The organism is Cupriavidus sp. 96C5-1 (genome assembly GCF_057798855.1).
Genome location: NZ_JBYOJU010000049.1, coordinates 1 through 56,793 on the forward strand (window position 1 = coordinate 1; position 56,793 = coordinate 56,793).

Annotated in this window: 51 protein-coding genes, 3 tRNA genes and 2 pseudogenes (1 of these 56 only partly in view); 17 read left to right on the plus strand and 39 right to left on the minus strand. The window is 65.9% G+C overall.

Annotated features, from left to right (window positions below):
* Window positions 1-56 precede the first annotated feature (56 nt).
* From AC3FOF_RS36465 to AC3FOF_RS36475, 3 genes are all read left to right on the plus strand, one after another.
* Window positions 57-1,294 (plus strand): IS3 family transposase gene (locus AC3FOF_RS36465; protein WP_488725926.1). Its coding sequence is split into 2 segments (ribosomal slippage): window positions 57-408 and window positions 408-1,294, totalling 1,239 coding nucleotides; the frame shifts between segments, so codons are not numbered across the junction.
* A gap of 399 nt (window positions 1,295-1,693) precedes the next feature.
* Window positions 1,694-2,668: a Bug family tripartite tricarboxylate transporter substrate binding protein gene (locus AC3FOF_RS36470; protein ID WP_017226561.1), complete on the plus strand. Its 975-nt coding sequence runs from the start codon at window positions 1,694-1,696 to the stop codon at window positions 2,666-2,668.
* A gap of 256 nt (window positions 2,669-2,924) precedes the next feature.
* The gene (locus tag AC3FOF_RS36475; RefSeq protein ID WP_017226562.1) at window positions 2,925-3,272 is read left to right on the plus strand and encodes a hypothetical protein; all 348 of its coding nucleotides are present in this window, start codon (window positions 2,925-2,927) and stop codon (window positions 3,270-3,272) included.
* Between the two features lie 478 nt (window positions 3,273-3,750).
* Here AC3FOF_RS36475 and scpC read toward each other — a convergent pair whose 3' ends face one another.
* A complete protein-coding gene (scpC, locus tag AC3FOF_RS36480; protein ID WP_276269121.1) occupies window positions 3,751-5,265 on the minus strand; it encodes a succinyl-CoA:acetate CoA-transferase ScpC in 1,515 nt (504 codons plus the stop codon).
* Window positions 5,266-5,661: 396 nt separating this feature from the next.
* Here scpC and AC3FOF_RS36485 point away from each other — a divergent pair, with 396 nt between their 5' ends.
* Together AC3FOF_RS36485 and AC3FOF_RS36490 are read left to right on the plus strand one after the other, a co-directional pair.
* Window positions 5,662-6,123, plus strand: a complete 462-nt coding sequence (locus AC3FOF_RS36485) for a hypothetical protein (RefSeq protein WP_017226564.1) — start codon at window positions 5,662-5,664, stop codon at window positions 6,121-6,123.
* 158 nt (window positions 6,124-6,281) lie between these two features.
* Window positions 6,282-11,174, plus strand: a complete 4,893-nt coding sequence (locus AC3FOF_RS36490) for an NAD-glutamate dehydrogenase (protein WP_488729380.1) — start codon at window positions 6,282-6,284, stop codon at window positions 11,172-11,174.
* Between the two features lie 265 nt (window positions 11,175-11,439).
* Here AC3FOF_RS36490 and AC3FOF_RS36495 read toward each other — a convergent pair whose 3' ends face one another.
* From AC3FOF_RS36495 to AC3FOF_RS36585, 19 genes are all read right to left on the minus strand, one after another.
* Entirely contained in the window at window positions 11,440-11,694 is a 255-nt protein-coding gene (locus tag AC3FOF_RS36495) for a hypothetical protein (protein WP_017226565.1), read from the minus strand.
* Window positions 11,695-12,005: 311 nt separating this feature from the next.
* Window positions 12,006-12,374 (minus strand): hypothetical protein, encoded by a 369-nt coding sequence (locus AC3FOF_RS36500; RefSeq protein ID WP_017226566.1) that lies wholly within the window; start codon window positions 12,372-12,374, stop codon window positions 12,006-12,008.
* A 143-nt stretch (window positions 12,375-12,517) separates the two neighbouring features.
* Complete coding sequence (locus AC3FOF_RS36505) at window positions 12,518-12,769, minus strand: hypothetical protein (RefSeq protein WP_017226567.1); 252 nt, start codon at window positions 12,767-12,769, stop codon at window positions 12,518-12,520.
* A 100-nt stretch (window positions 12,770-12,869) separates the two neighbouring features.
* Window positions 12,870-13,112, minus strand: a complete 243-nt coding sequence (locus AC3FOF_RS36510) for a hypothetical protein (RefSeq protein ID WP_017226568.1) — start codon at window positions 13,110-13,112, stop codon at window positions 12,870-12,872.
* An 83-nt stretch (window positions 13,113-13,195) separates the two neighbouring features.
* Window positions 13,196-13,477: a hypothetical protein gene (locus tag AC3FOF_RS36515; protein ID WP_017226569.1), complete on the minus strand. Its 282-nt coding sequence runs from the start codon at window positions 13,475-13,477 to the stop codon at window positions 13,196-13,198.
* A 380-nt stretch (window positions 13,478-13,857) separates the two neighbouring features.
* Window positions 13,858-13,934: transfer RNA gene (locus AC3FOF_RS36520), tRNA-Pro, on the minus strand.
* Window positions 13,935-13,989: 55 nt separating this feature from the next.
* On the minus strand, window positions 13,990-14,427 hold the full coding sequence (locus tag AC3FOF_RS36525) for a MerR family transcriptional regulator (RefSeq protein ID WP_017226570.1): 438 nt from the start codon (window positions 14,425-14,427) through the stop codon (window positions 13,990-13,992).
* A 136-nt stretch (window positions 14,428-14,563) separates the two neighbouring features.
* A complete protein-coding gene (locus AC3FOF_RS36530) occupies window positions 14,564-14,977 on the minus strand; it encodes an integration host factor subunit alpha (RefSeq protein WP_017226571.1) in 414 nt (137 codons plus the stop codon).
* Window positions 14,978-15,046: 69 nt separating this feature from the next.
* Entirely contained in the window at window positions 15,047-17,494 is a 2,448-nt protein-coding gene (gene pheT / locus AC3FOF_RS36535; RefSeq protein ID WP_488729381.1) for a phenylalanine--tRNA ligase subunit beta, read from the minus strand.
* Between the two features lie 67 nt (window positions 17,495-17,561).
* Window positions 17,562-18,593, minus strand: a complete 1,032-nt coding sequence (gene pheS / locus AC3FOF_RS36540) for a phenylalanine--tRNA ligase subunit alpha (RefSeq protein ID WP_017226573.1) — start codon at window positions 18,591-18,593, stop codon at window positions 17,562-17,564.
* A 327-nt stretch (window positions 18,594-18,920) separates the two neighbouring features.
* Window positions 18,921-19,277, minus strand: a complete 357-nt coding sequence (gene rplT / locus AC3FOF_RS36545; RefSeq protein WP_035811198.1) for a 50S ribosomal protein L20 — start codon at window positions 19,275-19,277, stop codon at window positions 18,921-18,923.
* A 27-nt stretch (window positions 19,278-19,304) separates the two neighbouring features.
* Window positions 19,305-19,502: a 50S ribosomal protein L35 gene (gene rpmI, locus AC3FOF_RS36550; protein ID WP_006575466.1), complete on the minus strand. Its 198-nt coding sequence runs from the start codon at window positions 19,500-19,502 to the stop codon at window positions 19,305-19,307.
* Window positions 19,503-19,670: 168 nt separating this feature from the next.
* Complete coding sequence (gene infC, locus AC3FOF_RS36555; RefSeq protein WP_081488948.1) at window positions 19,671-20,192, minus strand: translation initiation factor IF-3; 522 nt, start codon at window positions 20,190-20,192, stop codon at window positions 19,671-19,673.
* A gap of 45 nt (window positions 20,193-20,237) precedes the next feature.
* Complete coding sequence (thrS, locus tag AC3FOF_RS36560) at window positions 20,238-22,145, minus strand: threonine--tRNA ligase (protein WP_276269125.1); 1,908 nt, start codon at window positions 22,143-22,145, stop codon at window positions 20,238-20,240.
* Window positions 22,146-22,524: 379 nt separating this feature from the next.
* Window positions 22,525-22,601, minus strand: a tRNA-Val gene (locus tag AC3FOF_RS36565).
* 91 nt (window positions 22,602-22,692) lie between these two features.
* Window positions 22,693-22,769, minus strand: a tRNA-Val gene (locus AC3FOF_RS36570).
* 21 nt (window positions 22,770-22,790) lie between these two features.
* Window positions 22,791-25,013, minus strand: a complete 2,223-nt coding sequence (locus AC3FOF_RS36575; protein ID WP_017226576.1) for a RelA/SpoT family protein — start codon at window positions 25,011-25,013, stop codon at window positions 22,791-22,793.
* Window positions 25,014-25,028: 15 nt separating this feature from the next.
* Window positions 25,029-25,391, minus strand: coding sequence for a RidA family protein (locus AC3FOF_RS36580; RefSeq protein WP_017226577.1), 363 nt, complete (start codon window positions 25,389-25,391; stop codon window positions 25,029-25,031).
* A gap of 62 nt (window positions 25,392-25,453) precedes the next feature.
* Window positions 25,454-26,338 carry an alpha/beta fold hydrolase gene (locus tag AC3FOF_RS36585; protein ID WP_035811209.1) on the minus strand — a complete coding sequence of 295 codons (885 nt, stop codon included), beginning with the start codon at window positions 26,336-26,338 and terminating at the stop codon, window positions 25,454-25,456.
* A gap of 211 nt (window positions 26,339-26,549) precedes the next feature.
* On the opposite strand from AC3FOF_RS36585, the gene AC3FOF_RS36590 reads away from it, so the two are divergent.
* On the plus strand, window positions 26,550-27,326 hold the full coding sequence (locus AC3FOF_RS36590; RefSeq protein ID WP_488729382.1) for a 3-hydroxybutyrate dehydrogenase: 777 nt from the start codon (window positions 26,550-26,552) through the stop codon (window positions 27,324-27,326).
* Between the two features lie 62 nt (window positions 27,327-27,388).
* On the plus strand, window positions 27,389-27,862 hold the full coding sequence (locus AC3FOF_RS36595) for a DUF411 domain-containing protein (protein ID WP_035811223.1): 474 nt from the start codon (window positions 27,389-27,391) through the stop codon (window positions 27,860-27,862).
* 117 nt (window positions 27,863-27,979) lie between these two features.
* Here the strand turns inward: AC3FOF_RS36595 and AC3FOF_RS36600 are convergent, their stop codons facing one another.
* The gene (locus AC3FOF_RS36600; RefSeq protein WP_035811212.1) at window positions 27,980-28,618 is read right to left on the minus strand and encodes a CoA transferase subunit B; all 639 of its coding nucleotides are present in this window, start codon (window positions 28,616-28,618) and stop codon (window positions 27,980-27,982) included.
* Window positions 28,619-28,629: 11 nt separating this feature from the next.
* Window positions 28,630-29,331, minus strand: a complete 702-nt coding sequence (locus tag AC3FOF_RS36605; RefSeq protein ID WP_017226582.1) for a CoA transferase subunit A — start codon at window positions 29,329-29,331, stop codon at window positions 28,630-28,632.
* 174 nt (window positions 29,332-29,505) lie between these two features.
* Here AC3FOF_RS36605 and AC3FOF_RS36610 point away from each other — a divergent pair, with 174 nt between their 5' ends.
* Window positions 29,506-30,051 (plus strand): PAS and helix-turn-helix domain-containing protein, encoded by a 546-nt coding sequence (locus AC3FOF_RS36610; protein ID WP_035811227.1) that lies wholly within the window; start codon window positions 29,506-29,508, stop codon window positions 30,049-30,051.
* 29 nt (window positions 30,052-30,080) lie between these two features.
* Here AC3FOF_RS36610 and AC3FOF_RS36615 read toward each other — a convergent pair whose 3' ends face one another.
* The 7 genes from AC3FOF_RS36615 to AC3FOF_RS36645 form a co-directional block, all read right to left on the minus strand.
* Window positions 30,081-30,479, minus strand: a complete 399-nt coding sequence (locus AC3FOF_RS36615) for an acyl-CoA thioesterase (RefSeq protein WP_276269128.1) — start codon at window positions 30,477-30,479, stop codon at window positions 30,081-30,083.
* A gap of 87 nt (window positions 30,480-30,566) precedes the next feature.
* Window positions 30,567-31,373, minus strand: coding sequence for a hypothetical protein (locus AC3FOF_RS36620; protein ID WP_488729383.1), 807 nt, complete (start codon window positions 31,371-31,373; stop codon window positions 30,567-30,569).
* A 306-nt stretch (window positions 31,374-31,679) separates the two neighbouring features.
* Window positions 31,680-32,390 carry a DUF2968 domain-containing protein gene (locus tag AC3FOF_RS36625; protein WP_017225001.1) on the minus strand — a complete coding sequence of 237 codons (711 nt, stop codon included), beginning with the start codon at window positions 32,388-32,390 and terminating at the stop codon, window positions 31,680-31,682.
* Between the two features lie 215 nt (window positions 32,391-32,605).
* Window positions 32,606-33,634, minus strand: a complete 1,029-nt coding sequence (locus tag AC3FOF_RS36630; protein ID WP_276266954.1) for a DctP family TRAP transporter solute-binding subunit — start codon at window positions 33,632-33,634, stop codon at window positions 32,606-32,608.
* Window positions 33,635-33,773: 139 nt separating this feature from the next.
* Window positions 33,774-35,078 (minus strand): TRAP transporter large permease, encoded by a 1,305-nt coding sequence (locus AC3FOF_RS36635; RefSeq protein WP_276266955.1) that lies wholly within the window; start codon window positions 35,076-35,078, stop codon window positions 33,774-33,776.
* A complete protein-coding gene (locus AC3FOF_RS36640; protein WP_430869626.1) occupies window positions 35,075-35,653 on the minus strand; it encodes a TRAP transporter small permease in 579 nt (192 codons plus the stop codon). The genes AC3FOF_RS36635 and AC3FOF_RS36640 overlap by 4 nt, the downstream gene beginning before the upstream one ends.
* Before the next feature lie 379 nt (window positions 35,654-36,032).
* Entirely contained in the window at window positions 36,033-36,818 is a 786-nt protein-coding gene (locus tag AC3FOF_RS36645) for an SDR family oxidoreductase (protein ID WP_017228855.1), read from the minus strand.
* 347 nt (window positions 36,819-37,165) lie between these two features.
* Between AC3FOF_RS36645 and AC3FOF_RS36650 the strand changes: the two genes are divergently transcribed.
* A complete protein-coding gene (locus AC3FOF_RS36650) occupies window positions 37,166-38,845 on the plus strand; it encodes an electron transfer flavoprotein-ubiquinone oxidoreductase (protein ID WP_276266957.1) in 1,680 nt (559 codons plus the stop codon).
* 174 nt (window positions 38,846-39,019) lie between these two features.
* Here the strand turns inward: AC3FOF_RS36650 and AC3FOF_RS36655 are convergent, their stop codons facing one another.
* Window positions 39,020-39,925 (minus strand): flagellar brake protein, encoded by a 906-nt coding sequence (locus AC3FOF_RS36655; RefSeq protein WP_276266958.1) that lies wholly within the window; start codon window positions 39,923-39,925, stop codon window positions 39,020-39,022.
* A 337-nt stretch (window positions 39,926-40,262) separates the two neighbouring features.
* On the opposite strand from AC3FOF_RS36655, the pseudogene AC3FOF_RS36660 reads away from it, so the two are divergent.
* Window positions 40,263-40,522 (plus strand): annotated as a pseudogene (locus AC3FOF_RS36660) (FCD domain-containing protein); the annotation flags it as partial.
* A gap of 122 nt (window positions 40,523-40,644) precedes the next feature.
* Entirely contained in the window at window positions 40,645-41,751 is a 1,107-nt protein-coding gene (locus tag AC3FOF_RS36665; RefSeq protein ID WP_488729384.1) for an NAD(P)/FAD-dependent oxidoreductase, read from the plus strand.
* Here the strand turns inward: AC3FOF_RS36665 and AC3FOF_RS36670 are convergent.
* The 5 genes and pseudogenes from AC3FOF_RS36670 to AC3FOF_RS36690 form a co-directional block, all read right to left on the minus strand.
* A pseudogene (locus AC3FOF_RS36670) lies at window positions 41,679-42,919 on the minus strand (MFS transporter); the annotation flags it as partial. The gene AC3FOF_RS36665 and the pseudogene AC3FOF_RS36670 sit on opposite strands and share 73 nt — an antisense overlap.
* A 67-nt stretch (window positions 42,920-42,986) precedes the next feature.
* Window positions 42,987-44,105, minus strand: coding sequence for a chorismate synthase (aroC, locus tag AC3FOF_RS36675; RefSeq protein ID WP_488729385.1), 1,119 nt, complete (start codon window positions 44,103-44,105; stop codon window positions 42,987-42,989).
* A gap of 150 nt (window positions 44,106-44,255) precedes the next feature.
* On the minus strand, window positions 44,256-44,975 hold the full coding sequence (locus AC3FOF_RS36680) for a glutathione S-transferase C-terminal domain-containing protein (protein ID WP_488729386.1): 720 nt from the start codon (window positions 44,973-44,975) through the stop codon (window positions 44,256-44,258).
* Window positions 44,976-45,033: 58 nt separating this feature from the next.
* Window positions 45,034-46,932, minus strand: coding sequence for an MFS transporter (locus AC3FOF_RS36685; protein WP_488729387.1), 1,899 nt, complete (start codon window positions 46,930-46,932; stop codon window positions 45,034-45,036).
* A gap of 225 nt (window positions 46,933-47,157) precedes the next feature.
* Complete coding sequence (locus AC3FOF_RS36690) at window positions 47,158-47,604, minus strand: CBS domain-containing protein (RefSeq protein ID WP_017231196.1); 447 nt, start codon at window positions 47,602-47,604, stop codon at window positions 47,158-47,160.
* 201 nt (window positions 47,605-47,805) lie between these two features.
* On the opposite strand from AC3FOF_RS36690, the gene AC3FOF_RS36695 reads away from it, so the two are divergent.
* The 3 genes from AC3FOF_RS36695 to AC3FOF_RS36705 all read left to right on the plus strand — a co-directional run bounded on the left by AC3FOF_RS36695 (window position 47,806) and on the right by AC3FOF_RS36705 (window position 50,629).
* The gene (locus AC3FOF_RS36695; protein ID WP_017231197.1) at window positions 47,806-49,116 is read left to right on the plus strand and encodes an O-acetylhomoserine aminocarboxypropyltransferase; all 1,311 of its coding nucleotides are present in this window, start codon (window positions 47,806-47,808) and stop codon (window positions 49,114-49,116) included.
* On the plus strand, window positions 49,116-49,940 hold the full coding sequence (locus tag AC3FOF_RS36700) for an alpha/beta fold hydrolase (RefSeq protein ID WP_017231198.1): 825 nt from the start codon (window positions 49,116-49,118) through the stop codon (window positions 49,938-49,940). The genes AC3FOF_RS36695 and AC3FOF_RS36700 overlap by 1 nt, the downstream gene beginning before the upstream one ends.
* A gap of 371 nt (window positions 49,941-50,311) precedes the next feature.
* Window positions 50,312-50,629, plus strand: coding sequence for an Mpo1-like protein (locus AC3FOF_RS36705; protein WP_017231199.1), 318 nt, complete (start codon window positions 50,312-50,314; stop codon window positions 50,627-50,629).
* 22 nt (window positions 50,630-50,651) lie between these two features.
* Here AC3FOF_RS36705 and AC3FOF_RS36710 read toward each other — a convergent pair whose 3' ends face one another.
* Window positions 50,652-52,019, minus strand: coding sequence for a YihY family inner membrane protein (locus AC3FOF_RS36710; protein WP_276266683.1), 1,368 nt, complete (start codon window positions 52,017-52,019; stop codon window positions 50,652-50,654).
* A 168-nt stretch (window positions 52,020-52,187) separates the two neighbouring features.
* Between AC3FOF_RS36710 and wrbA the strand changes: the two genes are divergently transcribed.
* The 3 genes from wrbA (at window position 52,188) to AC3FOF_RS36725 (ending at window position 54,749) form a co-directional block, all read left to right on the plus strand.
* Entirely contained in the window at window positions 52,188-52,793 is a 606-nt protein-coding gene (gene wrbA, locus AC3FOF_RS36715) for an NAD(P)H:quinone oxidoreductase (protein ID WP_017231200.1), read from the plus strand.
* Entirely contained in the window at window positions 52,790-53,221 is a 432-nt protein-coding gene (locus tag AC3FOF_RS36720; protein WP_017231201.1) for a DUF2069 domain-containing protein, read from the plus strand. Before wrbA ends, AC3FOF_RS36720 begins: the two co-directional genes overlap by 4 nt.
* A 106-nt stretch (window positions 53,222-53,327) precedes the next feature.
* Window positions 53,328-54,749, plus strand: a complete 1,422-nt coding sequence (locus AC3FOF_RS36725; RefSeq protein WP_017231202.1) for an FAD-binding oxidoreductase — start codon at window positions 53,328-53,330, stop codon at window positions 54,747-54,749.
* A 57-nt stretch (window positions 54,750-54,806) separates the two neighbouring features.
* On the opposite strand, the gene AC3FOF_RS36730 is transcribed toward AC3FOF_RS36725, so the two are convergent.
* From AC3FOF_RS36730 to AC3FOF_RS36740, 3 genes are all read right to left on the minus strand, one after another.
* Entirely contained in the window at window positions 54,807-55,613 is an 807-nt protein-coding gene (locus AC3FOF_RS36730; protein ID WP_035818951.1) for a DUF2145 domain-containing protein, read from the minus strand.
* Window positions 55,614-55,624: 11 nt separating this feature from the next.
* A complete protein-coding gene (locus AC3FOF_RS36735; RefSeq protein ID WP_017231204.1) occupies window positions 55,625-56,128 on the minus strand; it encodes a hypothetical protein in 504 nt (167 codons plus the stop codon).
* A gap of 342 nt (window positions 56,129-56,470) precedes the next feature.
* A protein-coding gene (locus AC3FOF_RS36740) for a LysE family translocator (protein ID WP_017231205.1) crosses the window boundary here: on the minus strand, window positions 56,471-56,793 show its 3' portion. Its footprint extends 298 nt past the window's final position; the window shows 323 of its 621 coding nt (coding positions 299-621); the start codon falls outside the window, past its right edge; the stop codon is at window positions 56,471-56,473.

Consider the following 56,793-nt stretch of genomic DNA (forward strand, 5'->3'; position numbering starts at 1 on the left):
CGTGACCCGTCCTGACTAAGGTTGACACTTTCCCCCCAGACAGGAAGGAGAGTCAATTGGAAGCGGTCGAAAAGCGAACTCAGCGGGACTACAGCCTGGCTTTTAAACTAGCGGTGGTGGAGCAGGTCGAAAAAGGCGAATTGACCTACAAGCAGGCCCAACAGCGGTACGGGATCCAGGGGCGCTCGACAGTGCTGGTATGGTTACGCAAGCACGGACTACAGGACTGGAGCGGCTCGTCGTCGCGTAGAGCTGCCAGCACCGCCATGGGAAACGAAACCGACAAGCCACTGACGCCGGAGCAGCGGATCAAGGAATTGGAAGTACAGCTGAAGGAGGCGAACGAGAAGGCTCGCTTGTTTGAGGCCGTGATCGACGTGATCCAGAAGGAGCACGGGGTTCGCATCGTAAAAAAGCCCTCGGGCAGGTCCTCGCGCAAAAGCTCGTCCAAGGGCTGAGCGTCAGCAGGGCCTGCCGCTATGTCGGCATCAGCCGACAGGCATACTACAAACGCCAGCACAGTGAGCGCCTGCGGCTTGAGCGAGACGCCAAGGTTTGCGCCATGGTGACCTACACTCGCCTGCGCCAGCCGCGCTTGGGCACGCGCAAGCTTCAGCACATCTTGCGCTCACCCTTGGCTCAGGCCGGTATCCAGATCGGCCGTGACCGCTTGTTCGACATACTGCGTGCGGCTCGCTTGCTGGTGGCGCCGCAGCGGGCTTATCACAAGACCACGCATAGCCATCATCGCTTCCGGCGACATCCCAACCTGCTCAAGGATGGGCCCCAGAAGGTTGTTCCAACGGGTCCGGAACAGGTCTGGGTGGCTGACATCACGTACTTGCCGACCGCCCAGCGCTTCGTCTACCTAAGCCTGGTGACCGACGCCTACTCTCGCAAGATCGTCGGCTACCACGTGCATGACAGCCTGCAGACCGAGCAGGTGAGCCAGGCGCTGAGGATGGCGCTGCGGGGCCGCAGCACGCGCCAGCCGCTGGTTCACCACTCGGATCGCGGGATCCAGTACTGCTTGACCTACTACCAGGAGATCCATCAGCGCCATGGGCTGATTTGCTCCATGACCGATGGCTACGATTGTTACCAGAATGCCATGGCAGAACGCGTCAACGGCATTCTCAAAAGCGAGTTCTTGCTGCAGCGGCCTGCCGACCTGAAGCAGGCCGCTCGCATGGTCGAACAGTCCATCCGTATCTACAACCGCGAGCGACCGCATCAGTCGCTGAAATACAAAACGCCCAATGAGGTTCATCGGGCGTCTCTTGCTACAACTTGAACGAGCAAACCGCGTGCAGCGGGGTGTCAACCTATGTCAGGACTTGACAGGCGTTTTCATTGGCGCACCGGGGTCCGTTCACGATCGATTGGTGGTGGTCACCGCTTCTTGCTCGCCATCGCACAGGCGGTCGGATCAGGACAAATGGGCAAGATACGCGGGTTGATACCAATTCCACCGCCCGCGCTTTCACGGTTGAATTGCGCCCGGAGCACAATGCGGAACATAGTTCCGCATCACGGAACCAATCCGAACTCCGGCGCCCCGCGGCAGCCCCGGCTCCGCGGGCGCGTCCCGGCCCGCCTTCGGGAAGGAGACAGGGGCAACGCCGGCGCAGAGCGCCGCCCCCTTGCGCCGATCGGGCTGCATGATTAGACCAAGAATCCTCGGGAGCCTCACTTGAAAGCAGTATCGAATGTCGGCAGCGCAGCCTGCCTGGCCCTCCTCGGCCTGTGCCACGGCGCCCTGGCGCAGACCTATCCGACCAAGCCGATCCGCCTGATCGTGCCGTTCGCCGCGGGCGGCACCACGGACATCGTGGCGCGCTCGGTCGCGGACGGCATTGGCCGTGAACTCGGCCAAGTGGTGGTGGTGGAAAACCGTGGCGGCGGCGGCGGCGTGATCGGCGCCGATGCCCTGGCCAAGGCTTCGCCCGACGGCTATACGCTGGGCATCGCCACCGTGAGCACCATGGCGACGAACCCGGCGACCAATGCCAGGAATCCCTACGATCCGATCAAGGATTTCGCGCCCATCACCAACCTGGTCAATGTGCCGAACGTGCTGACGGTCAACCCGAAGGTCCCGGCCAGGACCTTGCAGGAATTCGTCGCCCTGGTCAAAGCCAATCCCGGCAAGTACAGCTATGCGTCGGCCGGCAAAGGCAGCATCTCCCATCTGGATGGAGAACTGTTCAAGTTCCTGACCAAGACCGATATGGTGCATATCCCCTACCGGGGATCGGGGCCCGCCCTGAACGACACGCTGGCCGGCCAGGTCAGCGGGCAGTTCGACAACCTGCCCTCGTCGATGCCTCACATCCAGGCCGGCAAGCTGCGTGCCCTGGCCGTGGCGGCGCCAAAACGGGTGGACGGGCTGCCTGACGTGCCGACCTTTGCCGAAGCCGGCATGAAGGATATGAACAACATGGCGTGGTATGGCCTGGTGGCCCCGGCCAACACGCCCGCCGCGATCATCGCCAAGGTACACGACGCTGCCGTGAAGACCTTGCAGGATCCCAATGTGAAGCGCCGCCTGGCCGAGAGCGGCGCGTACACCGACGGCAACACGCCGCAGCAATACACCGCGCAGATCAAGCGCGAACTGGAACTGCGCAAGAAGATCGCGCATGACCAGAACATCACGCTGGAATAAGAAACCGAAGGCCGGCCGCCCCCGGCCGGGCCTTGCCGGAGCGCGCCGGCGCCCCCGCGTTTTCCCTTGCTTGTTTTTCCGCTGGACCCTCCCATTTATTGATCTGGCACAGAAGCCGCCAGCGCGTTAAGCGGTTCAATACAGTGGGAAGAAAGATTAACTTCGCAGGGTCATCCCTAGTCGGTAAAGTACCCGGTCAGACGACCACTTTTGCGGCCATGCTCCCTGCCCGTGGCCATTACTCACGAGGATGAATATGCGCAACAAGACCGTACCCGCCCTGATCATCGCCGCCCTGACAGCCTTCGGCGGCGCGCAACTGGCGCATGCCCAGAAAAACTATACCGATGGCGGCGACCTCTACGGCGGCGCCCACACGGGCAAGGTCGACCCGAACAAGAACGCGGCCAAGTCGGGCAAGTTCGACCCGTACACAGATGGCGCGAAGAAATCGACCAAATCGAACCTGAACGCCGCCGGCGGCAAGAAGAAGGCAGATCCATACACCGACGGTGCCAAGGCAGGCAAGTTCGATCCGTACACGGATGGCGCCAAGGCGGGCAAGTTCGACCCCTACACCGACGGCGCCAAGGCAAAGCAGTAAGCCCAGCAAGCCGCCCGGCTGCCGGCCGCCCGCGAGGACGGTGCGCGATCGGGCATCGCAGCCAGCAACGGCCCCGCCTTGCAGCGTTTTCCGCTGCAAGGCGGGGCCGTTTGCCTACAGGCGCCTACAGGTGCCTACAGGCGGCAGCGCAACACCGCAAGTCCCAACACCCGCTTGAAACACCGCCGGAGGCAAATGGCCGGATGACGCCACATAGGGAAATGTGAGAAAAACGATCAAAGCGGGAAACGGCTCGGCATCAGACTTCGAATCAGGCCCGGAATGAAATAGGACCGCACCCTATCCCGCAGCCCATGACGCCGCACGGCTCCCGCATCATCCCAGCGCTCCCTTGCCTTCGGAGACCATCATGCACGACCTGCTGATCCTTATGGCTTCCTCGGTGATACTGGCGGTATTCATTTTCAAGGAATGAGGGCGGACACGAGAACGCCCCCGCGAGCATCGGGCCTGGCGATCAGGCCGCCGCCAGGATGGGCCCGGTGCCGCCCATCGTGCCCTCCTCGCGAAAGCGCGCATGCCAGGCCAGCGCTTCCTCGATCAGGTGCGGCGTATGCCCGCCGCGGCGCGTGGCGCGCGTCACGTAATCGCCAAGCAGGTCGCGATAGAGCGGATCGGCGCAGTTGGCGATGATCTGCTGCGCGCGCTCGCGCGGCGCCAGCCCGCGCAGGTCGGCCAGCCCATGCTCGGTCACGATGACGTCGACGTCGTGCTCGGTGTGGTCCACGTGCGAAACCATCGGCACGATGCTGGATATGGCGCCGGCCTTGGCCACCGACTTCGTGACAAACACGGAGATGTGCGCATTGCGGGCGAAATCGCCGGAACCGCCGATGCCGTTCATCATGTGCGTGCCGCCAACATGGGTGGAATTCACGTTGCCATAGATATCGCACTCGAGGGCCGTGTTGATGGTGATCAGGCCGAGCCGGCGCAAGATCTCCGGATGGTTGCTGATCTCCTGCGGGCGCAGGATCACACGGGATTTGTAGCGCTCGAGGTCCGCCAGGAATCGCGCATAGACGGCGCTGGTCAAGGTTACCGACGAAGCCGAGGCAAAGCTCAGCCGCCCGGCATCCAGCAGCTCGATGGTGCTGTCCTGCAGGACTTCCGAATACATCTTGAGGTCGCGGAACGGGGAATCGACCAGCCCGTGCAGCACGGCGTTGGCAATCGTGCCGATACCCGCCTGCAGCGGCTGCAGCGAGGGCGCCAGCCGGCCCGCGCGGACCTCATGCAAGAGAAAATCGTTCAAATGCCCGGCAATCTGGCGTGTCTCCTGGTCGGGCGGCAACGCATTGGACGGACTGTCATCCTTCTGCGTGATCACGATGGCGGCAATCTTCGCCGGGTCCAGCGGAATGTAGGGCAAACCGATGCGCTGTTCCGCCGCAATCAACGGAATCGGCTGGCGATAGGGGCGCGGCGTCGGCAGGTAGATATCGTGCAAGCCTTCCAGCCCGGCCGGCATATTGAGGTTGATCTCGACGATCACCTGCTTGGCCAGCATCGCGAAGCTGGCGGAATTGCCCACCGACGTGGTCGGCACGATGCCGCCCGTCTCCGTGATCGCCACGGCCTCCACCACCGCCACGTCCACGGGCGCGATCTGCTGCCCGCGCAGTTGCTCCACGGTCTCGGACAAGTGCTGGTCGATAAACATCACTTCGCCCGCATTGATCTTGCGCCGCAGGGTCGCATCGACCTGGAACGGCAGGCGCCGCGCCAGCACGTTGGCTTCGGCCAGGATCTTGTCGGTGTCGTTGCCCAGCGAGGCGCCGGTCATCAGCGTGATGCGCAGCGGCTCCTTGGCCGCGCGCCTGGCTAGCGCCTCCGGCACCGCCTTGCAATCGCCGGCGCGGGTGAAGCCGCTCATGCCAACCGTCATGCCATCGCGAATCAGTTCGGCCGCGGCCTCCGCCGGCATGACCTTGTCCAGCAGCCTGGCCAGCCGGATACGTTCCTTGTGCATCTTTTATGTCTCCATGATGCCTCCCCGGCCGATGGGCCGCGCCGCGCGCCATGGCAGGGCCCGGCGTTCGGCTCGGATTGCGCTTCCTACCGGCCGGTAAGGCGCAGGCAAGCAGTGTAGCCACGGCACGGGCATTCCTGCGGGGATATAAAATCATGGAATCAAGTCGCTTTTTTCATAGCACCGGGGCGTGCGAAGAGGCACACCGGGATGCAGCCGGCCGTCCGTGATCCCGGCGGCGCATACCCATCCGCGGGCGCGGGGTTTTCCCTCGGTGCAATGCATCGATGCCGCCGTTCTGATACTGTCGTGCTGCTTCAGGACGCGGACTCACGCGCCGCAGCGCCGCCCTGACGCAAAGCGCCGCAGGCACCACCAACCGGAGACAAAAAGCAGATGGAGCATCGCGCATTCGCCACCAGCGAGCCCGTGGTTCAAGGGTTGATCGAAGCCGTCTGTGCCTGGCAGGCCGCACTCGAGCAGGCCCTCTCCGATTCCGGCATCAGCTACACCAAATGGCTCCTGCTGCGCGCCATCGCGTGTGGCGACTTCATTCGCCACCAGGCCTATCGCGGCCAGATCCTGATCGACGCCGACCTGTCCGAACGCTTGCTTGAGGAACTGCATGCCCACGGCTGGATCGAGCTTGCCGAAGCACCGCGCATCGCCGATTCGGCACACGGGCGCCTCGAACGGGTGTGGCAGGCGGTCAAGGCCCTGCACTCGGTATCCGTCGCCGCGTTCAACCCGCAGGAGCGCGCCGCCTTGAGCGCCCTGCTGCGGCGCATGAGCCAGACTCTCGGCGACCACACCGCGCGCCGCCGCAAGCACGGCACCCCCGCGCCGGTGCCAGCCTGAACGCCCCACGCCCGCCCTGCCCGCGCACCGTACTTTGTGCGCAGTTGCTCCCTTTATGCTCTACAGTAGTTAGCACGGTCTCGCTGCCATGGCGACCGCGCCGCGCACCTTGCCGCCGGGCATGAGACCGCCAACACAAGCCGTCTGGGGGAGACACCATGCTGGCGGAAAGCGAAACGCGACTGGCCCAATTGCTGGCCGACCTGATGCAGTTCGCCCAGGGCCGCCTGCCCGGCGAGACATACGTCAGGATCGAGCCTTTCCTGCGCCATTACTATGACCTGACGGACACCGAGGATCTGATCAAGCGAGACGTGGCGGATCTCTACGGCGCGATCATGGCGCACTGGCAGACCGCGCAGCGCTTTGTCTCCGGCAAGGCCCGGCTGCGTGTCTACAACCCCAACCTGGAACAGCACGGCTGGCACTCCGACCACTCGGTGGTGGAGATCGTCAACGACGACATGCCCTTCCTGGTCGACTCCGTCACCATGGAGATCAACCGGCTGGGGCTGGCCCTGCATTCCGCGATTCATCCGGTGTTCCGGGTCTGGCGCAACACGGATGGCACCATCGGGAAAGTCGGGCTCGGCAGCGAAGGCGGCTCGGCCGCCGGCAACGGCGCCAACGGCTCGAACGGCGGTGCGCGCCTGGAATCCTTCATTCACTTCGAAGTCGACCGCTGTGGCGACACCGCCACGCAGGAAGCCTTGCGCAACGGCATTGCCCGGGTACTCGGCGACGTGCGTGCCGCAGTGGAAGACTGGCCACAGATGACGGCCACCACGCGCGCCACCATCGAGACGCTGGCACAAGGCCCCAAAGCCGCCCGGGCCGACGTGCAGGAGGCCTGCGCCTTCCTGGAATGGATGCTGGACAATCACTTCTGCTTCCTGGGCCAGCGCGACTACGAACTGGTGACAAAGGACGGCCACTACTTCCTGCGCGGCGTTGCCGGCTCCGGTGCCGGCATCCTGCGCGAAAACCTGCGAACCCCCGATGCGGATACGCTCACCGAACTGCCGGCGGCAGCGGCCAGCGTCATCGAGGACAGCGCGCAGATCTTCGTGACCAAGGCCAATTCGCGGGCGACCGTGCACCGGCCGGGTTACCTCGACTATGTCGGCGTCAAGCTCACCGACGCCAACGGCAAGCTCTTCGGCGAGCGCCGTTTCGTGGGGCTCTACACCTCCACCACCTACATGACGTCCTGCGCGGACATTCCGCTGGTGCGCAGCAAATTCTCCAACATCCTGGCGCGCGCGGGTTTCCTGACCAAGGGCCACCTCTACAAGTCGCTGGTCACCATTCTCGAGCAATACCCGCGCGACGAACTGTTCCAGTCCGAAGAAGACGAGCTGTTCGACATCTCGCTGGGCATCCTGCGCCTGCAGGAGCATCAGCGCATCCGCTTGTTCGTGCGCCGCGACCGCTTCGACCGCTTTGTCTCCTGCCTGGTGTTCGTGCCGCGCGACAAATACAACACGGACCTGCGCCAACGCATCCAGAAGCTGCTGATGACCGCCTTCCGCGGCAACAGCTGTGAATTCACGCCGCAGTTGTCGGAATCGCCGTTGGCGCGCATCCAGCTGATCGTGCGCGGCGAGCCCGGCACCATGCCCGAGATCAGCCCGGCGGAACTGGAAGAGCGCATCGTGCAGGCCGCGCGCCGCTGGCAGGACGACGTCGCCGCCGCCCTGCTGGACAGTGCCGGCGAAGAGCAAGGCAACCGCCTGCTGCGCCGCTACGGCGACTCCTTCCCCGCCGGCTACCGCGAGGACTATCCCGCGCGCACTGCAGTACGCGACATCGAACTGATGGAGGCGGCGCAGTCGGGCGGCGGCATCGCCATGAACCTGTACCGTCCGATCGAAGCCGCGCCTGGCGCATTCCGCTTCAAGGTCTACCGCGCGCGCGAGCCGATCGCGCTATCGCTCAGCCTGCCGATGCTTGAGCACCTGGGCGTGCGCGTGGACGAAGAGCGTCCCTACCTGGTCGAGCCCAACGGCGCCGCGCCTGTCTGGATCCACGATTTCGGGCTGGAGATGGCCGATGGCGTCGCCGCCGGCATCGACCTGGGCGCGGATATCGCGCGCATCAAGGCGCTGTTCGAAGACGCCTTCGCGCGTGCCTGGAATGGCGAAATCGAGAACGACGACTTCAACCGCCTGGTGCTGCGGGCCGAACTGGCCGCGCGCGACGTGACCATCCTGCGCGCCTACGCCCGCTATCTTCGCCAGGTCGGGTCGACCTTCAGCGATGCCTATATCGAGCGGGCCCTGACCGGCAACCCGGCCATCGCTTCGCGGCTGGTCGAATTGTTCGTGGCACGCTTCGACCCCGCCACGGAAGCCGCCCGCGCGCCGCGCTGCGAGCAGCTGCAGCAGGCCATTGCCGCAGCGCTGGACCAGGTGCCCAACCTGGACGAGGACCGCATCCTGCGCCTGTTCCTGGGCGTGATCAACGCCACGGTACGCACCAACTATTTCCGCCATGGCGCCGACGGCGACCCGCGCCCCTATGTATCGTTCAAGTTCAACCCTGCGCTGGTGCCCGGCTTGCCGGAGCCGCGCCCGATGTTCGAGATCTGGGTCTACTCTCCACGCGTGGAAGGCGTACACCTGCGCGGCGGCCCGGTGGCGCGCGGCGGCCTGCGCTGGTCCGACCGGCGGGAGGACTTCCGCACCGAGGTGCTGGGCCTGATGAAGGCGCAGATGGTCAAGAATACGGTGATCGTGCCGGTGGGCAGCAAGGGCGGCTTCGTGGTCAAGCGTCCGCCGCCGGCAAACGATCGCGACGCGCTCCTGCAGGAAGGCATCGCCTGTTACCAGACCTTCCTGCGCGGCCTGCTCGACGTGACCGACAACCGGGTCGCCGGCACCCTGGAGCCGCCGCCCGAGGTGGTGCGCGAGGATGGCGACGACCCCTACCTGGTGGTCGCCGCCGACAAGGGCACGGCCAGCTTTTCCGACTACGCCAACGCGATCTCCGCCGAATACGGCTTCTGGCTCAGCGACGCCTTCGCCTCCGGCGGCTCGGTGGGCTACGACCACAAGAGAATGGCGATCACCGCCCGTGGCGCCTGGGAATCGGTCAAGCGCCACTTCCGCGAGATGGGCACCGACATCCAGTCCACCGACTTCACCGTCGCCGGCATCGGCGACATGTCCGGCGATGTGTTCGGCAATGGCATGCTGCTATCGCCCCACATCAGGCTCGTGGCGGCGTTCGACCATCGCCATATCTTTCTCGACCCCTCCCCCGACCCGGCCGTCAGCCTGCGCGAGCGCCAGCGCATGTTCGAACTGCCGCGTTCCAGCTGGGCCGACTACGATCCGAGCCTGGTCTCCGCCGGTGGTGGCGTGTTCCCGCGCACCGCCAAGACCATCGCGATCACGCCCGAGGTGCAGGCCTGCCTGGGCATCGGCGCCACGACGCTGTCGCCCGCCGAACTGGTCCACGCCATCCTGCTGGCGCCGGTCGACCTGCTCTATAACGGCGGCATCGGTACCTACGTCAAGTCCAGCCGCGAAAGCCACCTGCAAGTGGGCGACCGCAGCAACGACGCGGTGCGCGTCAACGGTGCCGAACTGCGCTGCAAGGTGGTGGGCGAAGGCGGCAACCTCGGCCTCACGCAGCTTGGCCGCATCGAGTTCGCGTTGCATGGCGGACGCATCAATACCGATGCCATCGACAATTCCGCCGGCGTGGACTGCTCGGATCACGAGGTCAATATCAAGATCCTGCTGGGCCTGGCCGTGGCGGATGGCGAGATGACCGAGAAGCAACGCAACAAACTGCTGGCGGAAATGACCGACGAGGTCGGTTTGCTGGTGCTGCAGGACAACTACTACCAGAGCCAGGCGCTGTCCGTGGCGATCCGCAGTGCCGCTGCGCTGCTCGATGCAGAAGGCCGGCTGATCCACTGGCTGGAGCGCGCCGGCCGCCTCAAGCGCGCGCTGGAGTTCCTGCCATCGGAAGAAGAGCTGGTCGAACGCAAGGCCGCCGGAGTGGGACTGACTTCCCCCGAACGCGCCGTGCTGCTCGCCTACAGCAAGATGTGGCTGTACGAGGAACTCCTCGCCTCCGGCTTGCCCGAGGACCCGCTGGTGGCTGGCCTGCTGCCCGCGTACTTCCCGCAGCCCTTGCGCGAGCGGCATGCCGATGCCATGCTGCGCCACCCGCTGCGCCGGGAAATCCTGGCCACGCACCTGACCAATACGCTGGTCAACCGTATCGGCGCCACCTTCATCCACCGCATGCTCGAAGAAACCGATGCGCGTCCCGCGGACATCGTGCGCGCCTGCCTGATCGCGCGCGACGTGTTCGGCCTGGACCCGCTCTGGATAGAGATAGACGCGCTGGACAACCGTATCGCCGACGAGGTACAGGCGCGCATGTTCACCGCCATGGGACGCCTGCTGGAACACGCCAGCCTCTGGTTCCTGCGTCATCCGCATGCAGGAGGCCCAAGCGCCGGCGATGGCCCGCGCTATGCCGAGGCGGCGGCCTGGCTCACCCCGCAACTCCCCGCGCTGCTGGCCGGCTCCGAAGCCGCGGCGCTGGCCGAGCGGAGGCAGGCGCTGCGCCAGTCCGGCGTGGACGATGCACTGGCCTTGCGCGTGGCAGCGGGCGAAATCTCGGCCGCGGCGCTGGATATCGCGGAAGTGGCGGCCGCCACGCAGCGCAGCCTGGCGCTGGTCGCGGGCGTCTATTTCGCACTCGACACGGAGTTCAGCTTTGGCTGGCTGCGCGAACGCGCCCTTGCCCTGCCCGCCGACAGCCATTGGGACCTGCTCGCTCGCACCACCACGCTGGAAGACCTCGGCCGCCTCAAGCGCGCGCTGACGGTAAGCGTGCTGGCGCCGCCGCGGGAACTGGACACGCCGGCGCTGCTTATCGAAGCGTGGCGCGGCGGACGCCAGGCACAGATCGAACGCTTCTCGCGCATGCTGGCGGACCAGCGCGCATCCGGTGCGGCCGGCTTGGCGATGCTATCGGTGGCGGTGCGGGAAATCGGCGTGCTGGAACGCAGTCAGCCCGGCGGGTAAACGCGGGAGATGGGGAGTGGAAACAATGCCGGCATGGCACACGCCCACCGAATCACGACGTGCGATGAACGGGCCCGTCAAAGCCATGATCGCGGCGGTGGCAATCGCCACCGCCAGCAGCCATGCCAGTCCAGGACCGATGGCAAACGCGTTGTCATCGGCCTGAAGCGCTACGGCTTGCGGACCCGGAAGTGGAGCAGCATCATGCTGCCCGAGCTGCCCGGCTCCCTGGCCATGGGCCGCACCGACGGAGCCGGCAATAGCCTTACCGTCTCCACTTCGCTTCGAGCAACACTGCTGCCTTGATGGCGGCGACGGTCTCTTGCTCAGTCTTGAAATCACCCAGCAGACGCTTGGACTTGCCGCCGAGCACCGCAGCCTGCAGCGCCTTGCCGGACGCCGCCGAAGTACCGGGGTGCCAGCAATAGCGGGCGGTCCAGGTACCGTTCTGCAACCGCTCGGCAACCCAGATCACGCGAAAATCCTCGAACACAACCCCGAAGGGTTCGTCTTCGCTCATGACATACCTCCACTACACGCGATCGCTCCCCTCTAACACCACGACCGTGCGCGCGCGGGCCGTGTCAGCCTGATCGACCAGCCGGGATCGGCATCGGACCGGTCGATATGTCGCCGTCATTGCGGCGATCTGATAGGTCAGGATTGCAGGACGCGGTAAGCGGTACGCGACTGGTGGAGCTGCCCGCCGTCGTGGCCCGTTGCTGCGTCAACGCCCTGTATCCAGTGATGCTAGCACGCGGCGCACCGCTGCAACCAGCCAAGCCTGACAATCCAGACGCCCGCATGCCTGCATTGCGCCGCCGCCAGCCGCTAGGAGGCAGGAATCTCGTGGCTCCCGCGCCCCAGTAGATCGCCGTGGAGGTCGCCCAGCACGCGCGGCCTGCGGGGCTGCAGCTCCAGGCCCAGGCGGATCAGCAATTCAAAAGCATCGGCCAGCAGATGCTGCTGGCGTGGCAACAGGCTGGCGTAAGGCATGTCGTAGATGGATTGATGCGAGCCGCGCGGGCCTTTGAGTCCGCGATCGCGAGCCATATCGGACAGGAGCGCGGCAAAGCCGCCAAGGTCCTCTGCTGCCAGGGCGGTATTGAGTACCGCGGCCAGCACGTGCGGCGGCGACGAACCCCAGCCCATGGCATCGGCGTTGGCAGCGCTTTCTTCGGAAGAGTCGAATGAGTTCATACCCGAATTAACGACCGCGTTGCCGCACCATGTAGGCTATTCGGCAAAACTTCTGCCAGACACGCAGCATGGTCCAGCCAGCGCCCGGGTACTCGGCGTGCCGCCCCCGCTCACGCTGGCGGGGGCCCGTGCGGGCACGTCAATCAGCCTGCCGCGTAAGCAACGTGGTCCACCGTGGCGTCGATCAGGCGGCAGGCACGGGCCTGGGCCCGGTCGGCCACCTCCAGCAATTCGCCCTGCTCATGCCCGACCCACGATTGCAGCGGAGAAGGATTGCGCACCGCGCCCTTCGCCTCCTGGACGATCGAAGCGCTGACCAGGCAGCCGCGCTCATGCTGCTGCACCGTAATCAAAATCACATAGCCCCGGTAATGCTGTGTTCTGGATTCATTCATGGTGTCTCCCTTTGCCGGGCATCGTAGCATGCCGCGGCATGGCGCTTGCCGGCAACGGGGCATGGCCAGGAAAAGGTGCGCACGAGGGGGAGGCGGCCGGCTAAGGCCGGGCCTGGTGGCGATCCTCGGGACGCCGCCCCATGCGCCAGACATTGGGCGGCTGGCCGTGCGCGGCATTCTGGAACATCCAGGCGCCGCAGACGGTACAGCGCCAGGGACGATCCACCCATCGCGAATTGACATCCATGCCGAGCGCGCCCGCACCGGTGGCAGCCAGGTTCTCATGCGGCTCCACCGTGGTCGGCGCGCCCACGAGAAGGTGGCAGAGGTCGCAAGCCTGCATGTCTGACTCCAGCAAAGCCGGCACGTAGCCGGCGCATCCTTAGGGTTGCAAAGCTTCGGCCCCGCTTGTCCGGCGGGACAGCTTCACGCGCCGGTGCGGAAGGGATCGTCTCCCGGCTGGCCAGGCGCCTCGACCAGATCGAACTCGTCGCGCGCCTTGTCCACCACGGCCCGAATACTCCTCTCGTAGCCGCCGGCATTGCCGAAGGCTTTCATATCCCAATTGCGGCCGCGCGCGTCGCGTGGATGCGCCTGCGGCGCCGGCACACGAATCCTGGCACTGTCCTCCACAATGTCGTCGATACGCTGGATACGCCGGCTCACCTCGTCCTGCAAGGCCCTGGCGGCGCGCTCGCGTTTGGCCATCGTAGACTCCCTGTCGTTGGCGAGAAGGCAAGCAGCATCTGGCGCCTGCATCCAGGCGGGCGGGCTGCAAACGTCCACCCGGAAAGACATGTAATCCGCGCCGCCTCACGATTCGATTGTAGAGTCCGCGCACCGCCACTACAAATCGTTTGACCGGCCGCCCGGCCAAACGATCGGCAAAAATGGCGTTGGATCGAGCGGGCCACCGGACTGGCGCGACAAGCACTCGCCGGTTGCGGCCGGCATATTGCACCCCTGCTATCAGGCTGACTCCCGACATCGCAAGGATCATGCGCGCATTCGTCGTGCACTCGTCGTGCCTATTTGGCGCGCGCAAAAGAAAAAACCCGCACAGCTTTCACTGTGCGGGTTCTTGATACTGGTCGGGGCGAGAGGATTTGAACCTCCGACCACCTGCACCCCATGCAGGTACGCTACCAGGCTGCGCTACGCCCCGAAGAAAAAGATTATAGCAGAATGCTTTTGCTGCTGACTAGTGGCTAGCGCACTTTTTATTCGTGTTTCGCAATCTGCCGAAGCTGCGCGAGCAGGTGCTGTACTTCCACCAGTTCGCTGCGCAGGTTATTCAGGTCGAGTGGGAAGACCGGCGCTTCATCGGTCACCGATGCGGCAAGGGCCGCGGCCTGCTCGTCCTCGGCGGGCGCATGGCTGTGCTGCCGTCCTTCATCGAGGCGATTGCGCGCGCCGTTGATCGTAAAGCCCTGCTCGTACAGCAGTTCGCGGATGCGCCGGATCAGCAGGACTTCGTGATGCTGGTAGTAGCGGCGGTTGCCGCGCCGCTTGAGGGGCTTGAGCTGCGTGAACTCCTGTTCCCAGTAGCGCAGCACATGCGGCTTGACGGCGCAAAGCTCGCTGACCTCGCCGATGGTGAAGTAGCGTTTTGCGGGAATCGGTGGCAACGAAATGCGATCGCTGGATCTTTCCGACATACGGTGAATTGGCGGGCTTCAGGCCGTGCCGGCAGTGGTTGTAGTGACCGCGCAGCCAGGCGCGCGGACGATCGGAAACGAAGTCATCGAGAAGCGAGGCAACAGGATAGCGAGCGGCCGCGCTGCTGGCAAACGATCAGCCCGGCACCGCCAGGCCGGCTCGCTCTTCCACCAGGCCCTTGAGCTTCTGGCTGGCATGGAAGGTCACCACGCGCCGTGCCGTGATGGGGATGATCTCGCCAGTCTTGGGATTGCGGCCAGGACGTTGCGGCTTGTCGCGCAGCTGGAAATTGCCGAAACCGGAGAGCTTGACGCTGTCGCCCTGCTCCAACGCTTCGCGGATCACGTCGAAGAACGCTTCGACCATGTCCTTGGATTCGCGCTTGTTGAGACCGACCTGGTCGAACAGCATTTCGGCAAGCTCGGCCTTGGTGAGGGTCGGTACCTCGGCAACACGGGAGTCGGGTACCTCATCGTCGAGAGAGGCGGCCTGCCGGCCGCCTGCTTCACCTATTGCAGCGGCCATGAGATACGCGTGTCGATCGTTCATTGTCATTCAGTGTGGCGATCCGCCCGGATGCGGAGGTCCGGGCGCTCCATTGTCATGTCAGCTGGTGGATCAGCCGCGCAACCGCGCCTGGAATGCAGCGCCGGCGGCTTCGACCATGCAACGCACCGCACTGTCGACGGTTTCGTCCTGGAGGGTCGCCCCAGTATCTTGCAAGGTCAGGCGGAACGCAAGGCTTTTCTCGTCCGCCCCAATGGCCGCCGAAGCCGCCTTCGGACGGAACTCGTCGAACAATACCAGGCTCTGGCAGTAGCGGCCGGAGCCTTGTTTTTCCAGTGCCTCGCGCATGGCGTCGAGCAGGTCCTGCACGCGTACCGGCTGTTTCACCACCAGCGCCAGGTCGCGTACCGCGGCCGGGAACCTGGAGATTTCGGTGTAGCCCGGCAGACCCACTTCGCGCAGCGCCTGCAGGTCCAGTTCGAACACCACCGGCGCTTGCGTCAGCTCATACTCCTGCAGCCAGCGCGGATGCAGTTCGCCGATCACGCCGACCACCTTGCCGTCGATCACCACTTGCGCGGCGCGGCCCGGATGCAGCGCGGGATGCGCCACCGGCTCGAAGCGTGCAACCCGCGGATGCAGCAGGGCTTCGACATCGCCCTTGACGTCGAAGAAGTCCACCGGGCGCGTCGCAACACCCCACTGCTCTTCGAAGGCCGGGCCATAGGCGATGCCGCCGGCGACCATCGGCTGGCGATAGCCTGCCACGGTCAGGCCGCCATCCGCCACTGCGGCGTCGCGATGGAACACGCGGCCCACTTCAAACATCCGCACGCGCGAAGCCTTGCGGTTGAGGTTGTAGCGCACCTTGTCGAGCAGGCCGCCGACCAGCGTGGAGCGCATCACCGCCAGCTGGCTGGCGATCGGGTTGAGCAGGCGGATCGGATTGTCGTTGGCGGCGAAATCGCGTTCCCACTTCTCTTCGACGAAGGCGAAGTTGATCACCTCCTGGTAGTCGCGCGCGGCAATCGCGTGACGCACCGCATGGGTCGAGCGGCGCGCTTCGTCGGTCGGGCGCATTTCGCTCTCGGCGATCGGCGGGCGTGCCGGAATGCGCTCGAAGCCATAGATGCGGGCCACTTCCTCGATCAGGTCTTCCTCGATCTCGATGTCGAAGCGATAGCTCGGCGGCGTGACGACGAATACTTCGCCATCCGCGCCTTGTTCGCGGGAGAACGGCAGCTGCAGCCGCTGGAACACGTCGGCGATCACCGCCGGCGACAGTTCGATGCCAAGCACGCGCTCGGCGCGCGCCACACGCAGGCGCACCGGCTTGCGCTGCGGCAGGTTGGCGATCTGGTCGTCGACCGGACCGGCCTGTCCGCCACAGATATCGAGGATCAGCGCGCTGATGCGCTCGATATGCTCGACCGTGGTGGCATAGTCCACGCCGCGCTCGAAACGATGCCCGGCATCGGTCGAGAAGTTGAAGCGGCGCGAGCGGCCCTGGATCGCTTCCGGCCACCAGAAGGCGGCCTCCAGGTAGATATTGGTGGTGTCCAGCGTCACGGCGGTGCTGTCGCCGCCCATGATGCCGGCCAGGCTCTCGATTTCCTTGTCGTCGGCGATCACGCCGACCTGCTCGTCGAGCTCGACGGTATTGCCGTTGAGCAGCTTGAGCTGCTCGCCCTTGCGGCCCCAGCGCACGTCCAGCCCGCCGTGGATCTTGTCCAGGTCGAACACATGCGAGGGACGGCCCAGTTCGAGCATCACGTAGTTGGAGATGTCGACCAGCGCGGAGAGGCTGCGCTGCCCGGCCCGCTCCAGCCGCTGCACCATCCATGCCGGCGTGGCAGCGCGCGCGTTCACTCCGCGGATCACACGGCCGGAGAAGCGGCCGCACAGGTCGGGCGCCGAGATCTTGACCGGCAGCTTGTCGGCCAGCGTCACGGCAACCGGCTTCATCTCCGGCAGGCGCAGTTCGGCACCGGTCAGCGCGGCAACTTCGCGCGCCACGCCGTGAATCGACAGGCAGTCGGCCTTGTTCGGCGTCAGCTTGATGACGAAGACCTGGTCATCCAGGTCCAGGTATTCGCGGATGTCCTGGCCGATCCTTGCATCCTCGGGCAGGAGCATCAGGCCGCCATGGTCTTCCGACAGCTTGAGCTCGCGCGCCGAACACAGCATGCCGTAGCTGTCCACGCCGCGCAGCTTGCCCACCTTGATCTCGAACGGCTTGCCGCCCGCTTCCGACGGCGGCAGCACGGCGCCGACCAGCGCGCACGGCACCAGGATGTCGGGCGCCACGTTGGGCGCGCCGCATACGATCTGCAGGGTCTCGCCGGTGCCGGCATCGACCTGGCAGACATTGAGACGATCCGCGTTGGGATGGCGCTCGGTGGCGAGCACGCGCGCCACCACCACCTTGTTGAAGGGCGGCGCGACCGGGCCGACCTCTTCCACTTCCAGCCCGGCCATGGTCAGGCTGTGCGAAAGCGCATCGGTGGAAATCTTGTCGGGATTGACGAAACTGCGAAGCCAGGATTCCGAGAATTGCATGGCGCTTCTGATCCGGTAAGTATTCTGTTCTGTGGTGTCGGTGACGATATGCTCGGGCGCGGCGCTATCAGGCGAACTGGCGCAGGAATCGCGCGTCGCCTTCGAAGAACAGGCGCAGGTCGTTGATGCCGTAGCGGAGCATGGTCAGGCGTTCGAGGCCGGAACCAAAGGCGAAGCCGATATAGCGCTCCGGGTCCAGGCCCATATTGCGCAGCACATTGGGATGCACCTGGCCCGAGCCGGAAATCTCCAGCCACTTGCCGTTGCCGAAGGCCATGTCGATTTCCGCCGACGGCTCCGTGAACGGGAAATATGAGGGGCGGAACCGCACCTGTATGTCGTCTCGCTCGAAGAACTTGCGCAGGAAGTCGGTGTAGACGCCCTTCAGGTCGGCAAAGCTCACGTCCTCGCCGATCCACAGGCCCTCGACCTGGTTGAACATCGGCGAATGCGTGGCGTCGCTGTCCACGCGGTAGGTGCGGCCCGGGCAGATCACCTTGATCGGCGGCATCTCGCGGCCCTTGTACTTTTCCACATGCATGCGCGCATAGCGCACCTGCATCGGGCTGGTGTGGGTACGCAGCAGCAGCAACTTGTCGTCGCTATCGCGGCCGTCCACGTAGAAGGTATCCTGCATCGAACGGGCCGGATGGTTGTCCGGGTTGTTCAACGCGGTGAAGTTCATCCAGTCCGTTTCGATCTCGGGACCATCGGCCACGTCAAAGCCCACCGAGCCGAAGATCTGCTCGACCCGCTCCCAGGTACGCATCACCGGATGCAGGCTGCCGCGGGCGACCGCCCGGCCCGGCAGCGTCACATCGATGGCTTCGGCGGCCAGCCGCGCGTTCATCAGCGCATCGGCCAGCGCCTGGCGGCGTGCCTGCAGCGCGGCCTCGACCTGCTGCTTGGCCTGGTTGATGCGCGCGCCTTCGCTCTTGCGCGTTTCCGGGTCGAGCTTGCCGAGGCTCTTGAGCAGCTCGGTGAGCGCGCCGGTCTTGCCGAGAAAGCGGGCTTTTTCGTTTTCCAGCGTGGCGTTGTCGTTGGCGGCGGCGAAGGCGGCCTGGGCGTCGGCGACGATTTGATCCGGATCCAGAGACATGGCGGCGGTCGGCGATAGATTTGGCGTCCGGGTCACGCTGGGCCCGGGCGTGGGTTGGCACTAGGTGCGATGTGGGTGCAGAGCCCGCGCTGTGCCGGGGGGGGGGGCGGCGCGGGCTTCGTTTCGGATGCCGTCTACGATGCGAAACGGCATTCGAAATGAAAACGGGGCTCGGTGAGGAGCCCCGTTTCTGCAGGTCCGGCCAGATCGCCATCGCAGCAATGAGCGCTGCTCAGGCAAATTCGGCGGAAATGCTGTCGACCTTGTGGTCGGTGCTTGCGCCCGGGACAGCACGCCAGAAACTAGCGCGCCACCCCGGAGCCGGCATCAGGCAACGGTGGCTTTCACCTGGTTGACGATGGCGGCAAAGGCAGGCTTGTCGTGAATAGCCATATCCGACAGCACCTTGCGGTCCAGCTCGATCGAGGCCCTCTTCAGACCGTTCATGAACACGCTGTAGGTCATGCCATGCTCACGCGAAGCAGCATTGATACGCGCAATCCAGAGAGCGCGGAACACGCGCTTCTTGTTGCGGCGATCGCGGTATGCGTACTGGCCAGCACGCATGACCGCCTGCTTGGCGATACGGTAGACATTATTGCGGCGGCCGCGGTAACCCTTGGCAGCGACGATGACTTTCTTATGACGGGCCCGTGCAGTGACCCCACGTTTTACTCGAGGCATGAAATGCTCCTTTCGTTTTCGTTAGGGTTATGCGTAAGGCATCATTGCGCGAACGGACTTCAGGTTCGTCTCATGGACGTCCTGGGTGCCGCGCAACTGGCGCTTGTTCTTGGTGGTCTTCTTGGTCAAGATGTGACGCTTGAAGGCCTGGCCACGCTTGAACGAACCATTCGGACGCGCAGTAAAGCGCTTGGAAGCGCTTTTCTTGGTCTTCATCTTCGGCATGAATAACTCCAGCTTCTATGACATGCATGCAGGTGGCCAGCTGGCGCCGGCACTTGCAAAACCCGCATCCACTTATTGTTGCGCGAAGCCGCGTACGGCCCCCGCGCTGCTTTCGCGCAACGCCGCGCCCGGAGGCATCTCCCCCGGACCGCAGCGCCGCGCAAAATCTTACTTCTTCTTCTTGGGAGACAGCACCATCACCATCTGGCGCCCTTCCATCTTCGGCATCTGCTCGACCTGGCCGACTTCCTCCAGATCCGCCTTCAGGCGTTCGAGCACACGCGCGCCGATTTCCTGGTGCGCCATCTCACGGCCGCGGAAGCGCAGCGTGATCTTGGTCTTGTCGCCGTCTTCAAGGAAACGCTTCAAGTTGCGCAGCTTGACGTTGTAGTCGCCATCATCCGTACCCGGCCGGAATTTGACTTCCTTGACCTGGATGATCTTCTGCTTCAGCTTGGCGTCGTGCGCGCGCTTGGCTTCCTCGTACTTGAACTTGCCGTAATCCATGATACGGGCAACCGGCGGCACCGCTGTCGGAGCGATTTCCACCAGGTCCAAGTCCTTATCCTCAGCCAGGCGGAGCGCGTCCATGAACTTGACGATGCCGAGCTGCTCATTATCAACCCCGACCAGGCGCAATTCGGGTGCGCTGATTTCGCGATTGATGCGATGACCTTTGTCTGTAGCGATGTTGCGTTACCTCAAGAAGACAAAAAACAAGCCGTGCTCATCCCATCAGGCTTTGCTGGCAACGTCCTGTTGCAGACGCTCCACAAACGCGGATACGGACATGACACCCAGATCCACGTTGCCACGGGCACGCACGGCCACTTGACTGGCATCCCGCTCCTTGTCGCCCACTACCAGCAGGTAGGGAATCTTCTGAAGGGAATGCTCGCGGATTTTATACGTAATTTTCTCGTTACGCAAATCCGCCTTAGCCCTAAATCCTTGTTTTTGCAGCAGTTGCACGACGTTTTCGGCATATTCCGCCTGCGAGTCGGCAATATTCAGCACCACGACCTGCTCCGGCGCCAGCCAGGCAGGCAGCGCGCCGGCATGGTTTTCCAGCAGGATACCCAGGAAGCGCTCGAAAGAGCCCAGGATAGCCCGGTGCAGCATCACCGGACGCTTGCGCGAATTGTCCTCGGAGACGTATTCGGCATCCAGGCGCTCCGGCAGCACCAGGTCCAGCTGCAGCGTGCCGCACTGCCAGGAACGGCCGATGGCGTCCTTGATATGGTATTCCACCTTCGGGCCGTAGAAGGCACCCTCGCCCGGCAGCTCTTCCCACTCCACGCCGCAGGCGCGCAGCGCCAACCGCAGGCCTTCCTCGGCATGATCCCAGATCTCGTCCGAACCAGCGCGCTGCTCGGGGCGCAGGGACAGCTTGACCGCAATGTCCTTGAAGCCGAAATCGTCGTACACGGAGAACGCCAGCTCGTTGAAGGCCTTGGCCTCGGCAACGATCTGCTCTTCCGTGCAGAAAATATGCGCATCATCCTGCACGAAACCGCGCACGCGCATCAACCCATGCAGCGCGCCCGAGGGCTCGTTGCGATGGCAGGCGCCGAACTCGGCCAGGCGCAGCGGCAGGTCACGGTACGAACGCAGGCCATGGTTGAAGATCTGCACATGGCCGGGGCAGTTCATCGGCTTGATCGCGTAGTCGCGCTTTTCCGACTCCGTGACGAACATGTTCTCCTTGTAGTTCTGCCAGTGCCCTGACTTCTCCCACAGCGAGCGATCCATCACTTGCGGCGTGCGCACCTCTTCATAGCCAGCCTGCGTCAGGCGGCCGCGCATGTACTGCTCCACCGCCTGCCACACCTGCCAGCCCTTGGGATGCCAGAACACCATGCCAGGCGCTTCTTCCTGCAGGTGGAACAGATCAAGCAGCTTGCCCAGCTTGCGGTGGTCGCGCTTCTCGGCTTCCTCCAGCATGTGCAGGTAGGCTTCCTGGTCTTCCTTCTTGGCCCAGGCCGTGCCGTAGATGCGCTGGAGCATCTCGTTCTTGGCATCGCCGCGCCAGTAGGCACCCGCCACCTTCATCAGCTTGAAGACCTTGAGCTTGCCCGTGGACGGCACGTGCGGACCGCGGCAGAGGTCGACGAACTTGCCCTCGCGGTAGAGACCGATTTCCTGGTCCTGCGGAATCGAGGCAATGATCTCGGCCTTGTACTTCTCGCCCATCGATTCGAACAGCTTCACGGCCTCGTCGCGGCTCCAGACTTCGCGCGCCACCTTCTCGTCCTTCTTGGCGAGTTCGGCCATCTTCTTCTCGATGGCAGCCAGATCCTCAGGCGTGAAAGGACGCTTGTAGGCGAAGTCGTAGTAGAAGCCGTTCTCGATCACCGGACCGATCGTCACCTGCGCCTCGGGGTACAGTTCCTTGACGGCGTAGGCCAGCAAGTGCGCCGTCGAATGGCGGATCACGTCGACGCCATCGGCGTCCTTGTCCGTGACGATGGCCAGGCCGGCGTCGCGGTCGATCAGGTAGCTGGTGTCGACCATCTGGCCATCCACCTTGCCGGCCAGGGCGGCCTTGGCCAGGCCCGAGCCAATGCTCTGCGCCACTTCGGCAACCGTCACCGGGCCGGGAAACTCGCGTCGGGAACCATCCGGCAGCGTGATTGCGATCATCTCAAACCTCTTTCAGAATTCCACCCACCGGGCTGGCCGCGCCGGCAAGCGGATGAAACAGCATCTTTTGGCACCAGGCAACCATGCGCGCATGGGCCGGGCAGCGGGGAATTCGCTCGGACCGACTCGCCGGCGACCGAGAAGCATATCAGGCAGCTGAAAAGCGACAGACGAAAAAAAACGCAGCCAAGGCTGCGTTTCTTTTCGATTTAACCCGGATTCGATCCGGACGAAGGCGCACCTCGACTACTGTCGCTAATCAGCGGTAGTAGTTCGCGGTGTCATGACCATGGCGCTCTTCCGTCCTTGCTATCGGGTTGAACCGGACTGCTGCGGTACTGCTTGCGGGTACTGCCTGTTACTTCCTACTGCTATGCGTTGGTAGGCTCGATTGGACTCGAACCAACGACCCCCACCATGTCAAGGTGGTGCTCTAACCAGCTGAGCTACGAGCCTATTGTCTTGCTGCTTTACTGCGCTTTACCGCATGCCGCGCCATATTGCGATACTACCGATGCAACACGGCGCGACATTTACTACCGTTCGTTGGTAGGCTCGATTGGACTCGAACCAACGACCCCCACCATGTCAAGGTGGTGCTCTAACCAGCTGAGCTACGAGCCTAGCGAGAACGAAAGTATAGCATCACTTTCTTTTGGCCTGCAAGACCCCCACCACATCTTCTATCAAACCCAGCGCGCGCTGCAGTTGCGTGGCCTCCGAAACCTCGGCGGTGAACTGCATGCGGGCCACGCCTTTGCTCGACAGCGTCTTCACGCCGGTGACATTGATCTTCTCGCGCGACAGCACTTCCGAGATATCGCGCAGCAGCCCCTGCCTGTCGATGGCCTCCACATGGATGTCCACCGGATACACCGCGTCGCTCTTCTTGCCCCACTCGGTCTGGATCACGCGCTCCGGCGCGCGCGCGGCGAGCTGGCCGAAGGTGTGGCAGGTGCGGCGATGGATCGAGACGCCGCGCCCGCGCGTGACAAAGCCCACGATCTCGTCCGGCGGCGCCGGCTTGCAGCACTTCGACATCTGCGTCATCAGCGAATCCACGCCGACCACCAGCACGCCGCTCTTGGCGCCGCGCGCCACACTGGTGGCACGGCTCTTCTTGGTGACGGCCTCTTCCTCGCTCTGCACCACCGCGGCCTCGCCCTCGGGATGCCGCAGGGCCTGCTCCACATGCCGCAGGCTGAATTCATCCTTGGCGACCGCGGCGAACAGATCGTCCGGCGCCTTGAAGCCAAGGCGCGTGGCCAGGTCTTCCAGGTTGACCGCGGTCTTGCCCTCGCGCTGCAGGGTCTTGTCGATCAGCGCGCGCCCTTGCGAGATGGTCTCCTGCGAATCGAGCGCATTGAACCAGGCGCGCACTTTGGCGCGCGCTCGCGGGCTGGCCAGGTAGCCCAGCTCCACATTGAGCCAGTCGCGCGAAGGACCACCCTGCTTGACCGCGATGATGTCCACCGTCTGGCCGTTCTTGAGCGCCGTGTTCAGCGGCACCATGGTGCCGTCCACGCGCGCCCCCCGGCAGCGATGGCCGAGATCCGTATGCAGGTAGTAGGCAAAGTCCACCGGCGTGGCGCCTTGCGGCAAGGCCACCACGCGCGCCTGCGGCGTCAGCACATAGATATGGTCGTCGATGGCGGCATGCTTGAGCTGCTCCCAGGGCGACTCGTCGTGCGCGACCAGATGATCCGCATCGTCTTTCCAGGCCAGCAGCTGGCGCAGCCAGGCGATCTTCTCGTCATAGCGCTCGCTGGCGGAGAACTGGCCGCTGTAGCCCTTGCTGCCGGCCTCCTTGTAGCGCCAGTGCGCCGCCACGCCGTACTCGGCGAAGTGATGCATCTCCTGGGTGCGGATCTGCACCTCGAAGGCGCGCCCATCGTCACCGATCACCACCGTATGCAGCGACTTGTAGCCGTTGGCCTTGGGCCGCGAGATATAGTCGTCGAACTCGCGCGGGATCGGCTGCCAGATATGGTGGACGATGCCGAGCACCGTGTAGCAATCCTTGATGTCGTCCACGATCACGCGGAAGGCCCGCACATCGTAGAGATCGGCAAAGTCGAGTTCCTTGCCGCGCATCTTCTTCCAGATGCTGTAGATATGCTTGGGACGGCCAGTCACGTCGGCGCGGATGCCGGCCGACTCCAGCTCGGACTGCAAGCGCGCGATGGCGCTGGCGATATAGCCTTCGCGCTCGATACGCTTCTCGTCGAGCAGGCGCGCGATGCGCTTGTAGGTATCGGGTTGCTCGAAGCGAAAGGCGAGATCCTCCAGCTCCCACTTCACCTGCCAGATACCGAGGCGATTGGCCAGCGGCGCGTAGATCTCCAGCGTTTCGCGCGCCACGCCCGGCAGCGGCTGCGCCTTGACCTGCGCCAGCCAGCGCAGCGTCTGCAGGCGCGAGGCCAGCCGCACCAGCACCACGCGGATGTCCTGCGCGAAGGCGAGCAGCATCTTGCGCAGCGCTTCCACCTGCTCCTGCCGCGCGGCGATTTCGTCCTTGGTGGTTTCAGGCGCATCGCTATGGCCCACGGCGATGGCGCCGATGCGCAGCAGCTGCCGCACCCCCTTGACCAGCTTCGCGACTTCCTCGCCAAAGCGCGGCTCGATCTCCTCCTCGCAGCCCGGCACGAAGGCCGCCATCGCAAACAGGCAGGTCGCGGCGCGCGCGGCATCGTCGACGCGCAGGCCGTCCAGAATGCGCAGCATGCCCTCGGCATGCGACAGCACGGTTTCGCCCGTGGGCAGCAGCGCTTCGCTGCCGCGCTCGCGCACATAGGCCAGGGCATCCTCCACCAGACCGGCATCGGGCGTGCCGGCAGTCTGCCCCGTCAGGTCAGTCGACGTCACCATCTCGCTGCACCACCCTCACTTGAGCGCAGCGGTCACCACCACTTCGATCAGGTATTGGGGGTTGGCCAGGCGCGCCTCGACCGTGGCGCGCGGGGGCGTATTGCCCTGCACCACCCATTCGTCCCAGACTTCGTTCATGATGCCGATCTGGTCGACATCCGTCAGGAATATCTGGCACGAAAGAATCCGGCTCTTGTCGCTGCCGGCTTCGTTCAGCAGGCGTTCGATATGGCCCAGCACCTCGCGGGTCTGGCCCCGCAGATCCGCGCCCGGATCGACCTCGGGCACCTGGCCGGCAAGGTAGACCACGCCGTTGTAGATGGCATATTCGGACAGGCGCTTGCCCACGTGGGCGCGCTTCAGTTCATTGGTACTCATGGCAGGACTTCGATCATCAGGTAAAAAACATCGGATACGGGGCCGCGGCCGGCTTCGGAGCCTCAGGCCGCGCCCAGGAAGAACTGCTTGGCGATGGCTACCTGCGCGGGATCGATAAACGTCGGGGCATGCCCCACATCCGGCACCTCCACCGACGTCACGCCGCGCCCGCGCGCCACCATTTCCGCCACCGTCTCGCGCGTCAGCAAATCGGACTGGGCGCCGCGCACCACCAGCGTGGGCGCCTGGATGGCCTCGAACGACTGCCACAGCGCCACCTCGCCGGCGCTCACCTGCTCGGGCGTGGTCTCGCGGAACGGCACCGCCATGGCCGGATCGTAATGCAAGCCCCATTCCAGGCCTTCGGCGCCTTGCACCGGCTTGAGGATGGCGCCGTTGAGCTCGCGCCATTGCTCCGGCGTGTGACGGCCAAAGGATGCGCTGATGGTCTGCAGGTAGGCCAGGCCCTCCTCGAAGGTCTTGAACCGCACCGGCAGGCCCAGGTAGGCGCCGATCCGCTCCACCGCCGAGGCGGCAATGCGCGGCCCCACGTCATTGAGCAGCAGCTTGCGCACCGGCGTCCTGGGCAAGCCCGCCAGCCCCATGCCGATCAGGCCGCCCATCGACGTGCCGAACCAGTCGACCTGCTCGACATTGAGCCGCGCGACCAGGGTGACCATATCCGAGACGTACTGCGGCATCACGTAGCGGCGCGGATCGGCGAGCCAGTCCGAGCGGCCACGCCCCACCACATCGGGACACACCACGCGATACTCCCCGCACAGCGCAGCGGCAACGGTATCGAAGTCGCGGCCGGTTCGGGTCAGGCCATGCACGCACATCAGCACGCGGGGATTGGTGGGGTCGCCCCACTCGTGATACGCCATGCGGTGAAGACCCGCCGGACTGATGCACTGGACGAAGCCGAGGCGCGGACTGGCTGACATCTGAACTCCCTGGCAATACGGTAGCGATACGGTGGCAAATATGGCGCCGCCGGCAAGCAGCGCCCGCAGTGGGCAAAGCTCGATTGTACGCTGCGGCAGTTACAATGCCACAGCATCCGGATTCGCGCCGCCATGCGCATGGCGCAGGCTGCCGGCCGCGATCTTCAGACAGTCCCATTCCAAAGTCCACATCTCCCAGACGGAGGCATCCATGCTCACAGGCAAGACAGCACTGGTCACGGGTTCAACCAGCGGTATCGGTCTCGGCATCGCACAGGCGCTCGCCGCCCAAGGCGCCAACATCATCGTCAACGGCTTCGGCGACGCCGAGGGCGCCAAGCGCGAGATCGCGCAGGCCGGCCCCGGCAGCCGCGTGGGCTACCACGGCGCCGACATGAGCAAGTCTTCGGAGATCGAGGACATGATGCGCTATGCCGAGACCGAGTTCGGCGGCGCCGACATCCTGGTCAACAACGCCGGCATCCAGTACGTGGCCAATATCGAGGACTTCCCGACCGAGCGCTGGGACGCCATCATCGCCATCAACCTGACCTCGGCCTTCCACACTACCCGCCTGGCCCTGCCCGGCATGAAGCGCAAGAACTGGGGCCGCGTCATCAATATCGCCTCCGCCCACGGGCTGGTTGCGTCGGCGCAGAAATCCGCCTATGTGGCCGCCAAGCACGGCATCGTCGGCTTGACCAAGGTGACGGCCCTGGAGACGGCGCAGACCGGCGTGACCGCCAATGCGATCTGCCCGGGCTGGGTGCTGACCCCGCTGGTGCAGAAACAGGTGGAAGCGCGCGCCCAGAAAGAAGGCATCCCGGTGGAACAGGCCAAACATGAGCTGGTGATCGAGAAGCAGCCGTCCGGCCAGTTCGTCACGCCGGAGGAACTCGGCGCCCTGGCGGTCTTCCTGTCCAGCGACGCCGCCCGGCAGGTGCGGGGCGTGGCCTGGAACATGGACGGCGGCTGGGTGGCGCAATGAGCGTAGCCGGCGCCAAGGCGCGCCGGGCCAGCGCCCCATCCCCGCAACCTGTCATTCAAACCGTGCAAAGACGTCGCTTTCTACGCGCCCTGGCCCTGGGCGCCACCGCCGCCGCGAGCCTGCGCGCCGCCACCAGCGTGGCTGCCGCCCCGCTCGCCATCACGGTGTACAAGAGCCCGCAGTGCGGCTGTTGCGAGGGCTGGGTCGAGCACCTGCGCACGAACGGTTTCGCCGTCACCGTACGCAACGTGGACGACACCGGCGTCTATCGCGCGCGCTTCGGCATTCCCGAACGGTTTGGCTCCTGCCATACCGGCCACATCGCCGGCTACGCGATCGAGGGGCATGTGCCGGCCGCCGACGTCAAGCGGCTGGTGGCCGCCAGGCCGAAAGCCGTGGGCCTGGCAGTACCGGCCATGCCGGTAGGCTCGCCAGGCATGGAACAGGGCTCGCGCAAGGACCCCTTCGACGTCCTGCTGATCCGTGCGGACGGTGGCGCGTCGGTCTTCGCCAGCTACAACCGGCGCAGCGCCTGACAGAAAAGCAAAACGCCGGCCCAAACGAAAAGCCCCGCGAACACAAGCTCGCGGGGCTTTTTCAGTTCAGCCGGGGCGCCGCGCCCGCCACGAGGGCGCGCGCGGCGGCGGCATGCATCACAGCAGCGGCGCGCCCGTCTTGCTCTGGATCTCTTCCCGGCTCACGCCCGGCGCCGTTTCCACCAGCTTGAGGCCGGCTTCGGTGACGTCGATCACGCCGAGGTCCGTGATGATGCGGTTGACCACGCCCACGCCGGTCAGCGGCAGCGCGCACGATGCCAGGATCTTGATGTCCTCGCTGCCGTCCTTCTTCTTGGCGGTGTGCTCCATCAGCACCACTACGCGGCCGACGCCGGCCACCAGGTCCATCGCGCCGCCCATGCCCTTGACCATCTTGCCAGGGATCATCCAGTTGGCCAGGTCGCCCTTCTCGCTGACCTGCATCGCGCCCAGGATAGCCAGGTTGATATGGCCGCCGCGAATCATCGCGAAGGAATCCGCCGACGAGAAGATCGACGAGCCCGGCAGCGTGGTCACGGTCTGCTTGCCGGCATTGATCATGTCGGCGTCGACCTCGGCCTCGGTCGGGAACGGGCCGATGCCCAGCAGGCCGTTCTCGGATTGCAGCCAGACTTCCATGCCTTGCGGAACGTGGTTGGCCACCAGCGTCGGCAGGCCGATGCCCAGGTTCACATAGAAGCCGTCCTGCAGCTCGCTTGCGGCGCGCGCCGCCATTTCCTCACGTGTCCATGCCATGATGTTTCTCCTTAGCCTGCGGCACGCACGGTGCGCTGCTCGATGCGTTTCTCGGGATTGGCGTTCAGCACGATGCGCTGCACGAAGATGCCCGGGGTATGGATCTCGTCCGGATCCAGCGTGCCGGTCTCGACCAGCTGCTCGACCTCGACCACGGTGACCTTGCCGGCCATCGCGCACATCGGGTTGAAGTTGCGCGCGGTGCGGCGAAACACCAGGTTGCCCGCGCGGTCCGCCTTGTATGCCTTGACCAGCGCCACGTCGGCGGTCAGCGCACGCTCCATCACGTACTGCTGGCCGTCGAACTCACGGATTTCCTTGCCCTCGGCCACGATGGTGCCCACGCCGGTCTTGGTGAAGAAGGCCGGGATGCCCGAGCCGCCGGCGCGCAGCTTCTCGGCCAGCGTGCCCTGCGGGGTGAATTCCAGTTCGAGTTCGCCGGCCAGGTACTGGCGCTCGAACTCCTTGTTCTCGCCCACGTAGGACGAGATCATCTTCCTGATCTGGCGCGTGGCGAGCAGCAGGCCGAGCCCGAAGCCGTCCACGCCGGCGTTGTTCGAGATGCAGGTGAGCTGACTGGCGCCGCTGTCGCGCAGGGCGCCGATCAGCGCCTCCGGGATGCCGCACAGACCGAAACCGCCAACCGCGATCGTCTGGCCGTCGCGAACGACGCCCGCGAGCGCCTCCGCGGCGCTGGCGTAGACCTTGTTCATGCTTTGCTCCTTCCTCGGTGATTTCCTGTCATTGCGCCCGCCTTCAGGTGCTGCCGGCGAGCCACGCAGGGAAATTGTAACGGTACAATCGGGCGGAGATCGCCCGGTTGCCGAATGTCCGACAGCATACGCAAGCGCCGCATCCCGCGCCAATACGTACAATTACATAAGCAAATGCCCGCCATCGACTACCAGACCGCCTTCCAGCTCGCCCCCGTCGGCCTTGTGCTGTCGCGCGAGCGGATGATCGAGGACTGCAACGACGAACTCTGCCGCATCTTCGGCACCAGCAGGCAGGCCCTGCTCGGCGAGTCGTTCCAGGTACTCTACCCCACCGCCGATGAATTCGAGCGCACCGGCGCCCGTATCGTGCCCATCATGAACGCCAAGGGCACCTACTCGGACGAGCGCATCATGAAGCGCGCCGGCGGCGAACTGTTCTGGTGCCACGTCACCGGACGCGCGCTGGACCGCCGGCAACCCCTGGGCGCCGGCATCTGGACCTTCGAGGATCTTTCGCAGAAACGTCCCGTCACCGCCGAACTGACGGCCCGCGAACGCGATATCGCCGCGCAACTGGTGGACGGCAAGACCAGCAAGCAGATCGGCAAGCTGCTGTCGATCAGCCCGCGCACGGTGGATATCTACCGGGCCCGGCTGATGAAGAAATATGGCGCCAGCACCTCGGTCGACCTGGTGCAGCGCCTGGTCAATCACTGACTGCCGAGCGTTCGCCAGCGGCCCCGGGCCTATTCAATCAGTGCGCGGATCGCTGGCGGCACGGGCACCGATTTCTCGGCCTCATAGTCGCACCACACCACCTTGGCCCCGCCCTCGGCATACACCACGTCGGGCTGGTCCGTGCGGCGGATCTCCATGCGGGTCTCGAAGCTGGTGCGGCCCGGCTCGCCGGCATACATGCGGATCTCGATATCCCCGGGATAGCGCAACTGCCTGATGAACGTCATGTTCGCATTGATGATGACCGGGCCACAGCCGTCGGCATCCTTCCCGCCATGGCCGAGCGACTCGAACCAGGAAATGCGCGCCTGCTCCAGGTAGCGGAAGTAGACCGTGTTGTTGACATGGCCCATGGCGTCCATGTCGCCCCAACGGATGGGCATGAGAAGAGTGAATACGGGTTTCATGCCCGCTAGCCTACCACCGCCGGCACGCGGCTTCCATCGGCGGATACGACGGTTCGGCCTGGCCCCCGGCGGGACGGCGCCTGCCGGTTAATCGCCGGTCAGGCGGACGTGGGCAAGCAATTCGATGCGGGCATCGGGCGGCAGGTAGGCCACCGCGCTCGGGCGCAGGTAGGCAGCATCGGGGAACTCGGATACCGGCGCCTCGCCGATCCCGCCACGCTCAGGCACGCCAACAGCAGTGGCAACGGCAGCAGCCAGCCGGACGCCGGCGGATCGCGGCTGCGGATGCGGTACCGCGTGCGAGGCCTGCTGAACCGGCTTGGCTGACACGCCGTCCCTGGCCCCCGCGCGCCACCTGGCGCCGGCATCCCCGGACCGCGGCGGCCTCTTGCCGCGAGCGTCGTCAGCCGCCACCATCGCGACCGGCGTGGCGCCGGCGCGCTCGGCAAGCGTCGGGACAAGGACGGCCGGGGGGATGGACGGGGCGGCGGCAACGTCCGCATCCGCGGCCGCCACCGGCGCGCTGCGGGCCACCGCTTGCGCGCCCTCCTGCGCGCCTGCCGGGAAAGCGGGTGCGGGTGCGGCTGCTGGCGGCGCCGATACCGATGCCGTAGCCGTAGCCGGTGCCCCGTTGCCAATGACCGAAGCGGTAACCAGCCACACCGCAAGAACGGCCAGCCCCCCGCCGAGTGCGCCGCTCGCCAGCCCCCCCTTGCGCGCCCGGCGCAGCGCGGCCGCGCGTGCGCGCGCCTGCACGGGTGCCGTGGCGGCAAGATGGCTCCTGACGGCTTCGGCGCGCATGGCCTCCAGTGCGTCGCGCGTCTCGAAATTCGTGCCCCACGGCGGCGGCACGTTCTGGCCTACTAAAAACCTCGGGAAATTGGCATGGGACACGACTCACCTCCGAAACGCGATCGCAACGCAAGCTCGCCGGCCTGTCCGGGCAGAGCTGGTCAGCAAATGATCATAGCGAGGCGAGTGGAGCGCAGCCATCAGACAAATCTGATTCTGCGTCCGGAAATTTCAGAAGGGAACGGACGGCCCGGGCAAACCGGGCAGCGCTGCCCGTGCGGGACGCGCAGAGCCTGGGACGAGGCACGGCGGAGAAAGCGCTCGCCGCGCCCCCGGCGAGCCACCAAGGGAGCTGCCGCCGGCACCGGTCGACGCCGGCCGGCCGCTGCATGGACGCCTGGCGAGCGCTTAACGGCGCAGCGGACGATCGTTCGAGTTCGAGGGGACCCCGGGAATGGCCAGCCCGGCATCCGACAGCGAGGATTCCATGCGGCGGATCTGCTCCTGCAACTGCTCCAGACGCAGGCGCGAGGCACGGCTTTCGATTTCGGCGCTCTGGACTTCGATGCGCGACGCCTTCTGTTCCTCGGCGATACGCTGGCGCTGCGCCTGCATCACCCGCACGTCTTCGTTGAGCGCATTGGCGCGCGCCTCGGTCTCTTGCAGGGCCTTGTCGAACGCGCGTTTTTGCGAGGCCAGCACCTGGCGGCGGATATCGTCGCTGGCCCAGGCGGCGCTCTGCTGGGTCACCTGGCGGTAAGCCTGCTCCGCCGCCCCGATCGACTCGAAGCGGAACACCCGCCAGAGATTCTTCTGGTAGAACAACGCCACATAGCACACCACCTGGTCGTCCGCGAGCATCAGCGTGGTGCCGTAGTCGCCGTTGTAGCTGGTGCGCAGCTCGCGCACCGACCTGTCGCGCAGGCGCTGCTGCAGCTCCGACACCAATCCCAGCGAAGCAGCCGAAGCCCGCGGATTGCCGCCGACCGCCGTCAGCGGCGCCAGTGCTGCCGATGGCGGAACCGGCTCTGCCGCGGCGAATGCACCGGCGGCGGAAAGCGACAAGGTCAGGCCGGTCAGGCTGGCAAGCAAGGTGGCGCGGCAGGAATTGTTCAGCATAGCGTTCCGGCTAGGACGGGGGCGACGGGTTCAGGAAATCGAGCGGCGAGAATGTGCTCCGCACACCCCGCCGATCGCGGATTGTAACAAGCTAACCCAACCAAGGTCGGGTTTTGTCATCATTGACGACGATTGCGTTGCCAATCCAGCAACAAACCACCCGACGAGGGGGTACCACCTGCGGGCGGCCCCAAGCCGGCTGCCGCCCTCGCCGCCTAGCGCTTGGCGACCGACGCTTCGGCCTTGCCGACCAGGTCCGCGCCGATCTGCTTCTTCCACTTGTCGTAGACCTTGGCCGTAGCCTTGCGGAAGGCATCGTGCTCGGCCGGCGTCAGCTGGGACACCTTGACGCCGTGGGTTTCCATGTCCTTCCAGGCCGGCGCGCCCGCCTCGACCAGCCCTTTGCGGGCCAGCGCGGTTTCCTGCTTGCCGGCATCGATGGCGGCCTGCCTGACGATCTCGCGGTCAGCCGGGGTCCAGCTTTCCCAGATCTGCTTGTTGACCACGAAAATCAGCGGGTCGGCCACATAGCCCCAGGTAGTGACGAACTTCTGGCCCACCGTGTAGAGCTTGGCGGCGGCAAACACGGATTGCGGATTCTCCTGGCCATCCACCGCGCCGGAAGCCATGGCCGGCTGCGCGTCGGCCCAGCTCATCTGGGTCGGGTTGGCGCCGAGCGCATTGAAGGTCTCGATATACAGCGGCGAGCCCACCACACGCAGCTTCATGCCCTTCAGGTCTTCCGGCTTGCGGATTTCCCGCTTGGAATTGGAGACTTCGCGGAAGCCGTTCTCGCCCCAGGCCAGCGGCATCACGCCAGCCTTGTCCAGGGTGGCGAAGATCGACTTGCCCACTTCACCCTGGGTCAGCGCGTCCAGCGCCTTGTAGTCGGGCATCAGGAACGGCAGCGAGAACAGGTTCAGCTCCTTGACCTGCGGCGACCAGTTGATGGTCGAACCGACCGCCATGTCGATCACGCCCTGGCGGATCGCCGAGAACTCGCGGGTCTGGTCGCCCGCCACCAGCGAGGTGCCGGGGTAGAGCTTGATATTGATGCGGCCACTGGTGCGCTGGCGCACCAGGTCGGCCCAGATCTCTCCACCCTTGCCCCACGGGAAGGCCGGGCCGAGCACCAGCGACATCTTGTATTCGGCTTTGTAGCTTTGCGCCATGGCGCCGGCAGGCGCAAGGGCGGCAGCGGCGATGGTGGCTGCCAGCGACAGCATCAGGGCACGGCGTTTCATCGGACTCTCTCCTCTCGGGATATGTTGTGCGTTTCTTGCTTCTTGTGTGTTGCGTTGCGCGCGATGCGCAGCATGACCCATCGCGCTATCCTGCACTGCGGGCGGCGGCTTTCCCGCTGCCCGCAGTTGTCCGGCAGGGTCAATAACCCAGGTAATCCGGCAGCCAGGTGGCCAGCGGCGGATAGGCCAGCACCATCAGCATGGCGACGAACATGGCCAGCAGCATCCAGATCACCCATGGCACGGTCTCTTCCATGCGCACGCGCGCGATCCGGCACGAGACCATCAGGTTCACGGCCAGCGGCGGCGTGAACTGCCCGAGCGCCACCTTGAGCGTCAGCACCACGCCAAACCACACCGGGTTCCAGTGGAAGGCATTGGCGATCGGCAGCAGCAGCGGCACGAAGATCAGGAAGATGGAGATGCCGTCGAGGAACATCCCCACCGTCATCAGCAAGGCCACGATCAGCGCCAGCACGCCGTACTCGCCCAGCCCCGAATGCGCGATGGCATTGGCCAGCGGGTCGATCACCCCAAGCGTGGACAAGGCATAGGCAAAGATGCCGGCCAGCGCCACCACCAGCAGGATCACCGCGGACGTCTCGGCGGCTTCCTGGAAGATCACGAACAGGTCGCGCATGCCGATGCTGCGGTAAATCACGATGCCGACGAACAGGCCGTAGACTACAGCCACCACGGCCGCTTCCGTGGGCGTGAACCAGCCCGCGCGCATGCCGCCCAGGATCAGGAAAGGCGCGACCAGCCCCCAGGCTGCCTCGCGCAGGCTCTTCCAGAATGGCGGACGCGGCAGGCCGGCCTCGATCGCACCCATATTGTGCTTGCGGGCGAGCCACACGGCCGGCACGATCAGCGCCACGCCAGCCAGGATGCCGGGGATCATGCCGGCGGCGAACAGCGCCGGCACCGAGGCGCCGGGCACCAGCACGCTGTAGATGATGAAGGCGACGGAAGGCGGGATCAGGATGTCGGTAGCGGCGGCGGCGCCGACCACGGCCGCGCTGTACGCGCCCGGATAGCCGGCGCGCGACATCGCCGCGATCATCACGCCGCCCACCGCGGCCGCGTTGGCCGGGCCGGAGCCCGAGATGCCGCCCAGGAACATGGCGACCAGGATGGCCACCAGCGGCAGCATGCCGGGGCCGCGCCCGACGATGGCGATGGCGAAGGTCACCAGCCGCTGCGCCACGCCGGAGCGGTCGAAGATCGAACCGACCAGCACGAACATCGGGATCGCCAGCAGCGGGTACTTGCCCAGGCCGGCATAGAAATTCTGCGGCACGGCCAGCAGGCCGAACATCTGGGTGTCGAGGTTGGACAAGCCGATCGCAACCAGGCCGCCCAGGCCCAGCGACACGCCGATCGGCACGCCCAGCAGCATCAGGCCGATAAAGACCGCGAACAGGATGATGGCGACCAGGGTCATGGCGCGGCCTCCGGAGCCGCCGCGCCGCCCGCCCGTTCGGCATGCAACGCCCTGAGCGCACGCAGGTTGCGCGCCGCCACGCCCAGCGCGCGCAGCACGATGGCGGCCGACAGCAGCGGCAGCCAGACCGAGTACCACCAGCTCGGCACCCCGATGCCGGGCGAGGTCTCGCCAAAGGTGTATTCATCCCACGCGATGCGCGCGCCCAGCACCGCCAGCGCGACGAACATCGCCGCCACGGCCAGCGCCGACAACACCGCCAGGCGCCGCTGCCGGGCCGCGCTGCCGCGCTCGAAGAAGAATTCGATACGGATATTGCGGTCGCGCGCCACCGCGGCGCTGCCGGCCACCAGCGCCAGCACGATCATCAGGAAAACGGAGAATTCCTCGGTCCAGGCAAAGGACTCATCGGTGAAATACCGGACCACCACGTTGGCGAAGGTGATGCACACCAGCAGCGCCATGACGATCACGCCGACCCAGTCCTCGAGCCGCGGCGAAACCCTGAAACCGCTTTCCTGGCCGCCTTCCCGGTCATTTCCCAATGACTGGCTGGCGCCAGTCTCGTCCGGCATGGCCGTGATTTGTTGCGGGTCGGCGTCGCGCCGTCCCTCCCGATCTGCTTGCATCTCCCCGGCCTCCGGTCCGGTCCGCGCGGCGCTTGCGGCCGTTCGCGGATATTCTTTGAATTATGTAAAGACTTAATCTCAAGACATGGGGATTATGCCAAGACTGCGGCTCACGCGGGAATTTTTGCTCGCTTCCACGCCGCGCAGTACACGGGCGCACGCCCTACCGCGGCCCGTGCCGCCAGGCTGCCCGGCAAGCCGCCGCGCACGTCACGCCCAAGGGGACCGGATAAGCCCAGGGCCAACGCACAACGCGCCCTGCCCGCGCTTATGGCGCGCGGCGGGGCGGACTTGCCTGCATGCGGGCGCAGCGGCCCGCAGCCGCCTACACCATGCCGTCGTCGGCGGTGATGATGGCGCCGTTGATGAATTGCGACTGGTCGGACGCCAGCAGCAGCAGCAGGCCATCCAGGTCCTCGGGCTTGCCCACGCGCTTGCGCGGCAGCATCTGGATCAGCTTCTGGCCGGCGTCGGTGTTCCAGTGATGGTGGTTGATATCGGTATCGATATAGCCGGGGCAGATGGCATTGACATTGATGCCATGGCGCGCCCATTCCAGCGCCATGGCCTTGGTCATGTGCACCACCGAGGCCTTGCTCATGCAGTACACGCCGATCTGCGACAGCACCTTGAGCCCGGCCACCGAGGCGATATTGACGATGCGGGACTGCGGCAGCGGATTGCCGTTCTTCTCGGCCCCCTTGGCGCGTGCGATCATGCGCTTGGCCACTTCCTGCGCCACGAAGAATGCGCCCCGCGTATTGGTGTCGAAGACGAAATCGAAATCGTCGGGCGTCACGTCCGTCAGGCGCTGGGTGGTGGACACGCCCGAGTTATTGACCAGGATATCGATCGCCCCGGCCTCGGTCTCGGCATGCGCCACGGCAGCGCGGATGCTGTCGGGATCGGTCACGTCGAGCCGCACCACATGGGCGCTGCCCCCTTCGGCCTCGATCGCCGCACGCAGCTCCTTGAGCCGTTCGGTGCGCCGCGACGCCAGTATCACTTTGGCGCCGGCGGACGCCAGCACGTGGGCAAAACGCGTGCCCAGACCACTCGACGCGCCTGTCACCAGCGCAACCTTGCCTTCCAGATTGATCGACAATCCCATATTGACCTCTATGTTCGGGAACCCCCGGCGGCGCCTGCCATGGCCGCGTTCACCGGGTGCTCCGCACGAAACTGCCCAGGCGAAATGGAAGGCAGCATATCAAAAAAAAGAACGGTCGTTCCAAAAAAAATCTTGCCTGACCATGGCGAGTCCCGGACAATGCCGGAGATTCTAAGAACTCGGGCCGCAAAGGGAAAGAGGAAAAACGCGCAGACCGCCGCCATCGGCGCCGCCGGTTTCCGATCCCTTGCCCCCTTGTTCCCCCCGATCATCGCATTCCCCGTATCACCGGACACGGCATTTCCCACAATTGCGCGCAAGTTGCCAAGAATAGAGGGTTAGAGACAATGAATCAGCAACAGCTCCTGGAGCAATACGGCCCCCGCGAGGCCATGGAATACGACGTGGTCATCGTCGGCGGCGGTCCCGCCGGCCTGGCCACCGCCATCCGCCTGAAGCAGCTCGCCCAGGAGAAAGGCAGCGAAGTCAATGTCTGCGTGCTGGAAAAAGGCTCCGAGGCCGGCGCCCACATCCTGTCCGGCGCCATCATGGACCCGCGCGCGCTGAATGAACTGTTCCCCAACTGGAAGGAACTGGGTGCCCCGCTCAACCAGCCGGTGACCGAGGACAAGTTCCTGTTCCTGGACGAAACCGGCGGCAAGGGCGCCCCGCTGTTGCCCGAATGCTTCCAGAACCACGGCAACTACATCGTCAGCCTGTCCAATTTCGTGCGCTGGCTGGGGCAGCAGGCCGAAGGCCTGGGCGTTGAGATCTTCCCCGGCTTCCCGGCCGCAGAGGTGCTCTACAACGACGACGGCTCGGTCAAGGGTGTGGCCACCGGCAATATGGGCATCAACAAGGAAGGCGAGCCCACCGAAAACTTCCAGCTCGGCATGGAGCTGCATGCCAAGTACACGATCTTCGCCGAGGGCTCGCGCGGCCACCTTGGCAAGCAGCTGATCGCCAGGTTCAAGCTCGATGCCGGCAAGGATCCGCAGAGCTACGGCATCGGCCTGAAGGAACTGTGGGAGATCGACCCAGCCAAGCACCAGCCTGGCCTGGTAGTGCACACCGCCGGCTGGCCGCTGGACCCGGCCACCTATGGCGGCTCCTTCCTGTACCACATGGAAGACAACAAGGTGGCGGTGGGTTTCGTGGTCGGCCTGGACTACACCAACCCCTGGCTCTCGCCTTTCGAGGAATTCCAGCGCTTCAAGACGCACCCGGAGATCCGCAAGTACTTCGAGGGCGGCAAGCGCATCGGCTATGGCGCGCGCGCCATCACGGCCGGCGGCCTGCTGTCGCTGCCCAAGACGGTATTCCCGGGCGGCGCCCTGGTCGGCTGCGATGCGGGCTACCTGAACGCCTCGCGCATCAAGGGCAGCCATGCCGCCATCAAGACCGGCATGATGGCCGCCGAGGCCGCGTACGAAGCGCTGCAGGCGAACCGCCAGCACGACGAACTCACGGCCTACCCGACCGCCTTCGAGAACAGCTGGCTGCACAAGGAACTGCTGCAGTCGAAGAATTTCAAGCAGTGGTTCAAGAAAGGCCGCACCACCGCCACGCTGATGACCGGCATCGAGCAATGGCTGCTGCCCAAGCTGGGCATCCGCAACCCGCCCTGGACCATCCACCGCGACAAGCCGGACCATGTCTACCTCAAGCCGGCCGCCGAGTGCCAGCAGATCGTCTATCCCAAGCCGGACGGCAAGCTGACCTTCGACCGCCTCAGCTCGGTGTTCATCAGCAACACCAACCACGAGGAAAACCAGCCGGCCCACCTGACGCTGAAGGATGCAAGCGTGCCCGTCAACGTCAACTGGGACAAGTTTGCCGGGCCTGAAAGCCGCTACTGCCCTGCCGGCGTATACGAGTTCGTGCAGAACGACGACGGCAAGGAGCGCCTGCAGATCAACGCGCAGAACTGCGTGCATTGCAAGACCTGCGACATCAAGGATCCCACGCAGAATATCGTGTGGGTGACGCCGGAAGGCGGCGGCGGCCCGAACTACGTGAATATGTAAGCCGGCCCCAGGGCCAGCTAGACGCAGAAGCGGCACCCGATCCGGTGCCGCTTTTTTTGTCTTCTCGGGCCCGCAGGCGGGAGGTCGCTGGCAACACCGGCGAATGCCGGTAGCGCGGCCTGGCGTCCGGCAACGCCAAACGCGCCCCCTACCTGGGCGGCACAGCGCCAGGCTTCAGCCCGGGACCTGCATGCTGGCACTGGCCAGCAACTGTTCGTAGATAAAGCACTGCAACAGCGTCAGCTCGCGTTCGCCGAGCATGTCGAATGCGACGCCGAACACCGGGAAATCGGCATCGGCCGGTGCCGGCAACGGGCTGCGCGCCACGCCGTCGACCATGATCTCACTGTCCAGAGCGGCGGTGCGCAGGTGAAAGCACAAGCGTATCGGCGTGCCGGGCGCCGGCACCGGCCCTGCAAGCTCGACCTGCGCACCGCCGGTGCTCAGGTCTGTCAGCAACACCAGCCGGGACGGCTGGAGGGGGTACGCGGCGTCGGCCTGGGCCCCGTCCGGCGCCTCGTCCGCCGCGCCGCCGCCGGGATCCACCAGGTAGGCAGCCAGCCGGGTCGGCACGCGGGCCGCCTTGCGCACCGGGATCTGTTTCAACTCCGCGGGTGCCGACAAGACCAGGTAACGGAACGGACTGCGGCAGATCGCGGTCACGGTGGACTCGAAACTGAGGATGGCGTGACCGGAGAATCCGCGCAGCAGGATGGTCTCGCCAGGCTGGAGCTGCAATTCCTTTCCGCCCAGTTGCGGCCAGGTCACGAACAAGCCCTGTTCGACGAAACCGATCAGCCGGCTGGCGGCGGCACGTCCGACCTGGCCTTGCGACTTGATCTGCAGCAGCGTGCCGACCTGCAGCCCGAGCGGCCCGACGTGGGCCGGCCGGGCGCCTTCCGCCTGCTCACCCGGCTCGCTGGTGGGACGGCACACGGCGCCATGGCGGAAAACCAGGGCGATATCGCGCTCTTCCGGGATTACGCTGCCGCTTCCGAGCACAAGGTTTCCGCCCTCGTCCAGCAAGGACCAGGGCAAGGGTTGCCCGACCGGGAGATCGTTGGGTGTGAGTGCAATCATGGAAAGAGAGCGGTGTGCGCCCACCTGCGGGGCATGGCGGATCCAACGGCGGCCGCGGGACGGAAGTCCCCCGGCCACCACCTGGCGAGGCGCGCAACACGGGGCACGGCTGCATGAACCCGCCGGAACGCCGCGCGAGGCCGACGGCCATGCGCGTAGTCCGGCAAGAAGCTGCCGCAAGGTACCGTGTGAATAGCGCATCGCATCTGGCTTGCTATCGGCGCATTCACGGCAAACCTTGAGCACGAATCCCGCGCGGGCTGGCCCGCGCCTTGACGCCGGGCCGGTTTGCTCACAGAATTTTGCCGAAATCTGTCTGACAGGCTGCCAAACCAACCCATCCAGCCAGGTATGGCGCATGCTCGGCGCGCCGCAAGGCGGCCCTACCCTGGCCCAGCTGTTCGAACTGCGCATGGTGGTGGAATGCGCTTGCGCGGGAATGGCCGCGCAGCGAGGTAGCGGCAACGACCTGCAAGCCATTCGCGCCGCGCTGGCGGACATGCGCCGGCATGCGGAGGATTTCGCCAGCGCCGCGGCCGCCGGGCCTTTCCGCCAGCCATCGTGCAGGCAGCGCACACCCCGTGCCTCACCGGCCTCGGTCAGCCCCTGAACGCCGCAGTTGGCGTTGGGCTAGCCTTGCCACACCAGGCGCAAGCCAGCCGCAGCAGTCACCGCCGTCCCGGCAACAACGGAAAACAGCAAAGAACAAGAGGAAGACAATGGAGCAAGTGGATTGCGTAGTGATCGGCGCGGGCGTGGTGGGCCTCGCCGTGGCGAGGCAACTGGCCCTGCAAGGCCGCGAGGTCATCATCCTGGAAGCGGAGAACACCTTCGGCACCGTCACCAGCGCGCGCAACAGCGAAGTGATCCATGCCGGCATCTACTATCCGGCGGGCTCGCTCAAGGCGGCGATGTGCGTGCGCGGCAAGGCCATGCTGTACGACTACTGCGCCTCGCGCCACATCAGCCACCGGCGTTGCGGCAAGCTGATCGTGGCCACCACCGACGCCCAGGTCGCCACACTGGAGAGCATCCGGGCCAAGGCCACCGCCAACGGCGTGCATGATATGCAACTGCTCGGCCAGGCCGAGGCGCAGGCGCTGGAGCCAAACCTGCGGTGCCGCGCCGCCCTGCTCTCGCCCTCCACCGGTATTATCGACAGCCATGGCCTGATGCTGGCCCTGCTGGGCGACGCCGAGAACGCCGGCGCCATGCTGGCGGTGCAGTCGCCCGTAGCAGGCGGCGCCGTCACGCCGGATGGCATCCGGCTGGACGTCGGCAGCCAGGATGACGCGGCCGGCACCACGCTGCTGGCCCGTACCGTGATCAACTCGGCCGGGCTCACGGCACCGGCGCTGGCACGCAGCATCGAGGGCATGCCGGCCGGACAGGTGCCGCCGCAGCACTACGCCAAGGGGTGCTATTTCACGCTGGCAGGACGCGCGCCCTTCTCGCGGCTGATCTATCCGGTGCCGGAAGCCGCCGGGCTGGGCGTGCACCTGACCATCGACCTCGGCGGCCAGGCACGCTTCGGCCCCAATGTGCGCTGGATCGACGAGATCGAATACAGCGTCGACCCGGCCGATGCCGACAGCTTTTATGGTGAAGTACGGAATTACTGGCCGGAACTGGCCGACGGCGCGCTGCAGCCGGGCTATGCCGGCATCCGCCCCAAGATCAGCGGGCCGGACGAGCCGGCGGCGGATTTCCGCATCGATGGTCCGGCTATCCACGGCGTACCTGGACTGGTCAACCTGTTCGGCATCGAATCGCCTGGGCTGACCTCCTCGCTGGCGCTGGCCGGGTACGTGGCAGGCCTGGTCTGAGCACGCCGGCGCCCGCCGCCCGTCACCGCGCGGCGGCGGCCTCGGCAGCGGCTTCCGTACGGAAGGTCATCAGCGCGCACAGCGCACCGCCGGCCGCCGCCAGCGCGGCCAGCCCGAAGGTATGGGCCGGGCCCAGCGCCTTCCAGGTCCAGCCCATCGCCAGCCCGCCCAAGGTACCGCCAAGGCCATAGGAAAGGCCGGTGTAGAGCGCCTGTCCGCGGCCCTGCAACGGGCCGGCAAACCAGCGCTGCAGGCGTTTCAGGCTGGCACTGTGATGCGCACCGAAGGTGGCCGCATGCAGCACCTGCACCAGTGCCATCAGCCACGACAGCTTGGCAAGATATCCGGTCAGGCCGAAGCGGATCGCAGCCAGCACAAAGGTGCCGGTCAGGATGGCCCGCAGCGGCACGCTGCCAAACAGGCGCCCCTGGTAGAAAAAGAAAACAATCTCCGCGACCACGCCGATGGTCCACATCACGCCGATGGCGAACTTGCTGTAGCCAAGCTGCTCGAGATATAGCGAATAGAACACGTACAGCGCGGCGTGGGCAAACATCATCAGGAAGGCCGAGCCGAAGAACCACGCCACGTCGGGCCGGCGCAGCAAGGGCAGCGCGGGCGGCGGCCTGACGCGCGGCCCTCCCTCGGGCGCGTCGCGCATGCCGAACACCACCACCAGGAACAGCGCCAGCATGCTGCTCGCCAGCCACGGGAACATCTCCATGCCGAATTGCTCGAACAACGCCCCGCCCAGCAGCACGGCCGCGATGAAGCCGGCCGAGCCGAACATGCGGATGCGCCCGTAGCGGTGGTCAAAGGCGCCGTAGCGGCGCAGCGTGGAGATGGTGAGCGCGTCGCCCAACGGCGACATGGCGCTGGTGATCAGGTTCAGCCCGATCATCATCGCCATCATGCCGCCGTAGCTGGTCACGCCGGGCACCATCAGGAAGGCCAACAGGGCCGTGACGGCAGCCAGGCGCAGCAGGCGCACCCGGGTATGCATCACGTCCGACAGCCAGCCCCAGAAATACGGGCCGACGATGCGGCTGACCTGGAAGCATGCCATCAGCACGCCGATCTGCACCGGGGTAAAACCGCGCCCGGCGAAGAACAGGCTTACATAGGGGGAGATGACGCCGACATAGCCGTAATAGCCGAGGTAAAACAAGCCAAAGCGCGTCTCGGAGACGCGCCCGGCAGCCGGGGCATGGGCGTGCGGTTCCGCCTGCGCCAACTCAGCGCGACTGGCCGGACTGCGGTGACTGGGCAGGAATGCGCGGGGTATCGACCTTGACGTCGCCGCACTGGGCACGGTGGCGCAGCGCGTGGTCCATCAGCACCAGTGCCAGCATGGCTTCGGCGATGGGGGTGGCGCGGATGCCCACGCAGGGATCGTGGCGACCGAAGGTCTCCACCGTGGCGGGCTGACCTGCCTTGTCGATGGATTCGCGCGGGGTGCGGATGCTGGAAGTCGGCTTGATCGCGATCGAAACGGTCACGTCCTGGCCGGTCGAGATGCCGCCCAGCATGCCGCCGGCGTTATTGCCGCGGAACCCTTCGGCGGTGAGCTCGTCGCCATGCACGCTGCCGCGCTGGCTGACGCTGTCAAACCCGGCACCGATCTCCACGCCCTTGACGGCATTGATGCCCATCATGGCATGGGCGATATCGGCGTCGAGCTTGTCGAACAGCGGCTCGCCCAGGCCTACCGGCACATGGCTGGCCACCACCTCGATGCGCGCGCCGACGGAGTCGCCGTCGCGGCGCAGCGCGTCCATATAGGCTTCCAGTTCCGGCACGATCTCGGCATTGGGGGCGAAGAAGGGATTCTGCGGCACTTCCGTCCAGTCCACGAAGGGCACGCGGATCTCGCCCAGTTGCGACATATAGCCCCGGATCTCGGTGCCGTATTGCTCGCGCAGCCATTTCTTGGCCACCGCCGCCGCCGCCACCACCGGCGCCGTCAGGCGCGCCGACGAACGGCCGCCGCCACGATAGTCGCGGATGCCGTATTTTTGCCAGTAAGTGTAGTCGGCATGCCCCGGCCGGAAGGTCTCGACGATATTGCCGTAGTCCTTGCTGCGCTGGTCGGTATTGCGGATCAGCAGGCAGATCGGCGTACCCGTGGTCTTGCCCTCGAACACGCCGGACAGGATCTCGACCTGGTCGGCTTCCTGGCGCTGCGTGACGTGGCGGGAAGTGCCCGGCTTGCGGCGGTCGAGATCGATCTGGATATCGGCCTCGCTCAGTTCCATGCCCGGCGGGCAACCGTCAACCACCGCGCCGATGGCCGGCCCGTGCGATTCGCCGAAAGTGGTGACAGTGAAGAGCAGGCCGAGAGTATTGCCGGACATGATGGGGAACCGCGGAGGGCGTGGGAATTGGAGAACGGGCTACATTGTAAGGCTTTTGCCGCCCGGCTGGCCCGGCCCTGGCGAACGGCGGCACGGCGCCGGACAGCCAGCGCCCGCCGCGGCACCGCCCTCAGGCCGGCACCGGCAACGTCAGGCCGCCTGCGCGGGCGCCAGGTCCGGGTAATACCGGGCCTGCATCCGCGCGACATAGGCGACCAGATTGGGATGGGACTCGGCCGCCGTGCGGATCGGCGTGTCGAACAAAGGGCACAGCGCGCCGGCCATGAAGGCAAAGACGGTGGCGTCGGCGCCGCAGGGCTTGTCGCCCATCAGGTAAGGCTGCCCGCCCAGCACATCGGCCACGGCCGCCACGTCCCGGCTGGCGATCGCGGCCAGGTCGGCCGGGCTATGGCGGCCAAGGCCCTGCGTCCACAGGATGCGACGGATCTTGGCGCGCACGAAGCGCATCGCCAGCCCCCGCAGCGGCCAGGGCACGGAGCGGAAGAACGTGGCCGGGCCCCGCGCGAAATTGGCGTCATGGTTCCAGCGCGCGTCGGCCACCGCCCAGTAGAAGTTGTCTTCCAGCATTTTCTCCACCGCCCAGGCGGTACCGCGCTGGGCGGGCGTCAGCCCGTCGTCCAGGTCGACGTGATAGGTCTTTTCCAGGTGCCAGCGGATCAGCGTGGAATCCGCCACCACACGGCCCTCGTCGTCGAGATAGGGCAGCTTGCCCTTGGGCGCGCGCCGCAGGCCGCCGCGCTCGGCGCGGTACGGCAGCCCCGCGAGCTTGAGCAGCATCTCGGCCTTGGTGACAAAAGGACTGGCATCGGGCAGGCCGAATGCCGGCCCAAAGGTATAGAGCGTGATCATGGTTGCCGACTCCTTTCGCTCGGCGATATCAGGCTGGCCCGGCGACGCGGACGGCGCGTCAGCGCCATTCGCCGCGCAGGCCCTGCACCACCTGCTGCAGGCTTTCCGGCGTGGCAAGCTCCGGCGCGATCGGGTCGCCTACGACCAGCTCGAGCCGGTTGAGGATGCCGCGCCGGAACGGACGCGACATGGCCGACCCGCCCTTGCGGGAAAAGAAGCTGCCCCACAGCCCGCGCAGCGCCATCGGCACCACCGGCACGGGGGTGCGCCGGATGATCTGCTGCACGCCTTGCTTGAACGGGTTGAGTTCGCCGTTTGCCGTGATCTTGCCCTCGGGGAAGATGCAGACCAGGTCGCCCTCGCCGAGCGCCCGCGCCACTTCGTCATAGGCGCGCGCCAGCATCTGCGGATCCTCGTGGGCCGGCGCGATCGGGATCGCCTTGGCCTGGCGGAAAAACCACGACATCAGCGGCACCTTGAAGATGTTGTGGTCCATCAGGAAGCGCACCGGGCGCGGGCTGGCGGCCATCAGCACCACTGCGTCGGCAAAGCTGACATGGTTGCACACCAGCACCGCCGGGCCTTGCGCCGGAATGCGGTCGGCGTTGACGCGCCGCAGGCGGTAGACCGTGTGCACCAGGATCCAGGCGATAAAGCGCAGCAGGAACTCCGGCACCAGGCTGTAGATGTAGATGGCCACCACCGCGTTCAGCAAGCCGACCACCAGGAACAGCTGCGGGATGCTGAAGCCTGCCTGCGTCAGCGCCACCGCCAGCAGCGAGGAGCCGATCATGAAGAAGCTGTTGAGAATATTGTTGGCGGCGATGATGCGCGCCCGGTGGGTCGGCGCGCAGCGGCTCTGGATCAGCGCGTACAGCGGCACGCTGTAGAAACCGCCGAACATCGCCAGCAGGAACAGGTCGGCCAGCACGCGCCAGTGGCGTGGGTCGGCGGCAAAGCCGGCGAGCCCCGACAGTTCGGCATGCTGCTCGCCGTGGCTGGCCAGGAAGAGATCGATCGCGAATACCGTCATGCCGATCGAGCCGAACGGCACCAGCCCGATCTCGACGTGGCGCCCGGACAGCCGCTCGCACAGCAGCGATCCGGTGCCGATGCCGAGCGAGAACACCGCCAGCAAGAGCGTCACCACGTTCTGGTCGCCGCCCAGCACGTCCTTGGCGAAGCTGAAAAACGAGGTCAGGAAGGTGGCGCCCAGGAACCAGAGCCACGAAATGCCCAGCAGGCTGAGGAACACCGTACGGTCGGTGCGCGCCAGCTTGAGGTTGCGCCAGGTCTCGGTGAAGGGGTTCCAGTTGATGCGCAGGTCCGGCTGCGGCGCCGGCGAATCCGGCACGCGCGCGGACACCAGCCGGCCGGCCAGCGCCAGCAGCACGCAGGCGCCGCCGACATAGAACGGACCGACGATCCGTTCGCCGTGCGTGAGGCCAGCCAGCTCGCCGCCCAGCAGCGTGCCGAGCAGGATGGCGACGAAGGTGCCCATTTCCACCAGCCCGTTGCCGCCCACCAGCTCGGTCTCGTCCAGGTGCTGCGGCAGGTAGGCAAACTTGACCGGCCCGAACACCGTCGAGTGCAGCCCCATCAGGAAGGTGCCCAGATAGAGCAGGGCCGCGCTGTGCAGGGCAAAACCGGCCAGGCCCAGCAGCATGATGCCGATCTCCAGCGTCTTCACCAGCCGGATCAGCTTCGATTTCTCGATCTTGTCGGCAATCTGCCCACTGGTCGCCGAGAACAGCACGAAGGGGGCAATAAAGATGGCGGAAATCAGGAACGCTGCACTCTTGGCGTCAACCCCTTCGAACAGCGCGGTATGGTAGGTAACCAGCGAAGTAAAGGCAACCTTGAACAGGTTGTCGTTCATGGCGCCCAGGAACTGGGTCCAGAAGAACGGGGCAAAGCGGCGCTTGCCGAGCAGGCGGAATTGGTTTTGTTGGCTCATTTAGGCAGGAATAGGTGACCCCGGCAAGCCGGACGGGCTTGCTGGCGCCCGGCGGCGACGTCGCTGGCAAGACGCTACCACAGCCGCGGCACGCCATGAAAAGGGATTCTTGCGGCACCCTGCATATTCATCACGACCGCACCCGCCTTGCCGGAGCACGCCTTGGGTCCGGCCGCAGCGGGATATCGGCCCCGACGCGACCCGGCCCTCGCCCCGGCAGGAGGCTCAATCGGTCTTTTCTTCCGGCCAGTCGCGGATATAAGCCTTGAGCATGCGGTTCTCGAAACTCTGCTCTTCCACCACCGCCTTGGCCACGTCATAGAAGGAAATCACACCCATCAGGGTACGGTTGTCCAGCACCGGCAGATAGCGGGTGTGGCGCTCCAGCATCATGCGGCGGACCTCGTTGACGTCGGTTTCCATGGTGCAGGTGAGCGGCGCGTCGTCCATCACCTTGCGCAGGGTGGTGGTGCCGACGGCACCGCCGTTGGCGGCCAGGGTCTTGATGATCTCGCGGAAGGTCAGCATGCCTACCAGTTCGCCGTATTCCATCACCACCAGCGAGCCGATATCGTGCTCCGCCATGGTATTGACCGCGAGCAGCAGTGACGTATCCGGCTTGACCGTAAAGAGCGTGTTGCCCTTGATTTGCAGGATGTCGCTGACTTTCATGATGGTCTCCGCTGGCTGAATCTGCTGTTTTGCTATTTGTTGCCCGCCGCTGCCGGCACGGCCTGATGCGCCGATCCTAGCCGAAACCAGCCGCCCAAGTAAAGCGCGGGCCGCGCCAAAACTGCCGGAGCGGTTTGCCATGCGTGCCGGCGGCAGCGGATGCTACGATGCGCACCGGAGACAACTCTTGCCCTTGAAGCCATGTCTGGTACCCGATTCGACACACTCGCGCTGCATGCCGGCGCCGCCCCCGACCCCGCCACGGGGGCCAGGGCCACGCCTATCCACCTGACGACCTCCTTCGTCTTCCGCGACAGCGAGCATGCTGCTTCGCTATTCAATATGGAGCGCGCGGGCCATGTCTACTCGCGCATTTCCAACCCGACCGTGGCCGTCTTCGAGGAGCGCGTCGCCGCCCTGGAGAACGGCGCTGGCGCGATCGGCGTGGCCTCCGGCCAGGCCGCGCTGCACCTGGCGGTGGCCACCCTGATGGGCGCGGGCTCGCACGTGGTGGCGTCCAGCGCCCTGTACGGCGGCTCGCACAACCTGCTGCACTACACGCTGCGCCGCTTCGGCATCGAGACCACCTTCGTGCAGGCGCGCGACATCGACGCCTGGCGCGCGGCGATCCGGCCGCAGACCAGGCTGCTGTTCGGCGAGACCCTGGGCAATCCCGGGCTGGACGTGCTCGACATCCCGACCCTGGCCCAGCTCGGCCAGGAGAACGGCATCCCGCTGCTGGTGGACTCCACCTTCACCACGCCCTACCTGCTCAAGCCGTTCGATCACGGCGCCGGCCTGCTCTACCACTCGGCCACCAAGTTCCTGGGCGGCCACGGCACCACCATCGGCGGGGTCCTGGTGGAAGGCGGCACCTTCGACTTCGAAGCCTCCGGGCGCTTCCCCGAACTGTCGGAGCCGTATGCCGGTTTCCACAACATGGTGTTCACCGAGGAGAGCACGGTGGCGCCCTTCCTGCTGCGCGCCCGCCGCGAAGGCCTGCGCGACTTCGGCGCCTGCCTGAACCCGATGGCCGCCTGGCAACTGCTACAGGGCATCGAGACGCTGCCGCTGCGCATGGCCCGGCATGTGGAGAACGCGCGCCGCGTGGTGCAGTTCCTGGTGTCGCACCCGATGGTCGAGTCGGTCGCCTATCCGGAACTGGAGTCCCACCCGGACTACGAACTCGCCAAGCGCCTGCTGCCGCGCGGCGCGGGCGCCGTGTTCAGCTTCAACCTCAAGGGCAACCGTGCCGCGGGCCAGCGCTTTATCGAAAGCCTGGCGCTGTTCTCGCACCTGGCCAATGTGGGCGACGCCCGCTCGCTGGTGATCCATCCCGCCTCCACCACGCACTTCCGCATGGACGCCGCGGCGCTGCAGGCGGCCGGCATCGGCGAAGGCACCATCCGCCTGTCGGTCGGCCTGGAAGACCCGGACGACCTGATCGACGACCTCAAGCGCGGCCTCAAGGCCGCCGAGCGCGCCATGAACGGCAAGGGAGGGCAAGCCTGATGGAACTGACGATCGCAGGCCGCAAGGCCTATGCCTATACCGGCGGCAAACCCTTCGATCCCGCCCTGCCCTGCGCCGTGTTCGTGCACGGCGCGCAGAACGACCACAGCGTCTGGGCCCTGCAGACGCGCTGGTTCGCCCACCACGGCTTCAGCGTGCTGGCGGTGGACCTGCCGGGGCACAACCGCAGCGAGGGCGAGCCGCTCAAGACGGTCGAAGCCATGGCCGACTGGGTGATCGAACTGGTGCGCGCGGCCGGCGTGACCGCCCCTGCGCTGGTGTTCGGGCACAGCATGGGATCGCTGATCGCACTGGAAACCGCGGCGCGCCACCCGGACGCGGTGCGCGGCATCGCCCTGCTTGCCACGGCCTATCCGATGAAGGTCGCCGACACCTTGCTCGATGCGTCGCTCAACCGCGTGGACCAGGCCATCGCCATGGTCAACGCCTGGTCGCACTCCAGCCTCGCCAACAAGCCTTCCTCGCCGGGCCCGGGCTCGTGGATGCAGGGCGGCAGCCAGCGCCTGATGGAAAGGGTGGCGCAGCGCAATCCCGAAGGCCACGTCTTCCATAACGACTTCTCGGCGTGCAATGCCTACGCCAACGGAGATGCCGCGGTGGCGGCCGTGCGCTGCCCGACGCTGTTCATCACCGGCAGCAAGGACATGATGACCTCGCCCAAGGCCGCGCAGGCACTGGCGGCAAAGATGGCCTCGGCCAGCACCGTCACGGTGCCCTGCGGGCATGCGCTGATGGGCGAAAAGCCGGACGAGGTGCTGGATGCGCTGGCAGCGTTTGCGCGCAAGGCGGTGGCTGCGGGTTGAATGCCTCGGCATAACGAGCGCCCACCCGCTCCCGCAGTCGGGGAGCAAACCGACGCAAGACAATGACATGTGAGGCCCGTACCGGGCCACACCCACGGCGATGCGAAGCGAGCCGTGGAGGTTCGCCTCCCCGTATGCGGCGAGGGATCTTTCGCCGCATACGGGTCGCCTTCTTTGCCTGCGTTCCTGGCAAGACAGGAACGCAGGTCGTCTCCCCGAAGGGGAGGCGAAACGGGCTTTGGTCTTGAAGGTGGAAAGCCCGGCAATCGCGAAGCCTGCCCCGATTCTCACCCTCCCGGGAAGATCCCCACTAGACACGTCCCCTCCGCCAGCTAGACTGGAATCCCCACGAACCACCGCAGGAGACCGCCATGTCCCAGGCCCACCCCCGTGAGTTCGAGAACTTCGCCGCCTTCTACCCGTTCTACCTGAACGAGCACCGCGACCGCACCTGCCGCCGCCTGCATTTCGCGGGCTCCACGGTGGCCTTGCTGTGCCTGCTGGCACTGATCCTCAGCGGTAACTGGTGGTGGCTGGCGGCTGCCGTGGTCTCGGGCTATGCCTTCGCCTGGGTCGGCCATTTCGTCTTCGAGAAGAACCGCCCCGCCACCTTCCGCCATCCGCTCTACAGCCTGATGGGGGACTGGGTGATGTACGGCGACATCTGGCGCGGCAGGATTCCCTTCTAGACAGGACAGGAAGTACGGGCGCTCAGACCTGGCCGTGCCAGCCGGGCGGCACCACTTCCAGCGTACGGCGCGCGGGATCGGCCGGACGGCCTTGGGCCGTCGGCGCCGCCGGCTCTCCCACCGGCCGATCCTGCTGTGGCTGGCGCCGGAATACTGCCTCCAGCGGCTGGTCCAGGCGCGGGTTGTCCAGCACCTGCTTGAGCGCGTCGGCGCCTTGCAGCTGCTGCGCCAGCGCTGTACGCGGCAGGCGCGGCAGGTTCAGCACCAGCCGGTCGTGCAGCGTACGCAGCGTTACCTGACCGGGATCGCACAGGAGCGCCCAGTGCGCCTGGCCGCGCTCCTGCGCCAGTTTGCCCACCAGGTGCATGGCCTTGAGCTTGCCCAGCAGGCCCGACAGGTAATCGGCCTCCACCCTCAGCTTGCGGCCCAGATCGAGCTCGCCGACGCTGCGCGGCACCTCGTCGCGCGCCCGGTAGAGCAGGTAGAGCACGCCCAGCGCATCGAAGAACTCGCTGCCGGCAAAGGTGCGGCGCCGCCAGTAGCCCTGCCGGATCACCGGCAGGTTGGCGGCGATGGTGGCGCCAAGCAGCGTCACCAGCCAGCTCAGGTAGATCCACAGCAGAAAGATCGGCAGCGCGGCGAAGGTGCCATAGACCGCGGTATAGGTGGGAATATGGGTGACGAAGTAGCCGAAACCGCGCTTGGCCAGCTCGAAGGCCAGCGCCGCCACCAGGCCCGCGGCGATGGCGTCGCGCCACTCCACGCTGGCGTTGGGCACGGCGGTGTAGAGAAAGGCGAAGGCCAGCGCCGACAGCAGCACCGGCGTCAGGCTGACCACCAGCCCCAGCCCGAATGGCATGGTGCCGACGTAGCCGGCCGAGACCGAGATCAGGTAGGAGCTGATCGACAGGCTGGCGCCGATCAGCACCGGGCCGAGCGTCAGCACCGCCCAGAACACCAGCACCCGCTGCGCCAGCGGGCGGCGCTGCTTGACCCGCCAGATCGCATTGAGCGCGTCCTCCACCGTCAGCATGGTCAGCACCGAGGTCACCATCAGCCCGCCCAGGCCCACGGCGGTGAGACCCTTGGCGTTCTTGGCGAACTGGCCCAGGTAGCTGGTAATGGAATTGCTGACGTTGCCGGGAATCAGGTTCTGGAACAGGAAGGACTCGGTGGCGCTGCGGAAATCGCGGAACACCGGGAAAGCCGCCAGCAGGGCGAAGGCCACCGTCAGCACCGGCACCACTGCCAGCACGGTGGTGAAGGTCAGGCTGGCCGAGACCTGCGGCAGGCGGTCTTCGCCGGCGCGGCGCAGCGCGTAGCGGGTCAGCGCGCGCAATTTCTGCAGATTCCATTCCCTGCGCAGGCGGACGATGCGAGCGGTGAACATGCGGGGGCAAACTCCTTGCTGATTCAGTGACATGCCCCGCCGGCAGGCCGCGCCGGGGCCACATCTATAATACGCGCATTGCCCTGCGCGCCGCGCAAGACACCAACCCGGCCTGCCCCTGGGAGCGCCCATCCTGACGCCCCGCGTGCATGCGCCGCAGCCTCGTCCATGACCGAAATCCTAGTTCTCTTCTACAGCCGCCACGGCAGCACCCACAAGCTGGCCGAGCTGATCGCCGCCGGCATCGACAGCGTGCCCGGCGCGCAGGCTCGCCTGCGCACGGTACCGCCGGTTTCCACCGTCAGCGAAGCCACCGCGCCGGATATCCCGGCGCAAGGGCCGCCGTATGCGGAACTGCGCGACCTGGAGGAATGCGCGGGCCTGGCGCTGGGCAGCCCGACGCGCTTCGGCAATATGGCCGCGCCGATGAAGTACTTCCTCGATGGCACCGTGGCCCAGTGGCTCTCCGGCGCCCTCGCCGGCAAGCCCGCCTGCGTGTTCACCGCCACCGGCAGCCTGCACGGCGGCCAGGAAACCACCCTGCTGTCGATGATGCTGCCCTTGCTGCACCACGGCATGCTGATACTCGGCCTGCCGTATACCGAAAGCGCCCTGATGACCACCGCCGGCGGCGGCACGCCCTACGGCCCCAGCCACCACGCGCACGTGGACAACAGCGCGCCGGTATCCGACGACGAAGCCACGCTTGCCCGGGCCATGGGCAAGCGCCTAGCCGAAACCGCGCTGCGCCTGGCCGGCGGGAGCCGCACATGAGCGCCGCCCCGAACCCCGCGGCACCGCCGGCCGCGCGCGCCACCGACGGCGCGCTGCACAATGCCGCGCTATACCGCCTGAGCGCGGGCAGCCTGATCGCACTGATCCTGCTGTGCATCGGCTGGGAATGGTTCCTGGCGCCGCTGCGTCCCGGCGGCTCCTGGCTGATCCTGAAATTCCTGCCGCTGCTGCTACCGCTGCGCGGCGTGCTGACCCGCAACCGCTATACCATGCAGTGGTCGTCGATGCTGATCCTGCTGTTCTTCACCGAAGGCATCGTGCGCGCCACCAGCGACCGGCCGCCATCGTCCACGCTGGCGTGGATCGAGGTGGCACTGACGCTGTTGTTCTTTTTTGGCACCATCCTGTACCTGCGCCCCTACAAACGCCGCGCCAAGGCGCAGCAGCCCGCCAAGCCGGGCAAATAAGGACGAGCAAGCAACCCGGCGCAAGCCCGCACCAAGCCGCAACCATCCTCTTTCTCCTGATTCGCGCGGCGGTCGCCATCGCGGCCGCCCTCCTGGACCCACCGCCATGACCGCCTCGCACCTCGATTCCTTCCTCGCCCTCTGCCGCGCCGCCCTGGGCGAGCAGCACGTGCTGACCGACGCCGCCGACAAGGCCCCCTTCCTCACCGACTGGCGCAAGCGCTACACCGGTGAAGCGGTAGCGGTGCTGCGCCCCGGCTCCACCGAAGAAGTGGCCGCCGCCGTCCACGCCTGCCACGCGCACAAGCTGGCCGTGGTGCCGCAAGGCGGCAATACCGGGCTGTGCGGGGGCGCCACGCCATCCGCCGGGGTGGAATCGGTAGTGATCTCGCTGCAGCGCCTGAACCGGGTGCGCCAGGTGGACCCGCTCAACAACACCATCACCGTGGAAGCCGGCGTGATCCTGCAGCAGTTGCAGGACGCCGCGCGCGAGCATGGACGGCTGTTCCCGCTGAGCCTGGCGGCCGAAGGCAGCTGCACCATCGGCGGCAACCTCGGCACCAATGCTGGCGGCACCGGCGTGCTGCGCTACGGCAACACGCGCGAGCTATGCCTGGGGCTGGAAGTGGTCACGCCCGCCGGCGAGATCTGGGACGGCCTGCGCGGCCTGCGCAAGGACAACACCGGCTACGACCTGCGCGACCTCTTCATCGGCGCGGAAGGCACGCTGGGCATCATCACCGCCGCCGTGATGAAGCTCTACCCGCTGCCGCGCGCACGCGTCACCGCGCTGGCCGCGGTCGCCAATCCGCGCGCCGCGCTGGCCCTGCTGGCCATCGCCCAGCAACGCGCCGGCGCCATGCTGACCGGCTTCGAGCTGATGTCGGAGATGTGCCTGTCGCTGGTCACCACGCATTACCCGCAGTTGCGCTATCCCTTCGATCGCGCGCATGCCCAGGTGGTGCTGCTGGAGCTGTCGGACAACGAGAGCGAAGACCATGCTCGCGGGATTTTCGAAGCGCTGATGGAAACCGCATTCGAAGCGGGCGTGGTCGAGGACGCGGTGGTCGCGGCGTCGGTGCAGCAGTCGCGCGACTTCTGGAACCTGCGCGAACACATTCCGCTCGCGCAGGTGGACGAAGGCAAGAACATCAAGCACGACATCGCCGTGCCGATCTCGCGCATCGCCGATTTCATCGACACCACCGACGCCCTCATCCAGCAAGCCTTCCCCGGCGCGCGCATGGTCACCTTCGGCCATCTCGGCGACGGCAACCTGCACTACAACGTATCGCCGCCCGCGGGCGAAAGCCACGACGCCTTCCTCGACAACGCGCCAGCCGTCAACCTGATCGTGCATGACAGCGTGCACGCCCATCGCGGCTCGATCTCCGCCGAACACGGCCTGGGGCAGCTCAAGCGCGAAGAGAACCGGCGCTACAAGAGCGAGGTCGAACTGGCGATGATGCGGGCGGTCAAGCAGGCGCTGGACCCGCTGGGCCTGATGAACCCGGGCAAGGTGATCTGAGCGGGAACCGGCGCCGGCGGGCTGGCATGCCCAGGCATGCCTGTTGGCTATCGGCTGCTATCGGGGCGCCGGAATTTCCACCACCTCCCAGCCCTCCTTGCGGTCGGCCAGGAATTGCATCAGCGAGTCGACGGTCACGGTCCTGATGCGATCCGAGAAACGCAGCTCGTTGGGATGGTCGTCGAAGGCTACGCTGGCCTTGAACACGCGGCCGCCAAGACGCTTGAAGGTGCCGACCTTCATCTCGGAAGGCTGGTAGCCGACCAGCTTGAGCCAGGACTGCGCCTGTTCGCGATTGACGATCTTCACGTCCCTGGCCTCCACCGTGGCCAGTGTCTCCAGCACCCAGGAGTTGGAATTCTGGTAACGCGTGGAGAATGGGTAGGCGACCAGGCTGTAGTCCGCATCGTGCACCGCGCGCAGCGCCGCGGCATCCTGCAGGCGCGGCAGCAGGCGTTCGGCGATCGGCTTCGGCGGAATCACCAGGACCGAATTGAACGCGAACATATCGTCCAGGAAGAAATTGCCGACGCCCTCGTACCACAGGTCCGACTGCGCGGTGCCGCAGCTATTGAGCAGATGGGCGATGCGCCAGGGCGCGCCCGGCGCGCTGCGGTAGATGAAGCCGGCATGGCTGTACTTCAGCCCGTAGCTGGACAGGTCCTGCCCTACCCGCCCCAGCAGCGCCACGTTGTCCTGGCGCTTGTCCATTTCGGCCGTCACCTTTTGCGCTGCGGCCATGGCCTTGCGCAGCGTATCCGGGCTGAGCGCCGCATCTTCGCAACTCTGCCCCGCCGACGCCAGCAGGGGCACCAGCAGCAAGGCGAGCAGGGATCCGGTGCGGCCGATCCACCCGGAAATCATGGCGCGCGCCTTCATGGCTTCGCGGCCGAGGGAACGCGCTCGCGATACAGCAAGGCCTCGCCGAGCGTGTTGGGGATGAAGGCAAGCACCTTGCCGGATGCCACCAGCAAGGTGCCGGTCGAATCGGCGACGGCGTTCACGGTGGCCCCGACCGAGACGCCCAGCTTCTCGAACCCGCTCCTGGCGATCTTGACCGAAACCTTGCCTGCGCCGCTAGCGGCGTCGAGGATCAGCTCGACGGTGTCCTGCGCCCCCTGGCCGATGCCGGATACGATGAAAACACTGCCGAAGCCCGCCAGCGCGGAGCCCTGCAACGGCCCCGCGCCACCGGCGCTGCCCGCCACGCTGGCGACAGGCGCGGCCAGGATCGACAAGGTGCCGACCGAAACCTGCTCCGACCCGCCCATATTGCCCGTGGACTGCGCAATGGCCGGGGCCACGCACAGCGAAGCGCCGGCCAGGACCAGCCATGCCGGGATCATCCGTGCCAAAAACTTGCCTTCATATAATTTCATTGTTCTTTTCCGCTTGGAAATATGACCGTCCATTGTAAAGGGAAATCCACTTTTTCCACTTCAATGTGAATGGAAGCAAACTTTTTCCGCTCGTCGCAATGGATCAGCCTGGATGTTTGCAAGCAGAATCATGCAGGATTGGCGTCCTCCCATAAGTGGGATTTTTCCGCAGGCACGCCTCGCGACACCGGCATCAAGCTGGCAGCAGATGATTCCTACTCTCGCTGCCTGGGAAACGATTGAATACGATCGGATGCGATCGGCAAGGTCGGCGTGACGGACGCGCGATCCGCGACTTCGTGGAAGCCACGGTCCTGCTGGCCCGTGGCACGCCCGCCGGCTTCAGGCGCCAGCGCGGCGATATGCCGCCAGGAAACCTGCCAGCGACAGCAGCAACGCGGCGCAGAACCGGTTCATGACGCGCAGGCCTTGCCGCGTCAGGGCCTTGGCGGCACGCGCGCCCCCCGCGGCGTATGCGGCCATCACGACCAGATCGAGAGCGGCCGAGACAAGCGCGAGTGCCAGGTATTGAGGTGCCTGTGCCTGCGCGGTATCGATGAACTGCGGCAAGAAGGCCGAGAAAAACAACAGGCCCTTCGGATTCGAGAGCGCCACCAGCAAGCTGCGCATGAACGCCCGGCGCGGCGAGAGGCTGGCGCCGCCCA

Coding starts and splice junctions, on each gene's coding strand:
- AC3FOF_RS36475 (WP_017226562.1), top strand. CDS start 2,925: ATGCGCAACAAGACCGTACCCGCCCTGATCATCGCCGCCCTGACAGCC.
- scpC (WP_276269121.1), bottom strand. CDS start 5,265: ATGCACAAGGAACGTATCCGGCTGGCCAGGCTGCTGGACAAGGTCATG.
- AC3FOF_RS36485 (WP_017226564.1), top strand. CDS start 5,662: ATGGAGCATCGCGCATTCGCCACCAGCGAGCCCGTGGTTCAAGGGTTG.
- AC3FOF_RS36490 (WP_488729380.1), top strand. CDS start 6,282: ATGCTGGCGGAAAGCGAAACGCGACTGGCCCAATTGCTGGCCGACCTG.
- AC3FOF_RS36495 (WP_017226565.1), bottom strand. CDS start 11,694: ATGAGCGAAGACGAACCCTTCGGGGTTGTGTTCGAGGATTTTCGCGTG.
- AC3FOF_RS36500 (WP_017226566.1), bottom strand. CDS start 12,374: ATGAACTCATTCGACTCTTCCGAAGAAAGCGCTGCCAACGCCGATGCC.
- AC3FOF_RS36505 (WP_017226567.1), bottom strand. CDS start 12,769: ATGAATGAATCCAGAACACAGCATTACCGGGGCTATGTGATTTTGATT.
- AC3FOF_RS36510 (WP_017226568.1), bottom strand. CDS start 13,112: ATGCAGGCTTGCGACCTCTGCCACCTTCTCGTGGGCGCGCCGACCACG.
- AC3FOF_RS36515 (WP_017226569.1), bottom strand. CDS start 13,477: ATGGCCAAACGCGAGCGCGCCGCCAGGGCCTTGCAGGACGAGGTGAGC.
- AC3FOF_RS36525 (WP_017226570.1), bottom strand. CDS start 14,427: ATGTCGGAAAGATCCAGCGATCGCATTTCGTTGCCACCGATTCCCGCA.
- AC3FOF_RS36530 (WP_017226571.1), bottom strand. CDS start 14,977: ATGAACGATCGACACGCGTATCTCATGGCCGCTGCAATAGGTGAAGCA.
- pheT (WP_488729381.1), bottom strand. CDS start 17,494: ATGCAATTCTCGGAATCCTGGCTTCGCAGTTTCGTCAATCCCGACAAG.
- pheS (WP_017226573.1), bottom strand. CDS start 18,593: ATGTCTCTGGATCCGGATCAAATCGTCGCCGACGCCCAGGCCGCCTTC.
- rplT (WP_035811198.1), bottom strand. CDS start 19,277: ATGCCTCGAGTAAAACGTGGGGTCACTGCACGGGCCCGTCATAAGAAA.
- rpmI (WP_006575466.1), bottom strand. CDS start 19,502: ATGCCGAAGATGAAGACCAAGAAAAGCGCTTCCAAGCGCTTTACTGCG.
- thrS (WP_276269125.1), bottom strand. CDS start 22,145: ATGATCGCAATCACGCTGCCGGATGGTTCCCGACGCGAGTTTCCCGGC.
- AC3FOF_RS36575 (WP_017226576.1), bottom strand. CDS start 25,013: ATGGTGACGTCGACTGACCTGACGGGGCAGACTGCCGGCACGCCCGAT.
- AC3FOF_RS36580 (WP_017226577.1), bottom strand. CDS start 25,391: ATGAGTACCAATGAACTGAAGCGCGCCCACGTGGGCAAGCGCCTGTCC.
- AC3FOF_RS36585 (WP_035811209.1), bottom strand. CDS start 26,338: ATGTCAGCCAGTCCGCGCCTCGGCTTCGTCCAGTGCATCAGTCCGGCG.
- AC3FOF_RS36590 (WP_488729382.1), top strand. CDS start 26,550: ATGCTCACAGGCAAGACAGCACTGGTCACGGGTTCAACCAGCGGTATC.
- AC3FOF_RS36600 (WP_035811212.1), bottom strand. CDS start 28,618: ATGGCATGGACACGTGAGGAAATGGCGGCGCGCGCCGCAAGCGAGCTG.
- AC3FOF_RS36605 (WP_017226582.1), bottom strand. CDS start 29,331: ATGAACAAGGTCTACGCCAGCGCCGCGGAGGCGCTCGCGGGCGTCGTT.
- AC3FOF_RS36610 (WP_035811227.1), top strand. CDS start 29,506: ATGCCCGCCATCGACTACCAGACCGCCTTCCAGCTCGCCCCCGTCGGC.
- AC3FOF_RS36615 (WP_276269128.1), bottom strand. CDS start 30,479: ATGAAACCCGTATTCACTCTTCTCATGCCCATCCGTTGGGGCGACATG.
- AC3FOF_RS36625 (WP_017225001.1), bottom strand. CDS start 32,390: ATGCTGAACAATTCCTGCCGCGCCACCTTGCTTGCCAGCCTGACCGGC.
- AC3FOF_RS36630 (WP_276266954.1), bottom strand. CDS start 33,634: ATGAAACGCCGTGCCCTGATGCTGTCGCTGGCAGCCACCATCGCCGCT.
- AC3FOF_RS36635 (WP_276266955.1), bottom strand. CDS start 35,078: ATGACCCTGGTCGCCATCATCCTGTTCGCGGTCTTTATCGGCCTGATG.
- AC3FOF_RS36640 (WP_430869626.1), bottom strand. CDS start 35,653: ATGCCGGACGAGACTGGCGCCAGCCAGTCATTGGGAAATGACCGGGAA.
- AC3FOF_RS36645 (WP_017228855.1), bottom strand. CDS start 36,818: ATGGGATTGTCGATCAATCTGGAAGGCAAGGTTGCGCTGGTGACAGGC.
- AC3FOF_RS36650 (WP_276266957.1), top strand. CDS start 37,166: ATGAATCAGCAACAGCTCCTGGAGCAATACGGCCCCCGCGAGGCCATG.
- AC3FOF_RS36655 (WP_276266958.1), bottom strand. CDS start 39,925: ATGATTGCACTCACACCCAACGATCTCCCGGTCGGGCAACCCTTGCCC.
- AC3FOF_RS36665 (WP_488729384.1), top strand. CDS start 40,645: ATGGAGCAAGTGGATTGCGTAGTGATCGGCGCGGGCGTGGTGGGCCTC.
- aroC (WP_488729385.1), bottom strand. CDS start 44,105: ATGTCCGGCAATACTCTCGGCCTGCTCTTCACTGTCACCACTTTCGGC.
- AC3FOF_RS36680 (WP_488729386.1), bottom strand. CDS start 44,975: ATGATCACGCTCTATACCTTTGGGCCGGCATTCGGCCTGCCCGATGCC.
- AC3FOF_RS36685 (WP_488729387.1), bottom strand. CDS start 46,932: ATGAGCCAACAAAACCAATTCCGCCTGCTCGGCAAGCGCCGCTTTGCC.
- AC3FOF_RS36690 (WP_017231196.1), bottom strand. CDS start 47,604: ATGAAAGTCAGCGACATCCTGCAAATCAAGGGCAACACGCTCTTTACG.
- AC3FOF_RS36695 (WP_017231197.1), top strand. CDS start 47,806: ATGTCTGGTACCCGATTCGACACACTCGCGCTGCATGCCGGCGCCGCC.
- AC3FOF_RS36700 (WP_017231198.1), top strand. CDS start 49,116: ATGGAACTGACGATCGCAGGCCGCAAGGCCTATGCCTATACCGGCGGC.
- AC3FOF_RS36705 (WP_017231199.1), top strand. CDS start 50,312: ATGTCCCAGGCCCACCCCCGTGAGTTCGAGAACTTCGCCGCCTTCTAC.
- AC3FOF_RS36710 (WP_276266683.1), bottom strand. CDS start 52,019: ATGTTCACCGCTCGCATCGTCCGCCTGCGCAGGGAATGGAATCTGCAG.
- wrbA (WP_017231200.1), top strand. CDS start 52,188: ATGACCGAAATCCTAGTTCTCTTCTACAGCCGCCACGGCAGCACCCAC.
- AC3FOF_RS36720 (WP_017231201.1), top strand. CDS start 52,790: ATGAGCGCCGCCCCGAACCCCGCGGCACCGCCGGCCGCGCGCGCCACC.
- AC3FOF_RS36725 (WP_017231202.1), top strand. CDS start 53,328: ATGACCGCCTCGCACCTCGATTCCTTCCTCGCCCTCTGCCGCGCCGCC.
- AC3FOF_RS36730 (WP_035818951.1), bottom strand. CDS start 55,613: ATGATTTCCGGGTGGATCGGCCGCACCGGATCCCTGCTCGCCTTGCTG.
- AC3FOF_RS36735 (WP_017231204.1), bottom strand. CDS start 56,128: ATGAAATTATATGAAGGCAAGTTTTTGGCACGGATGATCCCGGCATGG.